Source organism: Nonomuraea sp. B12E4 (genome assembly GCF_039871825.1).
Taxonomy (GTDB): Bacteria; Actinomycetota; Actinomycetes; order Streptosporangiales; family Streptosporangiaceae; genus Nonomuraea.
Genome location: NZ_JBDPME010000004.1, coordinates 216409 through 271919 on the forward strand (window position 1 = coordinate 216409; position 55511 = coordinate 271919).

59 protein-coding genes and 1 pseudogene (2 of these 60 only partly in view) are annotated in these 55511 nt (G+C 68.9%); 6 read left to right on the plus strand and 54 right to left on the minus strand.

What is annotated here, in order from left to right:
• Positions 1–206, plus strand: partial view of a DUF6492 family protein gene (locus tag ABGB18_RS12300; RefSeq protein WP_347695576.1) — the 3' end only. The gene continues 673 nt to the left of window position 1, outside the view; 206 of the gene's 879 nt are visible here — the last part of the coding sequence; its start codon lies beyond the left edge, outside the window; its stop codon occupies positions 204–206.
• On the opposite strand, the gene ABGB18_RS12305 is transcribed toward ABGB18_RS12300, so the two are convergent.
• The 10 genes from ABGB18_RS12305 to ABGB18_RS12350 form a co-directional block, all read right to left on the minus strand.
• Positions 203–1273 carry a hypothetical protein gene (locus ABGB18_RS12305; RefSeq protein ID WP_347695577.1) on the minus strand — a complete coding sequence of 357 codons (1071 nt, stop codon included), beginning with the start codon at positions 1271–1273 and terminating at the stop codon, positions 203–205. The two genes, ABGB18_RS12300 and ABGB18_RS12305, sit on opposite strands and share 4 nt — an antisense overlap.
• Before the next feature lie 138 nt (positions 1274–1411).
• Entirely contained in the window at positions 1412–2278 is an 867-nt protein-coding gene (locus ABGB18_RS12310; protein ID WP_347695578.1) for a glycosyltransferase family 2 protein, read from the minus strand.
• Positions 2275–3720 carry an oligosaccharide flippase family protein gene (locus tag ABGB18_RS12315; RefSeq protein WP_347695579.1) on the minus strand — a complete coding sequence of 482 codons (1446 nt, stop codon included), beginning with the start codon at positions 3718–3720 and terminating at the stop codon, positions 2275–2277. The genes ABGB18_RS12310 and ABGB18_RS12315 overlap by 4 nt, the downstream gene beginning before the upstream one ends.
• Positions 3721–3729: 9 nt before the next feature.
• Positions 3730–4692, minus strand: a complete 963-nt coding sequence (locus tag ABGB18_RS12320; RefSeq protein ID WP_347695580.1) for a hypothetical protein — start codon at positions 4690–4692, stop codon at positions 3730–3732.
• Entirely contained in the window at positions 4692–5981 is a 1290-nt protein-coding gene (locus ABGB18_RS12325) for a DUF4910 domain-containing protein (RefSeq protein WP_347695581.1), read from the minus strand. Before ABGB18_RS12325 ends, ABGB18_RS12320 begins: the two co-directional genes overlap by 1 nt.
• A complete protein-coding gene (locus ABGB18_RS12330) occupies positions 5978–6997 on the minus strand; it encodes an SDR family oxidoreductase (protein WP_347695582.1) in 1020 nt (339 codons plus the stop codon). Before ABGB18_RS12330 ends, ABGB18_RS12325 begins: the two co-directional genes overlap by 4 nt.
• A 1-nt stretch (position 6998) precedes the next feature.
• Positions 6999–7649 (minus strand): PIG-L deacetylase family protein, encoded by a 651-nt coding sequence (locus ABGB18_RS12335; RefSeq protein ID WP_347695583.1) that lies wholly within the window; start codon positions 7647–7649, stop codon positions 6999–7001.
• Positions 7646–8422 carry a glucose-1-phosphate cytidylyltransferase gene (locus ABGB18_RS12340; RefSeq protein ID WP_347695584.1) on the minus strand — a complete coding sequence of 259 codons (777 nt, stop codon included), beginning with the start codon at positions 8420–8422 and terminating at the stop codon, positions 7646–7648. The genes ABGB18_RS12335 and ABGB18_RS12340 overlap by 4 nt, the downstream gene beginning before the upstream one ends.
• A complete protein-coding gene (locus ABGB18_RS12345) occupies positions 8419–9627 on the minus strand; it encodes a class I SAM-dependent methyltransferase (RefSeq protein ID WP_347695585.1) in 1209 nt (402 codons plus the stop codon). Before ABGB18_RS12345 ends, ABGB18_RS12340 begins: the two co-directional genes overlap by 4 nt.
• Positions 9628–10527, minus strand: coding sequence for a hypothetical protein (locus tag ABGB18_RS12350; protein ID WP_347695586.1), 900 nt, complete (start codon positions 10525–10527; stop codon positions 9628–9630).
• Between the two features lie 53 nt (positions 10528–10580).
• On the opposite strand from ABGB18_RS12350, the gene rfbC reads away from it, so the two are divergent.
• A complete protein-coding gene (gene rfbC / locus ABGB18_RS12355; protein WP_347695587.1) occupies positions 10581–11159 on the plus strand; it encodes a dTDP-4-dehydrorhamnose 3,5-epimerase in 579 nt (192 codons plus the stop codon).
• Here the strand turns inward: rfbC and rfbD are convergent.
• The 18 genes and pseudogenes from rfbD to msrA form a co-directional block, all read right to left on the minus strand.
• On the minus strand, positions 11141–12052 hold the full coding sequence (gene rfbD / locus ABGB18_RS12360) for a dTDP-4-dehydrorhamnose reductase (protein ID WP_347695588.1): 912 nt from the start codon (positions 12050–12052) through the stop codon (positions 11141–11143). The genes rfbC and rfbD overlap by 19 nt on opposite strands.
• A 29-nt stretch (positions 12053–12081) precedes the next feature.
• Positions 12082–13008, minus strand: coding sequence for a dTDP-glucose 4,6-dehydratase (rfbB, locus tag ABGB18_RS12365; RefSeq protein ID WP_347695589.1), 927 nt, complete (start codon positions 13006–13008; stop codon positions 12082–12084).
• The gene (locus tag ABGB18_RS12370) at positions 13005–14072 is read right to left on the minus strand and encodes a glucose-1-phosphate thymidylyltransferase (RefSeq protein ID WP_347695590.1); all 1068 of its coding nucleotides are present in this window, start codon (positions 14070–14072) and stop codon (positions 13005–13007) included. The genes rfbB and ABGB18_RS12370 overlap by 4 nt, the downstream gene beginning before the upstream one ends.
• 1 nt (position 14073) lies before the next feature.
• Positions 14074–15528: a sugar transferase gene (locus tag ABGB18_RS12375; protein WP_347695591.1), complete on the minus strand. Its 1455-nt coding sequence runs from the start codon at positions 15526–15528 to the stop codon at positions 14074–14076.
• Positions 15529–15811: 283 nt separating this feature from the next.
• On the minus strand, positions 15812–16162 hold the full coding sequence (locus ABGB18_RS12380; RefSeq protein WP_347695592.1) for a hypothetical protein: 351 nt from the start codon (positions 16160–16162) through the stop codon (positions 15812–15814).
• 89 nt (positions 16163–16251) lie between these two features.
• A complete protein-coding gene (locus ABGB18_RS12385) occupies positions 16252–16875 on the minus strand; it encodes a GntR family transcriptional regulator (RefSeq protein WP_347695593.1) in 624 nt (207 codons plus the stop codon).
• Positions 16872–17732 carry an EamA family transporter gene (locus tag ABGB18_RS12390; protein WP_347695594.1) on the minus strand — a complete coding sequence of 287 codons (861 nt, stop codon included), beginning with the start codon at positions 17730–17732 and terminating at the stop codon, positions 16872–16874. Before ABGB18_RS12390 ends, ABGB18_RS12385 begins: the two co-directional genes overlap by 4 nt.
• Before the next feature lie 18 nt (positions 17733–17750).
• Entirely contained in the window at positions 17751–18131 is a 381-nt protein-coding gene (locus tag ABGB18_RS12395; protein WP_347695595.1) for a hypothetical protein, read from the minus strand.
• 36 nt (positions 18132–18167) lie between these two features.
• Positions 18168–18707, minus strand: coding sequence for a GNAT family N-acetyltransferase (locus ABGB18_RS12400; protein ID WP_347695596.1), 540 nt, complete (start codon positions 18705–18707; stop codon positions 18168–18170).
• 36 nt (positions 18708–18743) lie between these two features.
• Positions 18744–19118 carry an MmcQ/YjbR family DNA-binding protein gene (locus tag ABGB18_RS12405; RefSeq protein ID WP_347695597.1) on the minus strand — a complete coding sequence of 125 codons (375 nt, stop codon included), beginning with the start codon at positions 19116–19118 and terminating at the stop codon, positions 18744–18746.
• A gap of 190 nt (positions 19119–19308) precedes the next feature.
• Positions 19309–19728 carry a VOC family protein gene (locus ABGB18_RS12410; protein ID WP_347695598.1) on the minus strand — a complete coding sequence of 140 codons (420 nt, stop codon included), beginning with the start codon at positions 19726–19728 and terminating at the stop codon, positions 19309–19311.
• 197 nt (positions 19729–19925) lie between these two features.
• Positions 19926–20822, minus strand: coding sequence for a discoidin domain-containing protein (locus ABGB18_RS12415; protein ID WP_347695599.1), 897 nt, complete (start codon positions 20820–20822; stop codon positions 19926–19928).
• A gap of 2 nt (positions 20823–20824) precedes the next feature.
• A complete protein-coding gene (locus ABGB18_RS12420; protein ID WP_347695600.1) occupies positions 20825–22390 on the minus strand; it encodes an alkaline phosphatase D family protein in 1566 nt (521 codons plus the stop codon).
• A gap of 482 nt (positions 22391–22872) precedes the next feature.
• Entirely contained in the window at positions 22873–23799 is a 927-nt protein-coding gene (locus tag ABGB18_RS12425) for an MBL fold metallo-hydrolase (RefSeq protein ID WP_347695601.1), read from the minus strand.
• Positions 23800–24391: 592 nt separating this feature from the next.
• Positions 24392–24589 (minus strand): hypothetical protein, encoded by a 198-nt coding sequence (locus tag ABGB18_RS12430; RefSeq protein WP_347695602.1) that lies wholly within the window; start codon positions 24587–24589, stop codon positions 24392–24394.
• Between the two features lie 216 nt (positions 24590–24805).
• Complete coding sequence (locus ABGB18_RS12435) at positions 24806–25324, minus strand: type II toxin-antitoxin system RelE/ParE family toxin (protein WP_347695603.1); 519 nt, start codon at positions 25322–25324, stop codon at positions 24806–24808.
• Positions 25325–25327: 3 nt separating this feature from the next.
• A complete protein-coding gene (locus tag ABGB18_RS12440; RefSeq protein ID WP_347695604.1) occupies positions 25328–25636 on the minus strand; it encodes a type II toxin-antitoxin system prevent-host-death family antitoxin in 309 nt (102 codons plus the stop codon).
• Between the two features lie 54 nt (positions 25637–25690).
• Positions 25691–26367 (minus strand): annotated as a pseudogene (msrA, locus tag ABGB18_RS12445) (peptide-methionine (S)-S-oxide reductase MsrA).
• Between the two features lie 123 nt (positions 26368–26490).
• Here msrA and rarD point away from each other — a divergent pair.
• A complete protein-coding gene (gene rarD / locus ABGB18_RS12450; protein WP_347695605.1) occupies positions 26491–27414 on the plus strand; it encodes an EamA family transporter RarD in 924 nt (307 codons plus the stop codon).
• Here rarD and ABGB18_RS12455 read toward each other — a convergent pair.
• The 17 genes from ABGB18_RS12455 to ABGB18_RS12535 all read right to left on the minus strand — a co-directional run bounded on the left by ABGB18_RS12455 (position 27382) and on the right by ABGB18_RS12535 (position 46149).
• Positions 27382–28371: a polyprenyl synthetase family protein gene (locus tag ABGB18_RS12455; RefSeq protein WP_347695606.1), complete on the minus strand. Its 990-nt coding sequence runs from the start codon at positions 28369–28371 to the stop codon at positions 27382–27384. The two genes, rarD and ABGB18_RS12455, sit on opposite strands and share 33 nt — an antisense overlap.
• Before the next feature lie 10 nt (positions 28372–28381).
• On the minus strand, positions 28382–29968 hold the full coding sequence (gene nuoN, locus ABGB18_RS12460; protein WP_347695607.1) for an NADH-quinone oxidoreductase subunit NuoN: 1587 nt from the start codon (positions 29966–29968) through the stop codon (positions 28382–28384).
• The gene (locus tag ABGB18_RS12465) at positions 29965–31524 is read right to left on the minus strand and encodes an NADH-quinone oxidoreductase subunit M (RefSeq protein ID WP_347695608.1); all 1560 of its coding nucleotides are present in this window, start codon (positions 31522–31524) and stop codon (positions 29965–29967) included. Before ABGB18_RS12465 ends, nuoN begins: the two co-directional genes overlap by 4 nt.
• Entirely contained in the window at positions 31524–33386 is a 1863-nt protein-coding gene (gene nuoL / locus ABGB18_RS12470; protein WP_347695833.1) for an NADH-quinone oxidoreductase subunit L, read from the minus strand. Before nuoL ends, ABGB18_RS12465 begins: the two co-directional genes overlap by 1 nt.
• Positions 33387–33459: 73 nt before the next feature.
• Positions 33460–33756, minus strand: coding sequence for an NADH-quinone oxidoreductase subunit NuoK (gene nuoK / locus ABGB18_RS12475; RefSeq protein ID WP_185069996.1), 297 nt, complete (start codon positions 33754–33756; stop codon positions 33460–33462).
• Positions 33753–34550, minus strand: a complete 798-nt coding sequence (locus ABGB18_RS12480) for an NADH-quinone oxidoreductase subunit J (RefSeq protein ID WP_347695609.1) — start codon at positions 34548–34550, stop codon at positions 33753–33755. Before ABGB18_RS12480 ends, nuoK begins: the two co-directional genes overlap by 4 nt.
• Positions 34543–35058: an NADH-quinone oxidoreductase subunit NuoI gene (nuoI, locus tag ABGB18_RS12485; protein ID WP_347695610.1), complete on the minus strand. Its 516-nt coding sequence runs from the start codon at positions 35056–35058 to the stop codon at positions 34543–34545. The genes ABGB18_RS12480 and nuoI overlap by 8 nt, the downstream gene beginning before the upstream one ends.
• Positions 35045–36343: an NADH-quinone oxidoreductase subunit NuoH gene (nuoH, locus tag ABGB18_RS12490; protein ID WP_347695611.1), complete on the minus strand. Its 1299-nt coding sequence runs from the start codon at positions 36341–36343 to the stop codon at positions 35045–35047. The genes nuoI and nuoH overlap by 14 nt, the downstream gene beginning before the upstream one ends.
• Entirely contained in the window at positions 36340–38727 is a 2388-nt protein-coding gene (locus ABGB18_RS12495; protein ID WP_347695612.1) for an NADH-quinone oxidoreductase subunit G, read from the minus strand. Before ABGB18_RS12495 ends, nuoH begins: the two co-directional genes overlap by 4 nt.
• Positions 38724–40013 (minus strand): NADH-quinone oxidoreductase subunit NuoF, encoded by a 1290-nt coding sequence (gene nuoF / locus ABGB18_RS12500; RefSeq protein ID WP_347695613.1) that lies wholly within the window; start codon positions 40011–40013, stop codon positions 38724–38726. Before nuoF ends, ABGB18_RS12495 begins: the two co-directional genes overlap by 4 nt.
• Positions 40010–40666 (minus strand): NADH-quinone oxidoreductase subunit NuoE, encoded by a 657-nt coding sequence (gene nuoE, locus ABGB18_RS12505; RefSeq protein ID WP_347695614.1) that lies wholly within the window; start codon positions 40664–40666, stop codon positions 40010–40012. The genes nuoF and nuoE overlap by 4 nt, the downstream gene beginning before the upstream one ends.
• Before the next feature lie 64 nt (positions 40667–40730).
• The gene (locus ABGB18_RS12510) at positions 40731–42056 is read right to left on the minus strand and encodes an NADH-quinone oxidoreductase subunit D (RefSeq protein WP_347695615.1); all 1326 of its coding nucleotides are present in this window, start codon (positions 42054–42056) and stop codon (positions 40731–40733) included.
• Positions 42053–42658, minus strand: a complete 606-nt coding sequence (locus tag ABGB18_RS12515; RefSeq protein WP_347695834.1) for an NADH-quinone oxidoreductase subunit C — start codon at positions 42656–42658, stop codon at positions 42053–42055. Before ABGB18_RS12515 ends, ABGB18_RS12510 begins: the two co-directional genes overlap by 4 nt.
• A gap of 95 nt (positions 42659–42753) precedes the next feature.
• Positions 42754–43305, minus strand: coding sequence for an NADH-quinone oxidoreductase subunit B (locus ABGB18_RS12520; protein WP_132608802.1), 552 nt, complete (start codon positions 43303–43305; stop codon positions 42754–42756).
• Position 43306: 1 nt separating this feature from the next.
• A complete protein-coding gene (locus tag ABGB18_RS12525) occupies positions 43307–43702 on the minus strand; it encodes an NADH-quinone oxidoreductase subunit A (protein ID WP_347695616.1) in 396 nt (131 codons plus the stop codon).
• Between the two features lie 64 nt (positions 43703–43766).
• The gene (locus tag ABGB18_RS12530) at positions 43767–45005 is read right to left on the minus strand and encodes a geranylgeranyl reductase family protein (protein WP_347695617.1); all 1239 of its coding nucleotides are present in this window, start codon (positions 45003–45005) and stop codon (positions 43767–43769) included.
• A 427-nt stretch (positions 45006–45432) separates the two neighbouring features.
• Positions 45433–46149, minus strand: coding sequence for a demethylmenaquinone methyltransferase (locus ABGB18_RS12535; protein ID WP_347695618.1), 717 nt, complete (start codon positions 46147–46149; stop codon positions 45433–45435).
• A gap of 109 nt (positions 46150–46258) precedes the next feature.
• On the opposite strand from ABGB18_RS12535, the gene ABGB18_RS12540 reads away from it, so the two are divergent.
• A complete protein-coding gene (locus ABGB18_RS12540; RefSeq protein ID WP_347695619.1) occupies positions 46259–47500 on the plus strand; it encodes a hypothetical protein in 1242 nt (413 codons plus the stop codon).
• Here ABGB18_RS12540 and ABGB18_RS12545 read toward each other — a convergent pair.
• Positions 47497–47715 (minus strand): DUF4229 domain-containing protein, encoded by a 219-nt coding sequence (locus ABGB18_RS12545; RefSeq protein WP_347695620.1) that lies wholly within the window; start codon positions 47713–47715, stop codon positions 47497–47499. The genes ABGB18_RS12540 and ABGB18_RS12545 overlap by 4 nt on opposite strands.
• A gap of 257 nt (positions 47716–47972) precedes the next feature.
• Here ABGB18_RS12545 and ABGB18_RS12550 point away from each other — a divergent pair, with 257 nt between their 5' ends.
• Entirely contained in the window at positions 47973–48194 is a 222-nt protein-coding gene (locus ABGB18_RS12550; protein ID WP_026214226.1) for a BldC family transcriptional regulator, read from the plus strand.
• A 169-nt stretch (positions 48195–48363) separates the two neighbouring features.
• Here ABGB18_RS12550 and ABGB18_RS12555 read toward each other — a convergent pair whose 3' ends face one another.
• Both ABGB18_RS12555 and ABGB18_RS12560 read right to left on the minus strand, forming a co-directional pair.
• Positions 48364–48606: a hypothetical protein gene (locus ABGB18_RS12555; protein ID WP_347695621.1), complete on the minus strand. Its 243-nt coding sequence runs from the start codon at positions 48604–48606 to the stop codon at positions 48364–48366.
• 10 nt (positions 48607–48616) lie between these two features.
• Complete coding sequence (locus ABGB18_RS12560; RefSeq protein ID WP_347695622.1) at positions 48617–49678, minus strand: hypothetical protein; 1062 nt, start codon at positions 49676–49678, stop codon at positions 48617–48619.
• Positions 49679–49813: 135 nt separating this feature from the next.
• Between ABGB18_RS12560 and ABGB18_RS12565 the strand changes: the two genes are divergently transcribed.
• Positions 49814–50107 carry a PLD nuclease N-terminal domain-containing protein gene (locus tag ABGB18_RS12565; protein ID WP_347695623.1) on the plus strand — a complete coding sequence of 98 codons (294 nt, stop codon included), beginning with the start codon at positions 49814–49816 and terminating at the stop codon, positions 50105–50107.
• A gap of 11 nt (positions 50108–50118) precedes the next feature.
• Here the strand turns inward: ABGB18_RS12565 and ccsB are convergent, their stop codons facing one another.
• The 6 genes from ccsB to ABGB18_RS12595 form a co-directional block, all read right to left on the minus strand.
• Complete coding sequence (ccsB, locus tag ABGB18_RS12570) at positions 50119–51105, minus strand: c-type cytochrome biogenesis protein CcsB (protein WP_347695624.1); 987 nt, start codon at positions 51103–51105, stop codon at positions 50119–50121.
• Positions 51095–52657, minus strand: coding sequence for a cytochrome c biogenesis protein ResB (locus ABGB18_RS12575; protein ID WP_347695625.1), 1563 nt, complete (start codon positions 52655–52657; stop codon positions 51095–51097). The genes ccsB and ABGB18_RS12575 overlap by 11 nt, the downstream gene beginning before the upstream one ends.
• Entirely contained in the window at positions 52657–53379 is a 723-nt protein-coding gene (locus tag ABGB18_RS12580) for a cytochrome c biogenesis protein CcdA (RefSeq protein ID WP_347695626.1), read from the minus strand. The genes ABGB18_RS12575 and ABGB18_RS12580 overlap by 1 nt, the downstream gene beginning before the upstream one ends.
• Positions 53372–53938, minus strand: a complete 567-nt coding sequence (locus ABGB18_RS12585) for a TlpA disulfide reductase family protein (RefSeq protein WP_347695627.1) — start codon at positions 53936–53938, stop codon at positions 53372–53374. Before ABGB18_RS12585 ends, ABGB18_RS12580 begins: the two co-directional genes overlap by 8 nt.
• 83 nt (positions 53939–54021) lie before the next feature.
• Positions 54022–54660, minus strand: a complete 639-nt coding sequence (locus ABGB18_RS12590) for a histidine phosphatase family protein (protein WP_347695628.1) — start codon at positions 54658–54660, stop codon at positions 54022–54024.
• 78 nt (positions 54661–54738) lie between these two features.
• Positions 54739–55511, minus strand: partial view of a LysR family transcriptional regulator gene (locus tag ABGB18_RS12595; RefSeq protein ID WP_347695629.1) — the 3' portion only. Its footprint extends 148 nt past the window's final position; the window shows 773 of its 921 coding nt (coding positions 149–921); the start codon falls outside the window, past its right edge; the stop codon is at positions 54739–54741.

The following is a 55511-nucleotide window of genomic DNA, read 5'->3' on the forward strand; positions in this document are numbered from 1 at the left end:
CCCACCCGCCCTCCGACACCACGATCTGCCACAACAGCTGGGACGACACGCCCATGGACCTGGCCACCGCGCTGGCCTTCGCCGACCGGCTGGGGCCCGACGCGGTCGGCATGATGATCTCGGCGAAGTCGAGGACGCCGCCCGAGGTCCGTCAGGCGGCGTTGGAGCGCTGCACGCGGATCGTCCGGGGTGAGCACGCGGGCTAGTCCCGCCCCGGGAGCGCTCCGCCGATGCGCACGACCGCGATGGGACCGGTCGGCATGCCGTCATCCATGATCAGCAGGTCCTCGTCCTCGTGGCCTTTCACGTCACCGCCGCCCGTACCGCCCTCATCGCGCTCGTCGTCCTTGTCGCTCTTGCCGCTCTTGTCGCTCTTGCCGCTCTTGCCGCTCTCGTCGTCAGCCTGGCCGTCCTTGCCGCCCTCCGCACCGTCGCCCTCCGCACCGTCGCCATCGGCACCGTCGCCGTCCTGCCGGGTGCCGTCCCGCCGGGTGCCGTCCTCGCGGTCTGCGTCGGCGAGGTCCTCGTGCGGCGCCTGCGGCGGCTCGGCCGAGCTCAGGTCGACCTCCGCCCCGGTCTCGGTCTCGGGCGCCTGCTCCGCCTGTCGCCGTGCCCTGCGCCGATCGAGCAGGCCGCGCTGCCGCGCGAAGTAGGCCAGGCCGAAACCGAGCCCGACCGTGACCACGAACCCCACCAGCCCTGACTGCAGCTTGCCCTCCGTCTCCGGCTCGGGCGGGATCGCCGGCACCACGTCCAGGATCGTGATGTGGGTGGAGGTGGGCGCCCGCAACGCCCGCTGCCGCTGGACAAGCTCGGTGCTGATGCGCTGGCGGGCACGTTCCATCACGGCGATCGCGGAGGACGAGGAGTCGCTGTCCACTTTCACGTAGATGTAGGGCCCGTTGCCGCTGATGCCGAGCAGATCGGGGTTGGAGCGGCCGTCGTCGATCGTGACCTCGGTGGGCCCGTCCGGCCGCACACCGATGTCGCGCAGCGCGTCCGGCCCGTTCATGGACAGGATGAGCATGCCCGCGGTGGTCCGCAGGCCGTCGCTGAACTGCAGCAGCGGGTTGGTCAGCCCCACCGGGATGTCGGGGTCGGCGTTGAGCGTGCCGCCGGCCGCGGGCGTGGTGAGCAGCATCGAGGCCGTCGTCACGTAACGCGTCGGGGTGAGGAGATAGCCGGCCAGGGCGGCGGCCAGCGCCAGCGCGATTATCGGTGGTCCGATTGTCCAGCGCCGGGCAAGGTCAAGAATCGACCTCCAGAAATCCACGTCTCCCCCTGACTCGACGGCGCTCCACCGGCAGGATATCGCCATAAATAATCGGGAAATTCCCACTTCTCGTTACAGAAGAATGGAAACCCTAACCGCAACCCGGGTAACACCCTGCGAGAATTGGGGTGCGATGAGTCATCGGTTCAGGGCCATCCTCAAAAGCCTGCGGCCACGGTGCCGGACCGTGCGCCGGTGGCGCGTGACGTACATGTTGAGCACCGCCCGGCGGGCCAGCCCGCGCTGCTCCGCGCTCAGCTCGAAGCGCGGCAGCCCGCGCAGGATCTCCCTGCACTCCAGCAGCGTGGCGAACCTCGCCTGCCACCGGCCCACCCCGATCTTCCGCGCGATGCCGGCCAGCGACTGGCTCTCCCACCCCCGCCCGCCCAGCACCTCGGGCACGTGCCCCCACGGCCCGGCCAGGGCCAGGTTGGCGGCCAGGATCTGGTCCTCGTGCAACATGACGCGGCGGTCCATGGCGAGCACCGTCTCGCGCCGCAGCAGCCCGTAGAGCGGGTCCAGGGTGAGATGGCTGTCGTTGAGCAGACGCAGCAGCTCCGCGAACCTGGTGATCGGGTCGTCCGACAGCAGGGCGGTGCCGTCGTAGGAGCCGCTGTGCTTGCCGCCGTCCGGGCCGGCGTACTCCATCTGGCTCGTGACCAGGACCAGCCGCGCGTCCCGGGCGTACAGCTCCAGGCAGCGCGAGGTGTAGGCCGGGTCCAGCCAGTTGTCGTCGCCCACCCACCGGAAGTACGTCCCCCTGGCCAGCCCGAGCACGGAGGTGAAGTTGCCGACCAGCCCCACGTTGCGCGGCTGGCGGTGGTAGCGGACGCGGCTGTCGGCCGCGGCCAGCGCGCGGGCGAGCTCCCCCGTCTCGTCCGTGGAGGCGTTGTCGCAGATCACCAGCTCCAGATCGGCGTGGTCCTGCGCCAGCACGGACCTGACGACCGGCTCCAGCCGCGCGGCCCCGTTGTAGACGGGCAGGCCGAAGGACACGAGCGTCATGGGGAGACCTTCTTTCCTGTCAGCTGTCTCAGCACCGCCGGGGGCAGCACGACCGCTGCGAAGACGACCATGCCCGCGCCGCCCACGACGACCAGCTCCAGCAGCGGATTGCCCTCGAACGCGCCGGTGAACAGCACCATGAGCGTGCCGGCCGCCAGCGTCGCGAGGCCGGGTCGGACCAGCCCGGGCATCACGGGCGCCAGGCGGATGCCGCGCCGGTGCAGCAGCAGCACGCACAGCGGCAGCGCGACGAGCGCGGCGGCGGCCGCGTGGCCGATCGCCGCGCCGCGGATGCCGCCGTAGTGGGCGCCCACCATGAGCGCGGGCAGCAGCGCGGCCGCCCAGCCGAGGTTGAGCCAGATCGTGCTCTTGGTCGCGCCCATCGAGGTGAGGATGTCCACGGCCAGGAACGACGTGAGCATCCGCACGACCATCAGCACGGCGAGCCAGCGCAGCACGCCGGCCGAGGGATCCCACTCCACGCCGTAGAGGAAGGCGATGAGCGGATGCGCCAGCGTGGCCATGACCAGCGCCACCGGAAGCACGAACGTCACGAGCATCGGTACGGACCGCCGCACCCCCTCGGCCAGCGAGTCGCCGTCCTCGGCCAACCTGGAGAAGCCGGGTAAGGAGACGTACCGCACCGCCGTGCCGATCACCCCGGGCACCCAGCTGGAGACGTTGAAGGCCAGCAGGTAGTAGCCGAGCTGCAGCTTGCCGAGGATCGCGCCGACCACGACGAAGCTGGAGTTCATCAGGACGGCCTCCAGCCCGAAACCGGCGGCCGAGGGCAGCCCGAAGCGCAGCAGCCTGCCGGCGACGTCCCGGTCGAAGCCGATGGCCACGGGCACCCGTGCCGAGACGAACACGATGGCCCCGGTGACGACCGCCTGGGCCACCTGCCCCCAGGCGAAGCTGTAGGCGCCCGCGCCGCCGGCGGCCAGCGAGATGGCCAGGCCGGCGTTGACCGCGAAGCCGGCCAGGTTGGCCAGGGCCAGCTTGTCCTGCGCGAACCTGCGCATCAGGGCGGCGCTGCGCACCGCGGTCACGGCCTCGACCAGGATGACCATGGTGAGCAGCCGCACCACCCCGGTCGCCTCCGCGCTGCCGGCCAGTTCGGAGAACCAGGGTGCGCCCACCCAGAAGATCCCGTACAGGCCGGTGGCGAACAGGAAACCGAGCACGGTCGCGGTCGGCGCGATCTCGTCGAGCCGGCCGCGCCACTGGACGGTGGCGGCGATGATGCCCGCGTCCTTGATGTGCATGACGAACTGCGTCGCCGCCAGGGCGATCGCGTATATACCGAAGTCCTCGGGCGCGATGAGGCGCGCGAGCACGAGGCTCATCGCGAAGGAGGCCGCCTTGGTGACGACGTTGCCGAGCAGGCTCCATCGCAGTCCACGGCCCGCCTTACGACCGATGGACTCGACTTTGTCTTCCATTCATGCCTTTCACCCGACCCGTTCCAGCCAGATCTCTCGCCAGAACGGGACGAATTCGCGTGGACAGTTGAGGCTGTGCACCCCCTCGCACACGACGTCGTCGAGCACGATGCAGGGGTTCTTCATGTACAGCATCCGGCCGGTCTTCTCGTCGATGCACCGGTCGACCCTGGCCCTGACCCGGCGGGTCTTGCCGCAGTGGCGGGCCATCTCCTGCTCGAATCCCATGCCGCGGTTGAGCAGGTCGGTGTTGAGCGTCCTGAGGATCTCCTCCTTCGGCTTGATCCTGACCAGCTCGCCGGGGCGCAGGTCGAGGATCTCCGTGGGCGTCGGCCCGGTGACCCCGCCCCTGAGGAACCCCCACGGCAGGCCGCCCTTGATCCACAGGCGGCGGGGCAGGGCGCGCCTGGCCGCGTTCTGCAGCCGGTTGAACAGGCCGATCGCGATGCCCTGCACGGTGCGGCGCAGGCCGACGTTGCCCGAGCGGACGTCCTTGGCGTACTGGGAGACGTCCTTGAGGGGCACGCAGGCCGGCGCGGCCCGCAGCAGCTCGGTCGCCTGGCAGGAATATCGCTCCGGCCGGTCCGGACGGCGGGTGTTGACCTCCAGCAGCGGCAGCAGCCGCGAGCCGGAAGCCGGCCTCGTGGGCGCCGCCTCCGAGGGCGCTCCGTCCACCCGCCTGATCCAGGCTTCCTTCCAGTACATGGAGCAGGCGGTCTGGCACCCGCCGTGTGCCGAGCCGTCGCAGCGCGCGCCGGTCAGGTGCACGGCACGCTCCATCTTGCGCAGCCCGGTGCGGGTCTGCGTGTCACAGAGCTTGTGCGCGACCTTGTGCACGGTGAGTCGCCGGCCGCAGTAGGCGGCCATCTCGGGCATGAACGGCAGCCCGTCCAGCTCGCCACGCTCATCCAGCGTGGCGAGGATCTCAGCTTCATCGCGCACTTCCACGACGTCTCCGACCCTGAGGTCCATCACGTCTTCTCCTTCACCAGTCCGGCATCAAGCAGTGCCTGGGCCGCCCCTTCCACAGCGGCGAAGGGCAACTCGGATCGTCGGGCGATGTCGAGCAGGCTGTGCTCCCCGTCGGACAGGTTCAACACCCATAACATCGCCATCTGGGCCTGTTTCGTGTCACTCCGCCCGCCGAGGGATTCGTAGAGCCCTCGCCTGCCGAGCTGCGGCTCGCCGTACGGGCTGAGGTTCAGGTAGGTACGGTCGCCCTCCAGCACCTCGACGACCCGGTTGAGGACGTCGAGGGTGTCGGCCAGGGCCGCCGGAGTGACGAACCCCGGGTTGTCTCCCGAGGTGTGATATTCCGGGTATTGGGCGTACGGCGTCCTCGTCAGGCTGCCGAACGGCAGGTTGAACCCGGGCGAGCAGAACTGGCGCTCGTCGTACCCGTACGGCGAGAAGTCCAGCACCTCGTGCGGCCGGTCACGCAGCACGTACGTGACCGCCCGGTCGATCCCGGCGTCCCCACGCCGGCTCCGCTTGTACGTCAGAGCCCCCGGATCCCCCGCGCACGCCAGAGTCAGCCCGCCCGCGATCAGCCGCACGCGTTCCCTGTTGAGCGCCAGCCACGTGATCGCCCCGATCGTCCCCGGCATGAACAGGAACCGGTAGGTGTAGCGGGGCCGCCGCAGCCCGAGCGCCAGCGCCACCGCCACCGCGACGCCCGCCATGTTGTCGTTGGCCAGCGACGGATGGCAGACGTGACACGACACGACCACCTCTTCGGCCAGCTCGCCGGGCACCACGTGCTCGGCGATGGTCAGCGAGCCGTCCGCCAGCGTGGAGTCGATCATCACCTCGTAGGGCCCCTCGCCGAGCCCGTCGAGCACTTGCCGGCTGAGGCAGAACCCCCAGGTCTCCGCGTAGTAGCTGGTCCGGTAGGGCACCAGCTCCGGCCGGTCGGGCAGCGTGTGCAGGCGCGGCCGCAGCTCCTCCAGCGTGTACGTCCCCGACACCGGCACGCTGTAGCCCACCACGTGCAGGTTCGACTCCCGGAAGTCGATCACCCGCCGCCCGGCGGGATCCTTGACGTAGGCGTCGCGGATGTTCCACTCTTTCGGCACGTTCCAGTCCAGCACCTCCGTGCCCGTCGGCACCTCGGTGACCTCCAGCGGCAGATGCTCGCCGACGATCTCCAGGGTCCGCCGCACGCCGTCGCCGGTGATGCTGCGGCAGATCGGATACAGGCGCTCGACCAGCGCGTGCATCTCCTCGCCGGTCATCGAAGGGATCGATGCGGGAACCGTCACGGGCGCAGCTCCGCGTCGATGGTGCCGATCTCGCGGCGGTCGGCCAGCCGCGCCAGCCGGGTGAAACGCCGGTCGAAGTCGTGGTGCGTCAGCCCGTAGGCGCGATAGGCCGCCGCCAGCTCCTCGGCGCCCGCCCTGACCGTCCAGCGGGCTTCGTAGCCGGGCAGCGCCGCGCGTATCCGGGAGAAGTCCACCCGGTAGGAGCGCGGGTCGCTGCCGGTCTCCCCGGTGATCAGCAGCTCGGCCCCGGGCACGGCCGCGACGACCTCCTCGGCGATCTCCGCCACCGTCACGTTGTTGCGTTCGCTGCCCACGTTGTACGCCTGGGCGTGCACGGCCTCCCGCGGCGCCTCGATCGCCCGCAGGAACGCCTCGGCGATGTCCTCGGCGTGCACCAGGGGGCGCCACGGCGTGCCGTCGGACAACACCCTTACCTTGCCGGTGAGCACGGCGTGGCCCACCAGGTTGTTCAGCACGATGTCGGCCCGCAGCCGGGGCGAGAACCCGAACGCGGTGGCGTTGCGCATGAACACCGGCGAGAAGTCGTCGTCGGCCAGCTTCGCCAGGTCGTCCTCGACCCTGACCTTCGACTCCGCGTACGGCGTCACCGGCCGCAGCGGCGCGTCCTCGTTCACCAGCTCGTCGCCCCCGGAAGCGCCGTAGACCGAGCAGGTGGAGGCGTAGACGAACCTGCGCACCCCGGCGTCCCTGGCGAGCCGGGCCAGCCGCACGGAGGCGTGGTGGTTGATGTCGTAGGTCAACTCGGGGGCCAGCGAGCCGAGGGGGTCGTTCGACAGCGCGGCCAGATGCGCCACGGCGTCCACGCCGGCCAGCAGCCCGGCGGGCACGTCGCGCAGATCGACGGCGTGCCCCGGCGGGTCGTCCGGCGCGGGGCCGAGCACGCAGTCGGCGAACAGCCCCGAGTCCAGGCCGATCACCTCGTGTCCCGCCGCCAGCAGCACGGGGGTCATCACGCTGCCCAGGTAGCCCTGGTGCCCGGTCAAGAGAATCCGCAAGTCAGCCTCCAGCCAGATCAATGGTCAACTTGGTGACGTGGAACGCCTCGGCGTACCGGGCGTCGCACTCGATGCCCCGGATGCGGGCGAGGCCGAGGAAGGCCTCCCGGTCGTACCAGGGGCGGTGGCGTTGTGAGGGGTAGTGCTCCTGCAGCAGGCGCACCTTGGTCTCGGCCACGCCGTCGGCGAGCGGCTGGTAGACCGTGGGCCGCCCGAGGTCGCCGTCCCACTTGACGATCTCGTAGCCCAGCGCCAGGTGGTCGCGCCAGACCGTCGGCACCAGCTTGGCCAGACCGCGGTGGTCCTGGTGGGCGTCGCCCGCCCAGGGCGCGAGGATCAGGTCGGGCCGCGTCCTGGCACGCAGCTCCTCCAGGGCGTTCTTGGCCTCGTCCCAGTGCGCGGGCAGCCGCCCGTCGGGCAGCTCCAGCACGGTGAGCGACAGGTCGGCGCCGGGGCAGAAGGCCGTGAGCGCCTTCAGCTCCTCCTTCTCGCGCTCGGTCCCGCCGCCGGACAGGACCAGCGCGTCCACCCGCAGCCCGGGGCGGGCGGCGCAGAGGGTGTACAGGCTCCCGCCGGCCCCGATCGCGATGTCGTCGCAGTGCGCGCCGAGCGCGACGACCCCGTCACAGGCCGCGGGCCGCAGGCCGATCATGCTTCCCACAGCGCCCAGGGCCGCTCGCCCCGCGCCCAGGAACGATCCAGCTCCAGCCGCTGGTTGACGGTGTCACTCGGCCGCCAGTAGCCGCGGTGCGGGTAGGCCAGCAGCCGCCCCTGCTTGGCCAGCTCCGCGCAACCGTCCGCGACCAGGTCGCCGTTCTCCGGGATGTGGTCGAAGACGTCCTGGCGCAGCACGAAGAAGCCGCCGTTCACCCAGAGCGGCATCTGGCTGACCGGCGTGATGCCGCCGACCAGGCCGCCCTCGCTGACGTCGATCACGTGGAAGGTGTTCGTCGGCGGGACCACCATCATCGAGGCCCCCGCCCCGGAGGTGGTGAAGCGCTCGATGATCTCCGGCAGCGGCGCGTCGGTGAGCACGTCGGCGTAGTTGGCCAGGAACATCTCGTCTCCGTCCAAGTACGGTCGGGCCCGGCGTAAGCGCTCGCCGATCGGGGAGTCGAGCCCGGTGTCGATCAGCGACACCTGCCAGTCGGAGATGTCGGTGGACAGCAGCTCGATCCTGCCGTCACGCAGGACGAAGTCGTTCGACCCCGTCTCCTGGTAGGTGAGGAAGAAGTCCTTGATGTGCTGGGCGCCGTAGCCCAGGCACAGGATGAACTCCTTGTGCCCGAAGTGCGCGTAATAGCGCATGACATGCCAGACCAGCGGGCGCGGGCCCACGAGCTGCATCGGCTTGGGCATGTCGCCGCCCGGCAGGTCGCTGCGCATCCTGGTGCCGCGCCCGCCGCAGAAGAGGACGACTTTCATGCGACGACCTCCAGAGCAGGGATGGGAAAGACCAGCGCGCCGCCCCACTCGCGGACGTAGGCGAGCTGCTCGACCAGCTCGTCCCGCAGGTTCCAGGGCAGCACGAGCACGTAGTCGGGCCGGTCGGCGGCGATGCGCTCCGGCTCGAAGATCGGGATCCGCGATCCCGGAGTGAACTTGCCGTGCTTGTACGGATTGCGATCCACCGTGTACGCCAGCAGGTCCGGCCGGATCCCGCAGTGGTTGAGCAGCGTGTTGCCCTTGCCCGGGGCCCCGTACCCGACCACGGTCTTCCCGGCGTCGGCGGCGTCGATCAGGAACCTGAGCAGGTCCCGCCGCACCTTGGCCACCCGCGCCGCGAAGTCCTCATACCCGGACAGCTCGTGCAGCCCGGCGGCCTTCTCCCGCGCCAGCACCTCGACCACCCGCGGGGAGACGGGGGCCTCCGCCGGCTGGGCCCAGAGCCGGATCGACCCGCCGTGCGTGGGCAGCGGCTCCACGTCCACCAGGTGCAGCCCGCCACTGGCCAGCGCCCGCTGCGCCGAGGCGACCGTGTAGTACTGGAAGTGCTCGTGGTAGATCGTGTCGTACTGGTTCAGCTCCATCAGCGTCAGCAGGTGCTGCACCTCGATGGAGACCCGCCCGTCGTCGGCCACCAGCGCCCGCAGGCCCCGGGTGAAGCCGACGACGTCCGGGATGTGGGCGTAGACGTTGTTGGCCACCACCAGGTCGGCGGGCCCGTGCTCGGCCCGCACCCGCTGGCCGACCTCCGGTGAGAGGAACTCCGTGAGCGTCGGCACCCCCTTGTCGATGGCGGCCCTGCCGACGTTCGCGGACGGCTCGATGCCGAGGCAGCGCACGCCCCGCTCGACCACGTGCCGCAGCAGGTACCCGTCGTTGCTGGCCACCTCCACCACGAACGAGTCCGGCCGCAGTCCCGCCCCCTCGACGAACCGGCGCGCGTGCTCGACCCAGGAGGTCGAGTAGGAGGAGAAGTAGGCGTACTCGGTGAACGTCTCCTCCGGCGTGATCAGCGGCGGTAGCTGCGCCAGCCAGCACGTCGTGCAGACCCGCAGGTGCAGCGGATACGTGGGCTCGGGCGCGTCCAGGCGCTCCGCCGTCAGGAACAGCTCGCACGGCGGGGTCGCCCCGAGGTCCACGACCCCGGCCAGCCCGCCCGCGCCGCACAGTCGGCAGGTGGTCATTCAGCTCACTCCAGCCAGGGCTCGGGCCTCGTAGTCCAGCGCGAGATCTTCGGGCATCGCGGCGAGATCGTTACAGCGCACGAAGTCGCGCAGCGTGGTGCCGGTGCACTCGGCGTCCACGTTCGGCGCCCCGCGGTGCGCGCGCACGTCGGCGAGGTGCACGGTGCGGAAGTCGATGCTGAAGCGGGTCCTGCCGGAGGTGTTCGGCACGGTCGAGTGGAGCTGGGCGCCGGAGAACATGAGCGTGCCACCCGCCTCGGGCACCACCCGGACCTGCGGCTCCAGCTCGATCTGCTCCTCGGGTCTGGGCTGCACGCGGGTGTCGCTGCGGATGTGGCCGGCCGCGCTCTGCCGGCTCGTACGGTTCCACTCGGCGTAGTCGTAGCCCGCGCTGCCGTTGCGCACCGGCTGGTCGAAGTAGCGCGGGTGGAAGGCCATGACGTTCTCCGGCACCACGTCGTAGACCGGGATCCACCAGTTGACCTGGCTGAACGGCGCCGAGTACCAGCAGTCGCGGTGCGGGTGGAAGGCGTAGGAGATGCCGGAGACGAGGTAGTCGTTGGAGGTGGAGGTGCGCAGCCGGGGCACGTCGAAATAGGTCTGCCCGAGGTCGCAGCCGCGCTCCTCGATGACCGCGGGCAGTAACTTCTTGCACCGCGGGTGGTGGATGAAGCGGGGCTTGAGGTCGGCGAGTAACTTCGCGAACTCCTCGACCGGCATCTCGTGCTGCGCGGTCTCCGGGTTCACGTCGCCGAACGCCTCGGAGATCAGCTCCCGGGCGAAACCGATCAGCTCGGTCGTGGCGGGCGAGGCGGCGTAGACGAACACCTCGCCCTGGAAAAGCAGCCTGCGCCGGACCTCGTCGGTTACGGCGCTGTTAGCGAAGACCGAGGTCATCATTAAATATCCCTCTCTCTATCTGTTTTTGGTGAAATATCTGGCATGCTGCGATCATGGATCGCCTCTCGATCGAGGGCTCGTGGCATTTCCGGCCCACCGTCCACACCGACCCCAGGGGCAGCCTCGCCGAGGCCTTCCGAGCGGCCAGGCTGCCGCACCGGCTGGACGTCGCCCAGGTCAACTGCACCGTCTCCAACGCCGGCGTGCTGCGCGGCATCCATTTCGCCGCGGTCCCGCCCGGTCAGGCGAAATACCTGATGTGCGTGTCCGGCCGGATCATGGACGTCATCGTGGACGTGCGGGTGGGCTCGCCCACCTACGGCCGCTGGGAGGCGGTGATGCTGGACGACGAGACCCGGAACTCCGTGCTGATCGCCGAAGGGCTGGGGCACGCGTTCATGGCGCTCAGCGAGCAGGCCACGGTCGTCTACCTGTGCTCGCAGCCGTACACGCCGGGCCGGGAGCACGGGGTCGACCCGATGGACCCGGCGATCTCCATCGACTGGCCCGCCGATCTGGAGCCGGTGCTGTCGGAGAAGGACGCCAAGGCCCCCACCCTGGAGGAGGCGCGGGTGGCCGGGCTGCTGCCGGACTACGAGGCGTGCCGGAAGTTCTACGCCACGCTGCATTGAGGACCCGCCTTCGCCTCCGGCCGGGTCGTGCTCGCGGCGTCCGGCCCCTGACCCGTCACAGCGGTCCCCGTGAGCACCGGCCAGGCGGCGTGCAGGGCCTCCTGCCAGTGCCGGATCGGCGCCCACCTGGTGTGCGCCAGCACGCTGTTGGCCGGCCGCCGGGCCGGCCGCGGGAAGGTGGCGGCGGGCACCGGCCGCACCCGCGCGGCGTCCGCGCCGAGCAGCATGAAGATCTCCTTGGCGAGCCCGCACCACGTGGTCTCACCCGCGCTGGTGCCGTGGTAGACGCCGGCCGGCAGGGCCGACTGTGCCAGCCGGACCAGGAAGTCCGCCAGGTCGGCCGTCCAGGTGGGCTGCCCGCGCTGGTCGTCGACCACGTCCACGGTGGGCCGCTCCCCCGCCAGCCTGATCATCGTGCGCACGAAGTTCGGGCCGTGCGCGCCGTAGAGCCAGGCGGTGCGCACCACGTAGTGCCCGTGCTCCAGCGCCGCGCGCTCCCCGGCGAGCTTGGTCCGCCCGTACGCGTTGACCGGGCCGGTGGGTGAGTCCTCCCGGTACGGCCGGGAGCCGTCCCCGTCGAAGACGTAGTCGGTGGACACGTGCACCAGCCGAGCCCCGGCCAGGTCACAGGCTTCGGCCAGCCAGTGCACGGCGTGCCCGTTGACCGCCAGCGCCTCGGCCTCGCGCGTCTCCGCGTCGTCCACCGCCGTCCAGGCGGCGCAGTTGATCACGACTCGGGGCCGGTAGGCCGACACGAAGTCGCGTACCGCGCGCTTGTCGCACAGGTCCAGCTCCTGACGGCCGAGCGCGAGCACCGGCTCGCCCGTCGCCGCGGTCCTGTCGAGGGTGTCGGCCGCCAGCATCCCGCCGCCCCCCGTGATGAGCCACCTCATGTCGCCCTCGCCTCCCGGCGCAACCGCACTCAACTGACCCACCAATCGCGATGCTCGGCATACCAGCGGACGGTGTCCTTCAGCCCCTGCTCGAACGGGATCTCCGGCCGGTAGCCGAGCGCCCGCAGCTTGGCGTCGTCCAGCGAGTACCTGCGGTCATGGCCCTTGCGGTCGGCGACCTGCTCGACCAGGTCCCAGCCCCGGCCGCAGGACTCCAGCAGCAGCGCGGTCAGCTCACGGTTGGACAGCTCGGCCGTGCCCGCGATGTGGTAGACCTCGCCGGGCTCACCCCGCTCCGCGACCAGCCGGATGCCCGCGCAGTGGTCCCGCACGTGGATCCAGTCCCGGACGTTGCCGCCGTCCCCGTACAGCGGCACCTTCCGGTTCTGCAGCAACCGCGTCACGAACAGCGGGATGACCTTCTCCGGATACTGCCGCGGGCCGTAGTTGTTGCCGCACCGGGTGATCGACACGTCCAGCCCGTGCGTGATCGCGTACGCCTGGGCGATCAGGTCGCCGCCGGCCTTGGACGCCGCATACGGCGACCGCGGCCGCAGCGGCGCGCTCTCGTCCCAGGAGCCGATGTCGATCGACCCGTACACCTCGTCGGTGGACACCTGGACCACCTTCGGCACCCCCGCCTCCAGGCACGCCTGCAGCAGCGTCTGGGTGCCCAGCACGTTGGTCCGCACGAACTCGGCGGCGCCCTCGATCGACCGGTCCACATGCGACTCGGCCGCGAAGTTCACCACCAGGTCGTGACCGGGCACCACCTTGGCCAGCAACTCGGCGTCGCAGATGTCGCCGTGCACGAACTCGTGCGGCACCTTCTCGAGGTTCGCCCGGTTTCCGGCATAGGTGAGCCTGTCCACGACGGTCACCGACATGTCATGCAAACTGCGGGCGAAATGGGAGCCGATGAACCCCGCACCGCCCGTCACCAGGACTCTTGTCATGAACTGATCTGCACCTTGCTGTGATCGCCCAGTACGAGACGATGGGCTTTGGGCGTGTTGGGCGCCGGGGTGACCTCGACGTCATGGCCGATCAGCGACGACTCGATCCGGCCCACCCCGGCGATGGAGGCCCGGGGCAGCACGATCGAATACTCGATCTCACTGTCGGTCACCGCGCAGCCGGCGCCGATGGAGGTGAACGGCCCGACATAGCTGTCGCGGATCCGCGCCCCCCGGCCGATGATCGCCGGGCCGACGATCCTGGACCGCTCGACCACCGCCTCCGGCTCCACCACCACCCGGCCCACCAGTTCGCTGGCCGCGTCCACCCGCCCGCTCACGCCGCGCTCGACCGACTCCAGCAGCAGCCGGTTGACCTCCAGCATGTCGGTGACGTTGCCGGTGTCCTTCCAGTAGCCGGAGATCACCGACGACTCCACCCGCAACCCCGCCTCGATCAGTCCCTGGATCGCGTCGGTGATCTCCAGCTCACCCCGCCGCGACGGCTTCAGCTCCGCCACCGCCGCGTGGATCTCCGGGCCGAACAGGTAGACCCCGACCAGCGCCAGATCGCTCTTGGGCAGCTCCGGCTTCTCCTCCAGGCCGATCACCCGGCCCCCGGCGTCCAGCTCGGCCACCCCGAACTGGGTCGGGTCGGCCACCCGGGTGAGCATGATCTGGGCCGCCGGCCGCTCCCGGGCGAACCGCTCCACCAGGTCGTTGATGCCGCCCACGATGAAGTTGTCACCGAGGTACATCACGAAGTCCTCCCCGCCCAGGAACTCCCGGGCGATCAGCACCCCGTGCGCCAGCCCGAGCGGCGCCTCCTGCCGCAGGTAGGTGACCTGCAACCCGAAGGCCGAGCCGTCCCCCACCGCCGCCTCGATCGCCGCGTGCGTGTCCCCGACCACCAGGCCGAGCTCGGTGATCCCGGCCGCCGCGATCGCCTCCAGGCCGTAGAACAGCACCGGCTTGTTGGCGACCGGCACCAGTTGCTTGGCGGAGGTGTGCGTGATGGGCCGGAGCCGTGTGCCCGACCCGCCGGCGAGCACGAGTGCTTTCACGCTAGTAAGCCCCTTCTCCACGGGTGACGACGGACCAGGTCTTCCAGAGGATCTGCAGGTCGAGGATGAGCGACCAGTTCTCCACGTACCTCAGGTCGAGGCGTACGGACTCCTCCCAGGTCAGGTCCGAGCGGCCGCTGACCTGCCAGAGGCCGGTCATGCCCGGTTTGACGACGAGGCGGCGGCGTACGTCGGCGCCGTACTGGTCCACCTCGTCGGGCAGCGGCGGGCGCGGCCCGACGAGGGACATCTCGCCGCGGATGACGTTGAGGAGCTGCGGCAGCTCGTCCAGCGAGTATCTGCGCAGCTTGGCGCCTACGCGGGTGATCCTTGGATCGTTCCTAATCTTGAAGAGCACCCCGTCGAACTCGTTCGCGTCAGCAAGCGTGCCCTTGAGTTGCTCCGCATCAGCCACCATCGTACGAAATTTCACGAGACGGAAGTTTTTGCCGCCTTTGCCGACCCGTGTCTGGTAGAAGAACGCCGGCCCCGGACTGGTGAGGCGGATCACCAGCGCGAGCCCCAGCAGCGGCAGCGCGAGCAGCAGCAGCGCGAGCGCCGCCCCCAGCCGGTCGAAGCCGGCCTTGACGACCTGCCTGGCGCCGTCGAACTCGGGATGCTCCACGTGCAGCAGCGGCATCCCGGCGACCGGCCTGATGCTGATGCGCGGCCCCGCCACGTCGAGCAGCGCGGGGGCCACGAAGAGGTCGGTACGCGCGCTCTCCAGGCTCCACGCCAGCCGGCGCAGCGCCGCCCCGTCGAGCTCCGGACAGGCCAGCACCGCCACGGCGTCGGCCCTCTCGCTCTCGACCACGCTCGCCACGTCGCCGAAGGAGCCCAGCACCGGGATCCCGTCCAGGTCGACGTCCACCGTGGCATCCGGAAGGCAGGCTCCCACCACCCGCATTCCGTGATAGGGCTGCCGCCTGAACTGCATCACCAGGTCGAGGATCGACTCCCGGTGTCCTACCGCGATCACCTCGCGCATGTAGTCGCCCGCCGCTCTCCTTCGGTGGAGACGTTTGCGCATCCGGTGCCGGTAGTAGAGCGTGACCAGCAGTGCCAGCGGCAGCATCGCCATCACGAAGCTGCGCGCGATGGCGGTCTGCGTGGCGTAGGCCAGGATGGCGACGGTGGCCATCAGGCCGATGCCGCCGTTGAAGACGGCCTTGAACTCCTCCGTTCCCTCACCGTTGGCGCGCTGGCGGTAGGCTCCGCCCATCATGAGCGCGACCGGCCAGACGATGACGAGCCCGAATCCCAGGACGAATTCGACCAAGGGTATGTAGGCCCCGGCGACCAGTCGCACGCTCAGCACGCATAAGCACGCGAGCAGCGCGCACATCGTGTCCCCGCATAACAGGAGCCGTAAGTACGCCCGCGTCCAGATGCTCGACGCACGGCGTGGCACGGCCTTGAGGAGCACGGCAACGGACTCCCCAGTCCCCACCCTCATAGCACCACCCTGTGACAACTCTGTGCACCGCGATAACTTGACGTTCCTTGAACCACATGGGTTGACAAGTCCCACGCACAATCAAGGGCGGCGGCCCCCACTAAAGACTAAAGATCGATTCCGCTATCGGGAATAACGTCAAATGTCCACAACCGGACGATTGCCGGGTGCCGCTGGGGCTTGACGGAACGATCCAAAAGTGCCAGCAGCAGAGAGGAAAGTGTGAGGTTTACGGCGGTGTTTCGCCAGGTTGCCGGGCGATGAACCGGACAGTCAGGCGCGGCTAGTCGTACTCCAGATCCGGCAATGCGGATGGCGGGTCCGGGCTGCGCCAGACGACCACAACCCCGTCATGCGCGGAATTGGCGGCCACGGTCAGCCGTTCAAGGTCGAAATCGGGCAGGTAACGCAGACGGGCGATAAAAGTGGCATCCGTGGCCGAACGCGGCACCACGCAGCCTTCACCGTCACGGTCGAGCAGAATGAAGAGGACGTCTTCCGCGGATTCGGCCACGACACGGACCTCCACCACGTCCTCCCACGCGAGGGCCTCGACGCTCCCGTCCGCGTAGTGACGGGTGACGCCCTCTTCCGTGACATACACGTAGGAGTCCGGCATCGGGTTGCCGTGCATGGCCGCGATTCTTGCGAGTTCCGGGGCAGTCCCGCAAGGGTTCGGACTTAATGGTGCGGATCCCCCGCAAAGGACGGCTCCGCGGGTGGCTAGTGCGAGCCCCACGAGTGGCTGAGATGTGCCGCCACCGCCGCCCGCGCGGCGTCCGCCGGCCCGTCGGCGATCGCGTCGAGCAACTCGCGATGCTCGCGAACCAGCACATCCCTGTCCTTGTAGATCTCCCGCAGCCGGACGAGCCCCAGCCGGGTCTCGGCGGCCAGCACGCCGTAGAGGCGCTCCAGCCGCGGGCTCCCGACCGCCTCGATCAGCGCCTCGTGGAGGGCCATGTGCTCGGCCACGGCCTCGGACCACGGCCCGTCGGCGGGCAACGCGTCCATCCGGGCCAGCGCGGCCTCAGCCTCCGGTACCCGCCGCCCGGTCACCGCCCGGGCCATCAGGTCCTCCAGGGGCCGGCGCACGTACATGAGGTCGTCGAGGTCCGAGATCGTCACCTCAGGGACATAAGCGCTGCGATTGCGCTCGCGCCTGAGCAGTCCCTCGTGGACCAGGATGGCCAGCGCCTCCCGCACGGTCGGCCTGGCGACGCCGTAGGATGCGGCGATCTCCTGCTCGGGCAGCGAGGTGCCGGGCTCGATCTCGCCGGAGAGCACTCTGCCGCGCAGGGCGTCGGCGAGCGCCCCGACGGTGGAGACGGGTCTGAGCGGCAACGTCACGGCTGCGACTCTAGCTCCCTTTCCGGTACGACCACCGCCACGAGGCCGAGAGCGAGCAGGACTAGTCCCGCGATCGAGACCGGGGGCAGCCGCTCGCCGAGCACCACCAGGCCGAGCAGCGCGGCGACCGCCGGTTCGGTGAGGGCCAGGGTGGCGGCCGTGGCCACGGGGGTGGTGCGCAGGCCCCGGCCGTACAGGAAGTAGGACAGGGCGGTGGTGCCGAGCCCGAGGTAGAGCACGGTGAGCACCCCGCGCGGCGCGGCCAGCCACTCGACCCCGCCGGCGATCAGGACGGGCACCATGATCGCGGCGGCGCCGCCGAACATCACCCCCATCACCGCCCCGGACTCGGCCCCCCGGCCGATCGCCGAGGACGCCACGACCGCGTAGAAGGCGTACAACAGGCCGCCGAGCAGCGCGAGCAGCACCCCCGCCAGGACCTGCCCGCCCGCCTCGGCCCCGCCGCCGGCGATCAGCGCCGCGCAGCCGCAGACGGCGGCCGTGGTGGCCAGGGTCCACCGCCCGCTGGGCCGCCGGCCGTGCCACAGCCAGGAGAGCAGCCCCGTGAACACGGGCCCGCTGCCGATGGCCACCACGCTGCCGATGGCGACCCCGGTGCGGGCGATGGCGGCGAAGAAGCACAACTGGTACCCGGCCACCGCGACGGCGCCCAGCAGCAATCCCGGCGAGATCACCGTGCGAAGGCGCGTCCCGGCGAACAGGGCCAGCGCCGTGCCCCCGATGACCAGCCGGGCGGCGGCCAGTGCCACGGAGTCGGCGGAGACGAGCAAACCCGCCGTGCCAGCGGTCCCCCACAGCACGGAGGCGGCGACGACGGCGAGCGGTCCGTTCTTCATGCGGCCATTGTCTGACAATCAGACAATGTCGTCCAGTAGCTGGTCGATAAGTCGCGCCGCCGGGGCCGCCACCTCCCCCGCGTAGTCGTCGAGCACAGCCAGGCCGTCGTGGATGCTGGCGAAAGTCTTGCTCGGCAGTTCGAGCAGCGGCGGCCCGTCCTCGGCCGTGACGACTCCCGTCACCTGGAAGGAGTTGCCGGTGGCCGCGATGGACACCTCGAAGCGCACCTCGCGCCCGTCGGGGAGCATGAACAGGGTGCCGACACGGGCGCCGGCCGGAGGGAGGAAATAGGAGAAACGCTCGCTTCTCACGAAGGGATGACGTAACTCCGCGAGAGTCTCCGACGCCCGGCTCAGGGCCGCCAGCAGCCCGGCCGCGGCCAGACTCTCGCTGTCCACCACAAAAGGGTAGATCAGCCGACCGATCGCTGCCACTCAGTCGCCGGCGAGGCGAACATGCCGCTCAACATCGAAGCCCCCGCCCTCGTAACCGCCCGGACCCCGGCCCCCTTCGTGGCGCCCGCCTTGGAGGCGCCTGCCGTCGTGACCGCGCCCGGCCCGCTCGATGCCCTCCGCCCGGAATCCGGCCTTGACCGCGACCCGGCACGAGGCCGGGTTGTTCATCCGATGCCGGAGCTCCAGCCGGGAGAGCCCGCGCTCGCCGAACGCCCACCGGGCCAGCCGCCTGGTGGCGGCCGCGGCGATCCCCCGGCCCCTGGCCGCCGGCATCACCCAGTACGACACGCATCCGTTGCCGTAGCCGTCGATGCCCAGCACCGCGACGTTGCCGACCACCCGCCCGCCGGCCGTCACGGCGAAGGCATGCCCCGCCCCCTGCCACGAGGCGATCCAGCCGTGGGCGTCCTGCAACGTGAGCACGGGGAAGGGCGCCTGCCGCCGCAGATCGGGGACCTGGAAGGCCCGGAACACCACCGGCGCGTCACCCGCATGCCACTCCCGCAACCGAACGTCCACACCCCACCCAGCGCACCCAGCGGGCCCACCATTCCCCTACAGCACACCGTCCTCCCGGGGGGCGATCTGATGAGCCGCCTCGAAGTCCGCCACCATCCCCTTGGGCGCGGTCAGGCACCACGCCTCGGCCATCAGCTCGAACAGCTCATCGGCGTCGATCCTGTCGAGATGCACGACCACCCACCCGAACCGCCCCGCCGTGAACTGCACCTCGAACACGTCGGGCCGCTCGGCCACCAGCGCGATCTGCTCCTCGATCGTGGCCTTGAGCCCGACCGTCTCGGTCGCCTCCCACAGATAGCCGAACCCCTTGCCGTGCACCTTGAGCCCGACCCACTCGCCACCATGGCTCATCCGGACATCCGGCAGCTCGTCCAGCAGCTTGAGAAACTCGTCGACGCTGACACTCATGCCGCCTGTGTACCAGGTCCGGCCGACACTTCCGCGACCGGACGGCCTCCTCGGGGCTCAGGAGCTTCGGGCAGTCCCGGTAATCACCCGGCCGCCGCCGTGACGAAACCGGCTCGCCCGCAATGGCGAGATCCCCCGATCCCGCAATGAAAATCGGCCGCCCGCACAATGGTGAAACCCGGCCCGTACCTCACTCGTAGTAACGGACTTCGAGCACATTGCCATCCGGGTCGGGAAAATAAATGGTCTCGGGGGCGATGCCCTGGGCGCCGAAGGTGTTGGTGCTCGTCCCAGTGATCTCCACCCCGTTCTGTTTCAACCGGACCTGGAGCGCGTCGAAATCCTCCTTGCCCACCGCCAGGCAGAAATGATTGATCGGGTGCCCGGCGGTGCCGTTCACGCCGGTGCCCTCGTCCACCCCCCTCGCCGCGTCGTAGGCCATCAGGTCGAGGATGGTCTCGGCCGAGATCCGCACACTCGGGAAAGCCGCCTTTCCATCCTTGAACTCCTCCGCCCGCACCCCGGGCAGCCCGATCACCTGCTCGTAGAAATGCAGCGAGCCGAGCTGATCCGAGACCCAGCAGACGAGATGGTCAAGGCGCACGTCCATGAAATACCTCCGCTCCCGTCCAATATCTGTCGCCCGATTCCCACTGTCCATGGCCCAGGCGCCGGGACGCGATACCGCGTACCCAAATCATGGAAGGGCCGGATGACAGCCATGTAAACATTCCTTGTCCACCCCCGACGGAAAACGCGACGACCTGCGAGGGACGGTCACGCGGGTGACCGTCCCTCGCTTATTGATCAGGAGGCGAAGACCTCGAGTTCGACGATCCGCGAGTAGTCGTCGGCGCCGTTACCGGCGAGCAGGAGCACGCGCAGGTCGCTCGTCCGTACGGGTTCGAACGTGGTGTCGACCACCCCCTGGGTGTTGCCGCGTACCGACGCGACCGTCCTCCACTCGCCGTCGGTGAGGGTCTGGACATCCCAGTCCTTCAGCCCGTAGCGCGCGGCCGGATACTTCGTGTTGTCCAGTGTGTGCAGGGTGACGCGCCCCACGGTCTGCGGGCTGTCCCACCGCAACTCGAACCAGTCCGGCCAGATCGTCGAGTTACCGTCGTTCCAGCCGGTGGCGGTGCCCCAGTGCTCGCCGTCGGAGTCCCCGTCGACCGCACCGCAGACCGGGTATCCGGCGTGCACGCTGGACGCGCTGATCTTGGAGGCCGACCAGGCGAGATCTCCGTTCGGGTCGGGAGCCGTGGCGGTCACGTTGATCGCCGCGGTCGCCGTGGACTTCCCTGCCGACACCTTGAACGGGTAGGACCCCGGGTCGGTGCCCAGCGGCGCCGTCACGGGGATGGGCACCTGGGCGGTGTAGCCGGCGGGCAGGTACGTCGAGATCATGGTGCGCTGCAGGGTCAGGGCGCGATCGGCCGACAGCGTGGCGTCGGCATAGACGGCCTGCGTGCCCGCGTTGGTCAGCCGTACGGTGACCGGGGCGCCGCCGCACTGACCGGTGGAGATGTTCAGCCCCGCCGAGTCCTCGGCGACCGAGACCTCGACGCCCGGCTCGCGGGGCGCATTGCCGTGCCCCGAGCCGCTCGCGTTCGCCACCGCGGGCCCCACCAGCAACGCGATCGAAGCCGCGGCCAGGACCGCCACCGAGGTTCGGGGGCTGCGCAGGAAGGTGAAACGGGTCATGGTCATACCGCCTTCAGGCCGGGCTCGGCCCGTTCGGAGACAAAGGAGGTCCGGGTCTCGACGGGGGCACCGCGGCGGGTCACGTACGGCAGGACCCGGTAGTCGGCGCGAATCTCATCGCGGTTCACGTCGAAAGTGACGTAGCCCCGCTGCCCGTTCTCGAACTTGCTGTGGGGGTTGGCCTGCAACTGCAGCTCCAACTGGGGACTGGTGTCGAACCCGTCGCGTCCGCTGCTGATCGAGGTGCCGACGAACTCGACTCCGACCGTCCGCGAGTTCATGTCGTCGAAGTTGAGCTTCAGGTCGTTGGCGTAGTTGGTGTGGGTGTCGCCGGTCACGACGCAGACACCTTCGACCTCGCGCTCGACGATGCCGTCGAAGAGCCGCTGCCGGTCCTCGGGGAAGCCGTCCCAGGCGTCCACGTTGAGCCCGGGCGGGTTGGTGAGGGTGGTGCGCTGCTCGGCCAGCATCACCTGGTTGGCGATGACGTTCCAGCGGGCCTCCGATTCGCTCAGCCCGTCGAGCAGCCAGCTCATCTGGGCCTCGCCGGTGATCGTACGCGGCTGGGCGTTCCGGTACTGGCGGGTGTCGAGCACGCTGACCTGCATCAGGTCGCCGAAGTCGAACCGCCGGTAAAGCTGGGCGTCGGGCCCGCTCGGCAACTGCTCGAGGCGCAGCGGCTGGTGCTCCCAGTAGGCCCGGTAGGCGTTGGCCCGCTGCACGAGGAAGTCCTCGACCGGCACGGTTCCCTTGACCCCGCCTGCGTAGTTGTCCACGACCTCGTGGTCGTCCCAGGTGAGGATCCAGGGCAGGGCCGCGTGCCCGGCCTGCAGGTCGGGATCGGCCTTGTACAGCGAGTAGAACAGCCGGTACTGGTCGAGGGTGACCGGTGCGGCCTGGAAGATGTCCGGCACCTGGGCGGAGGTGTCGAACCGGTCGCCACCCACGGTGTTCACGGCGTTCTCGTAGATGTAGTCGCCGAGGAACAGCAGGACGTCCAGGTCCTCCTCGACCAGGTGCTGGTAGGCGGTGTAGTAGCCGTCCGGGTAGGCCTGGCACGAGGCGATGCCGAAGCGGAGCTTGGAGAGCCGGTCCCGGGACTCCGGCGCGGTCTTCGTCCGCCCTGTCGGGCTGAGGTAGGAGCCGGCGCGAAAACGGTAGAAATACTCCCGGCCCGGCCGCAGGCCGCGCGCGTCCACATGCACCGAGTGGCGATACTCCGGATGGGCGGTCGCCGAGCCGGCGCGTACGACGTTCCGGAACCTCTCATCCGTCGCAACCTGCCACTCGACCTTGTAGTTCTTGTCCGGCATCCCACCCAGCGGATCGAAAATCTCCGGAGCGAGACGGGTCCACAACACCACCGCCGTCGGGAGCGGGTCACCGGAGGCGACACCGAGCGTGAACGGGTCCGAACGCAGTTTCTTCGAGTCGGCGCTGGCCGTGTTACCGCTCGCGAGGTTCGTCCCTAACGCCAGCGCCATCGCGGCACCGCTGACGGTCAGGAACCTGCGCCGGGTATGCGGCACGGCCCGCCGAACCTCATCCTCCTGCGAAGTGTTTGTCATCGAGGCAGCCTTACCTAGATCGGATAGATCGGTACAAAGCTCACCATCGGCACATAGCGGAAGGATGGTGGAAGGTTGGCCGAGCAACGGCCGGTGAGTGAACCAAACTGGATCACCACCGGAACATCACCCGCCGGCCAGCCCCCCTCGCGAGCCCGGGCAAGGCTGGTCGAGCCCCACGGCCGTCACCGCCGTCGCGCTGATCGTCGCCGGGCTCGTCGCCTTCATCCGGGCCGAACGGTCCGTGTCAGGAGACCGTTGGACTGGGGCAAATGCGAGTATGCGATCGCGCGCGGCCCCGTGGGCCCGGCGGTGAAACTCATCGTGGAGACCGTACAGACACCCCAGCCCCGGTACGCGGCGAGCAGCGCCCGCGCCATGATCGCTTGTCGCGCCGGCCCCTGCGCACCAGAGACCGGTTTCTGGCCCGCTTCCTCGACCTCGATGCCGCCACCCGCCGGCACGGCGGCACGGGAGGCGTGTCAGTGCTGGTGCTGCTCGGGCAGGTAAGCCTCGGCATGAGCCCAGACCAGCACGTTGGCCACGCCCTCCCGCTCGAAGAACGCGATCACCTCCCGATCGGAATGCCGCAGGCTGAAATGGGTCAGCACGAAAAGGGTTTCCGGGTGCGCCACGACGAACGGCTTGAGCTGGCTCCACACCGTATGCCCCACACGGCGGGCCCGATCGAGCTCCGCGTCGTCCAGATACGTACACTCGGTAATGATGATCGGATATTCGAAGAGCCCCGGGCTGCGCCCGAGCGCGTCGGCGTGCGTGTCACCGAGATAGGCGAACAACGGCCGCTGGACCTGCCGGTCGACGGCGATGCCCTTCTTGCGGTGGTCCGCGACAAGCCGCCCGAACTCACCGGCGCCAAGCGTCGCCTTGAGCTCCTCGATCTCCGGGAGCAGCGCCCGCCGGTTCTCCGAGACGCAGTACCCGACACTGGGCACCTTGTGCTCGGTATCGAGCACCCGCACGGTGTGGGAGCCATGCTTGCCGAAGCAGAGCTCCTCCCCCGGCCGCACCCCGTGCACGCGGGCACCGGCGGCCAGGGCCGGATCGAAGGCGGCCACCTGGTTCAGCTCGGTCGTCGCGCGCAGGTAGCCTCGCACGTACGGTAACGCCTGGTCAGGCACGTAGATGTCGACGCCGGTCGCACGGGTCGCCAGAAAGTCCAGGTCCTTGGAGTGATCCAGATGCGTGTGCGTCAACAGCACCGTGTCCACCTGGCGACCTTCCGCCAACCCGGCGTCGAGGCCGAGCTTCAACTCGGGGATGTGGAAGAACGTCTTGTCGTTGGCGCGCGAATATCCGGTGAGCGTCAGCTGTGTACCCGGCAACCGCCACGTCTTCCACTGCCGAAACGGATGCCCACGCTCCAGAAGCTCAGAATGCATGATCATGTCGAGGACAATAGCCCCGATGGCAGGACCCGATCGCGCAGAGCACCTGAGGGCCGCCGCTCGTACTCGCGGATCCGCCCGTGTCCGGCCACAGCCACTCGAAGATCCCGCCGCCTCTCCCATGATCAACGACGCACCATTACGCATCCGACTCGGCCAAGCAGTGGTCGAGCAGACGGAAGGCGACCTCCCGCTGGCCTGAAGACTCCGTCGGCCCCACCCCACCTGCCAGGGATCGGCGGGGGCCGACGGTTTGCCACCAACCGCCCTCAAGAGATCAGGTGACCTACCCATGATGTCTCATCCACAGCCCGGCCCTGCACCTCAACCCGGAGGTGCTCGACGCTGATCGTGATCGTGCTGGTTCTGGTAGTCGGGATTCAAGCCGGATACAGCTCCGGGAAATGCCCGTCCCGCCGATCCCGCAGTACCCGTTGGGCACTCTGTACAGATGCTGGTGGTAGCGCTTCACTTGAGGCACGTTTTAGAGTGCGAGTAGACTGCTCATACGCACAAGATCCTGCTCAGTAAGGTCAACCAGGGTCAGGCCCGCACCGAAGGTTCGCAAGAAGGTAGCCTCCGCCAAGGACGATCACAAAGGACGATTGTCCTCCGCCCGCAAGATCTCCTCGGCGCGTTCCGCGAAATCCGACTCTGCCTCCAGCATTCCGATGAAGGGCAGATCGCGCACCGCCTGCTGCTCATCGAGCTGATCCCGGACCAGACGGAGCAGAGGCGCGACCTTCTCTTCGGGCAGCCGGTCCACCAGGTGATGAAGTTCCTCGCGCATCACGCTGATGCCACCAAGTTTACGAGACATGAGCGTCCCAAGGTTGGGACACCCTTGTCCTGGCCAGACAAGGGTGTCTCGCCGACCTCAGGCCTCGCCGGAGGTCAGATCGACAGGACAGGCCACGCCTGTCCTGTCGATCCCGCAATATCCGTTCGGCACTTTAAAAAGGTATTGCTGGTGGTAGCACTCCACTTCAGGTCATAGATGTGCTGCTCAGCTGGGCTTCGACCGGTACTCAGCCCACATGTCGACGGCCTCTTGGAGATCAAGAGCGGCGACGTCCTCGCGAGCCATCCCCACTGTGTAGATCAGTCGGTCCGCGAGCCAATCCGGAACAGGCTCTCTAGGAGGCGTCTTCTCCACATGAATATGATCGGCGAGAGTGCCGAGGCGCTCGATCACCTGGCCGAGCTGGATGATCTCTGGACGGTGGGCATCCGCCTCGCGCACCCTCGCCGTCGCCTCTGCATAGACTTCCGCGTCGGCCCGCTCGCCCACGGCCCAAACTTCACAGACCTCCACCGACTTGTCCTCGGTGATGCGATAGACGACGCGCCAGGTGTTACGACCGACCACAAGCTTCCGGAAACCGGTCAGTTCTCCACCAAGCGGGTAGCCGGCCTCGGGATTCTCCAGCAGGAGAAGGATCTTCTTCAGCACCTTGGGCGCCGCGTCTGGACCGATGCGTCGGAGGTCATCGACCGCCGGCGCCGTAAAGACGACGTCTGACACAGGTCACTCGTCGTCCGGGATCGCGGCCAACGACTCGCGGGTGTGCCCGAAAGCCGCGAGCACCTCGTCGAGCGAGACACGCCCCCCCGTATCCGTGGCCGACCGAGCAAGTACAAGCGCCAGATCACGCAGATCGGCCGCAGCTTCCTCCAACTGATTGAGCCGGCGGATGCTCACCACTGCCGCCACCGGCTGATGCCGACGGGTGACCACCAGATCGGTCCCCTGCTCCGCATCAGCCACCAGGCGGGCAATCCCTCGCTGGGCCGCTTCGGTGACGCTCAGCTCAGTAGCGTCGTGCAGGACAGTCATACGTCAACTGTATATCTTTCTGCACAGAACCGCGATCCCTGAGCGAGTCCAGGCTCACGCCTCGCCAGATGTCAGACCAACCGGGCAGGCCACACCCGTACGCCGATGCCGCAGTAGCCGTTCGGCACTTTAAAAAGATACCGTAACCCGGTCTCCGCGCTTCGGGCTCACGCGGAGACCTGCACCGGCCCGAAATCACCGCTCGTGGCCTTACGAGCCTCGGCGTAGTGAGCAGGATCTGCCTTGATCCTTGCGGTGATTTCGGGCAGCTGCTCGGGCGAGTGGTAGTAGATCGCCGACCGGTATTGTGTGCCCACGTCGTTGCCCTGGCGCATTCCCTGGGTGGGGTCGTGGGCCTCCCAGAAGACCCGCAGCAGCTCCTCGTACGAGATCTTCGCCGGGTCGAACGCCACCCGGACGACCTCCGTGTGGCCCGTGAGGCCGCTGCAGACCTCCTCGTACGTCGGGTTGGGGGTGTAGCCGCCCTGGTAGCCGACGGCCGTGGTGATGACGCCGGGGGTCTGCTAGAACTTGCGTTCCGCGCCCCAGAAGCAGCCGAGGCCGAAGTCGGCCACCTCCACCGAGGCGGGCGCCGGGTCCGAGGTGTACGGAGGGGTCAGGGGGGCTGCCAGGACGGCGTGCCGGGACGGCACGGGGATCGGGTCCGGGCGGCCAGGGAGGGCGTCCTCGGGTCGGACCATCGAAGGCTTGTTGCCGAACAGCCAGCCCATCGCACTACCTCCATAGGGTCTGATCCCAGGCTACATAGCCCGCAACGCTTTAGCGGGTCTACACATTTCCGTATAGAGGATGAAATTTGTGATTAAAGGTGGTAATGCCGGAAGATGTGATCCATGCCTGATCTTCGGCGTGGCGTGCTGTTCGGGATCGCCGCCTACACCATGTGGGGCCTGTTCCCCCTCTACTGGCCACTACTGAAACCCTCCGGAGCCGTCGAGATCCTGGCTCACCGCATGGCCTGGTCGCTGGTCGCCGTCGTCGCCGTGCTGGCCCTGCGCCGGCACTGGTCCTGGGTGCGCGAGCTGGCCAGGCAGCCGGCGAAGCTGGCGCTGCTGGCCGTGGCCGCCGTGGTCGTCACCGTCAACTGGGGCACCTACATCTACGCCGTCAACAGCGGGCACGTGGTGGAGAGCGCGCTGGGCTACTTCATCAACCCCCTCGTCAGCGTGCTGTTCGGAGTGGTGCTGCTGCGCGAGCGGCTGCGGCCGCTGCAGTGGGCGGCGGTCGGGTTCGGGGCGCTGGCGGTGCTCGTGCTGACGCTCGACTACGGGCGGCTACCGTGGATCGCGCTCACGCTGGCGGTGAGCTTCGGTGTGTACGGGCTGGTCAAGAAGCGGGCCAACGTGGCGGCCACGGAGGCCCTGGCCGTGGAGACGCTGGTCCTGCTGCTGCCTGCCCTCGGCTACCTGGTGTTCCTGCAGGCGGACGGGCAGGCCACGTTCGGGCACCACGGGGTCTGGCACGCGCTGTTGCTGGTCGGCGCGGGGGTCATCACGGCCGTCCCGCTCATCTGCTTCGGGGCCGCCGCCATTCGGGTGCCGCTCAGCACCATGGGCCTGCTGCAGTACATAGCGCCCGTCCTGCAGTTCGCGGTCGGGGTGCTGATCGCCAAGGAGACGATGCCGTCCAGCCGGTGGATCGGGTTCTCGATCGTCTGGCTGGCCTTGGCGATCTTCACCTACGACAGCTTCCGCGCCGCGCGCGCGGCCGCCCGGATGCGGAAATCAGCCAGAACGCTTGACCACATAATCACATAGAGCTATAAAAGCCGCCCTGGCCGGAATGTCAGGAAGACCGGAAAGGTCGGTACGAGCCCGGTCCACCCACGAGTCCAGCTCGGCCCGGGCCTGGACCATGCCGGAGTGCGCGCGCAGCCGGGTCAGCGCCTCCGCCACGTCTTCGTCCGCCACCGGACCCGACAGCAGCTCGTTCAGCCGCGGGTCGGCCGCCGAGGCCAGGGCGTACAGGACCGGCAGCGTCCTGATGCCCTCGCGCAGGTCCGTGCCGGGCGTCTTGCCCGACTCGGCACCCGAGGAGGCCACGTCCAGCAGGTCGTCCCCGAGCTGCCAGGCCACCCCGATGGCCTCGCACGCGCGGCTGAGGCGCTCCTCCACGTCCGACGGCGCCCCCGACAGAAGCGCGCCGAACCGCCCGGAGGCGGCGATCAGGGAGCCCGTCTTGTCCGCCAGCACGCTGAGATAGTGGGAGATCGGGTCCTCATCAGCCTTCGGCCCGACCGTCTCCCTGATCTGACCCTGTACGAGGCGGGAGAACGTCTGCGCCTGGATGCGGATCAGCTCCGGACCGAGGTCGGCCAGGAGGTCGGAAGCCTGGGCGAAGAGGTAGTCGCCGGTGAGGATGGCCACGGTGTTGTCCCACCGGGCGTTGGCGGACGGCGAGCCCCGGCGCACCGGGGCTTCGTCCATGACGTCGTCGTGGTAGAGCGAGCCGAGGTGGGTCAGCTCGATCACGACCGCGCCGGGCACCACACCCGGCGCGGACGGGTCGCCGAACTGGGCGGCCAGCAGCAGCATCAACGTACGGAACCGCTTGCCCCCGGCCTCGATGAGGTGCTTGGACGCCTCCGTGACGAAGGCGTCCTCACTCTCCACCGACGAACGCAGAAGCTTCTCGACCGCGGCCATTCCGTTGGCTAGGTCCTGCGCCAACCGTTCGTCCTCGATGGGAAGGTCAACCACGGGAGGCGCAGACATACAAATCCCCTTATCTGATGAACAGGCTGTGAGCAGCGTCGTTGGCGACACCGAGTAGGGACTCCGGGTAGAGCCCCACCCCTACGGTAACCAGCAGCGAAACCGCGATGACGGCCACGGTCCCCATACTGGGCACCGCGATCGCCGGTCCGTCCGCCGCCGGCTCGCTGAAGAACATCAGCACGATCACGCGTACGTAGAAGAACGCCGCGATGGCCGAGGCCACCACACCCACCACGACCAGACCGGCCATCCAGCCGCCCATCGAGTCGCCGGGCTGCGTACCGCTGTTCAGGGCGGCCGCGAACACCGCGTACTTTCCGAAGAAGCCGCTCGTCAGCGGGATGCCGGCGAAGGCGAGCAGGAAGAAGGCGAACACCCCGGCCAGCATCGGCGAGCGCTTGCCGAGCCCGGCCCAGCGCGACAGGTGCCCGGCCTCGCCGCCCGGGTCGCGCACCAGCGTGACCACCGCGAACGCGCCGACCGTGGTGATGCTGTAGACGGCCAGGTAGAACAGGATCGCCTTCAGGGAGACGGCGTTCTGCGCGGCCGTGCCGAACGTGGCCATCACGCCGACGAGCAGGAAGCCCGCGTGCGCGACGGACGAGTAGGCCAGCATCCGCTTGATGTCGGTCTGCGTGATCGCCAGGATCGAGCCCACGATCATGGTGAGCGCGGCGACGCCCCAGATGATGGGCCGCCAGTTCCAGTCGAGGTTACCCAGACCCACCCAGAACACCCTCAGCACGGCCCCCACGGCCGCGACGAGCGTGCCCGAGGCCATCAGTGCCGTGATGGGGGTCGGGGCGCCCTGGTAGACGTCAGGCTTCCACGCCTGGAACGGGGCCGCGCCGATCTTGAACAGCAGGCCGACGCCGAGCATCGCGAAGCCGATCATCAGCAGCGGGTCCAGGCCGGAGTTCCCGGCCAGGGCCTGGTTGATGCCCGGCAGCGAGACGGTGCCCGCGAACCCGTAGATCATCGCGGTGCCGTACAGGAAGAACGCCGAGGAGAAGGCGCCCAGCAGGAAGTACTTCATCGACGCCTCCTGCGACAGCAGGCGGCGCCGGCGGGCCAGGCCGCACAGCAGGTAGAGCGGCAGCGACATGACCTCAAGGGCCACGAACATCATCAGCAGGTCGTGCGCGGCCGGGAACAGCAGCATGCCGCCGACCGCGAACAGCACCAGCGGGTAGACCTCGGTGTGGCCGCCGCCGCCCTGCGCCTCGGCCTCCTCCTCGTCGGCGCTGCCGGGCACGGCCGCGGCCGAGGCGACGAAGTGGCCCTCGTCGTTGATGAGCAGGACGCAGACGAACGACAGGACGAGGATGACGCCCCAGATGAACAGCGAGGGCCCGTCCACCGCGACCGCGCCCATGGCCGAGGCCGTGGTGGACACCTGGCCGCGCAGCACCTGCACGAGGACCAGGGCGAACGCCCCGAACAGGCTCAGCAGGGTGAGCGGCACGTGGATCGCCTTGCGCAGATAGCGCGGCGCGAACGCCTCGACGAGCACGCCTATGATGGCCGCGCCGAACACCACCAGCAGCGGCGCCAGCGTGCCGTACTCGATCGTCGGCGCTGGGATGGTGTTCACTGACCTGTCCCCTTCTCAGCGATGGTGGAGGTGGGCACCTGCACGTTGGTCAGTGTCTGGTGCACCGACGGGTTGATCACGTCGAGCAGCGGCTTGGGGAAGACGCCGAAGCCGATGATCAGCGCGATCAGCGGAGCCAGCACCCAGACCTCGCGGGCGTTCAGGTCCTTGAAGGCCTTGACCGGCTCGGCCGTCGGCCCGTTCATCGCCCGCTGGACCATCCACAGGATGTAGACGGCCGCCAGGATCACGGCCAGCGCGGAGATGACCGCGGCCACCGTCAGCGCGCCCGAGCCGTGCGCCGCACTGGAGTACGTGCCGATCATGACCATGAACTCGCTGACGAAGGACGAGAGCCCCGGCAGCGACAGCCCGGCCAGACCGGCGATCAGGAAGAAGCCGGCCAGCAGCGGCGCGACCTTCTGCACGCCTCCGTAGTCCCCGATGAACGGCGACCCGCGCCGGGCGATGAGGAACCCGGCGGCCAGGAACAGCGCGCCGGTGGCGAAGCCGTGGTTGACCATGTAGAGGGCCGCGCCGGACTGGGCGGTCGCCGACATGGCGAACACGCCGAGCACGATGAAGCCGAAGTGCGAGATCGACGTGTACGCGATGAGCCGCTTCATGTCGGTCTGCCCGATGGCCACGATGGCCCCGTAGATGATGCTGATGACCGCCAGCACCACGATCGGCATCGTGAACGACTTGGCCGCGTCCGGGAAGAGCTCCAGGCAGAAGCGCAGCATCCCGAACGTGCCGACCTTGTCCAGCACGCCCACCAGCAGCACCGCGGCCCCGGCCGGAGCCTGCGCGGCCGCGTCGGGCAGCCAGGTGTGCACCGGCCACAGCGGCGCCTTGATCGCGAAGGCGATGAAGAAGCCGCCGAACAGCCACTTCTGCATCGCCGGGTCCTGGATGGCCCCGACGAGCTCGGGGAACATGAACGTCTTGCTGCCCGCGACCACGTAGAGCCCGATGACCGCGACCAGCATGAGCAGGCCGCCGAACAGCGAGTACAGCAGGAACTTGACGGCCGCGTAGGACCGCTGGGCACCGCCGTAGGAGCCGATCATGAAGTACATCGGGATCAGCATGGCTTCGAAGAAGACGTAGAACAGGAAGATGTCGGTCGCCGCGAAGACGCCGATCATCATCGTCTCCAGCACCAGCAGCAGCGAGAAGTACGTCTTCACCGACCGCTTTGGCGTGATCAGCGTGCCGTCGGCGGTCTTGACCCCGTCCGCGTCGTGCCAGGAGGCCAGCACCACGATCGGCACCAGCACCACCGACAGGGCGATCAGCACGAGCGCGACGCCGTCTACGCCGACCCCGAACTTCACGCCGAAGCTCGGGATCCAGTCGTACTCGGCGGCGAACTGGAACCGCTCGCCGGAGGGCTTGAACCCGGCGGCCATGACGCCCGTCAGGACCATGACCAGCAGGGAGACCGCCAGCGTGACCTGCTTGGCCAGCTTGTCACTGCCCTTGGGAAGCAGGGCCACCACGATGGCGCCCACCACGGGCACCGCCATGAGTATCGGAAGCCAGGGTGACATCAGAGGTTCCCAACGAGGAGCAGGGCGCCGGTCAGCAGGGCGGCACCGATCAGGATGGACAGCGCGTACGTTCTGGCGAAGCCCGTCTGGATCCGCCGCAGGCGCCCGGAACTGCCGCCGATGCCCGCGGCCAGACCGTTGACCAGCCCGTCGATGCCGCGGTTGTCGAAGAACACCGCGATGCGGGTCAGCCACTGGCCGGGGCGCATGAACAGCGACTCGTTGAGCGCGTCACCGTACAGGTCGCGGCGGGCGAACGTGGTGAGGAAGCTGCCGCGCGGCTGCACGGCCGGCACCTCGACCCGGCCGTACCGCGTCCACGCGAAGCCCGCGCCGATCGCGACGAGCACCAGCGTGACGATGCCGGGCACGCTCGCGAAGTGGAAGGACGGCAGTTCCTCCGGCAGACCGACGGCCGGGCCGAGGAACTTCATGAGCGTGTTGCTCAGGATGAGGTAGCCACCGAGGAAGATCGCGCCGATCGACAGGATGATCAGCGGCCAGGTCATGACCGCCGGGGACTCGTGCGGGTGGGCGTCGTCCGCCCAGCGCTTCTGGCCGAAGAAGGTCATGAAGACCATCCGCGACATGTAGAAGCCCGTGATGCCCGCGCCCAGCACGGCGAGCCAGCCCAGCACCGGCTGGTGGTGCACCGCGGTCTCGATGATGCCGTCCTTGGTGAAGTAGCCGGACAGCAGCGGGAACCCGATGATCGCCAGGTAGCCGATGAAGAACGTGACGAAGGTGATCGGCATCGCCTTGCGCAGCGCGCCGTACTTGCGCATGTCCACTTCGTCGTTCATGCCGTGCATGACGGACCCGGCGCCGAGGAACATGTCGGCCTTGAAGAAGCCGTGCGTGATCAGGTGGCCGATCGCGAAGGCGTAGCCCGCCGGGCCGAGGCCCGCGCCGAGCATCATGTAGCCGATCTGCGACATCGTCGAACCGGCCAGGCCCTTCTTGATGTCGTCCTTGGCGCAACCGATGATGGCACCGGCCAGCAGCGTGGCCGCACCGACGATGGCCACCGCGAGCGCGGCGCCCGAGCCCTCGTGGAAGAAGAACGCCCCGGAGCGGACCACCAGGTAGACGCCGGCGGTCACCATGGTCGCGGCGTGGATCAGGGCCGACACCGGGGTCGGGCCCTCCATGGCGTCCAGCAACCAGGACTGCAGCGGGAGCTGGGCCGACTTGCCGCACGCGCCGAGGAGCAGCAGCAGGCCGATGGCCAGCGTGGTGCCGTTCTCGACGCCGCTGGTCTGGACGGCCAGGTCCTTGAAGGCGAGCGAGCCGAACGTGGTCCAGATGACGAACATGCCGACCAGCAGACCGAAGTCGCCGACCCGGTTGACCACGAACGCCTTCTTGGCCGCGGTCGCCGCCGACGGCTTGAACTGCCAGAACCCGATCAGCAGGTAGGAGGCCAGACCCACGCCCTCCCAGCCGATGAACAGGCCCACGTAGTTGTCGGCCAGCACCAGCAGCAGCATCGCGGCCACGAACAGGTTCAGGTAGGAGAAGAACCTGCGCCGGTGCTCGTCGTGCGACATGTAGCCGATCGAGTAGATGTGGATCAGCGATCCGACACCCGTGATCAGCAGTGCGAAGCTGATCGACAGCGGGTCGATGAGCAGCCCCATGTCCACCATGGGCGGCTCGCCCGGCATGCCGGGGATGAACTCGAAGAGGTGGACGGCCCGCCGCCGCGCCTCCTCGCCGAACCCGATCAGCTCGAAGAACGCCAGCACTGCCACGACGAACGAGGCGAGGGACATGGCCACGCCCAGCAGATGGCCCCAGCGATTCGTGAACCGGTTGAACACCAGCAGGATGAACGCCCCCACCAGGGGGAAGGCGATCATCAGCCAGGAGACGCCGATCACGCCGCCGGTGTGCTGGGTGATCTCAGCGATTTGAGATTCCACCAGTCACCTCTTAGTACTTCAGCAGGTTCGCGTCGTCGACGGACGCGGACCTGCGGGTTCGGAAGATCGTCACGATGATGGCCAGGCCTACCACGACCTCGGCCGCGGCCACCACCATCACGAAGAACGCGATGATCTGGCCTTCCAGGTTGCCGACCTGCCTGGAGAAGGTGACGAAGGCGAGGTTGCAGGCGTTGAGCATGAGCTCCACGCACATGAACACCACGATCGCGTTGCGCCTGATCAGCACGCCGAGCGCGCCGATGGCGAAGAGCAGGCCGGACAGGACGAGGTAGTGCGTCGTCACTTGGTCACCTCATTGTTCCGCTCGGCCTCGTGCTCGTCGGCCTCGTCCTCCTCGGCCGTCTGCCTGATCGCCTCGGCGAGCTTGGGATCCTCGGGCAGGTGGCCCTGCTCGAGGTCGTAGCGGGCGATGTAGCGGTTGACCGAGGACTCCGCGACCGAGCCGTCCGGCAGCAGCGCGGGCATGTCGATGGCGTTGTTCCTGGCGTAGGTGCCGGGCCCCGGCAGCGGCGACGGGCGGTCGCCGCGGAACCGGGCGCGGGACATGTCCTTCTGCGTGGCCTTCGCGGTCAGCTGCTCACGGTGCGCCAGCACCATCGCGCCCAGCGCCGCCGTGATCAGCAACGCCGAGGTGATCTCGAAGGCGAACACGTAGCGGGTGAACAGCAGCTCCGCGATCGAGCGGATGTAGCCGTTCTGCCCGGTGGCCGCCGCCAGCCCGACCTGCGGAGTGAAGATCGCGTTGCCGATCGCCAGGACGAACAGCACCAGGAACCCTGCGGCCGCGATGACGGCCCAGAAGCGCTGGCCCTTCAGCGTCTCCACGAAGGAGTCGGAGGAGTCCACGCCGACCAGCATGAGCACGAACAGGAACAGCATCATGATGGCGCCGGTGTAGACGATGATCTGCACCGCGGCCAGGAAGGGCGCGTCCTGCACCGCGTACAGGACCGCCAGGCACAGCATCACGGTGCCGAGCATCAGCGCCGAGTAGACGGCCTTCCGGTTGAAGACCATGCCGAGCGCGGCGCCGACGGACACGACGGCGAGCACCCAGAAAGTGATGGTCTCACCCATTGGTCCGCCCCAGCCGGTAGTAGTCCTCTTCGGTCTCACCGAGCCGCATGGGGTGCGGAGGCTGCTCCATGCCCTGGGTCAGGGGTGCGAGCAGCATCTCCTTGGTGAAGATGAGGCTCTCGCGGTTGGTGTCGGCGAGCTCGTACTCGTTGGTCATGGTGAGCGCGCGCGTCGGGCAAGCCTCGATGCACAGGCCGCACAGGATGCACCGCAGGTAGTTGATCTGGTACGTGCGCCCGTAACGCTCGCCCGGCGAGAAGCGCTCCTCCTCGGTGTTGTCCGCGCCCTCCACATAGATCGCGTCGGCCGGACACGCCCAGGCGCACAACTCGCACCCGACGCACTTCTCCAGCCCGTCGGGCCAGCGGTTGAGCTGGTGACGCCCGTGGAACCGAGGCGCGGTCGGCCTCTTGTCCTCCGGGTAGTTGACCGTGACGGGCTTTTTGAACATCGTGTGGAAGGTGACCCCGAAGCCCTTGACGGGGTTCAGCCAATCAGTTAGTCCCACTGGGAATCTCCTTGTGCTGCACCCCGTGGTAGTGCGGCAGGTCGAGCGGCGGCACCGGGAAGCCGCCGGCCGTCGGCTCGTTGGACAGTTCCTCGAACTCGGCCTCCACCTGTGCCTTCCTGTCCTCCTTGCGCCGCTGGTTGACGGTGTCGAACCGCATCCAGATGGCCAGCGCGCCGACGACGATGATCACACCGACCACGATGCCGAGAACCTTGTTCTCGGGGTTGACCACGACGTTGCGCACGGCCGCCACCAGCAGGATCCAGGCCAGGTTGACCGGGATCAGCACCTTCCAGCCCAGGGACATGAGCTGGTCATAGCGCACGCGCGGCAGCGAGGCCCGCACCCAGATGATGAAGCTGAAGGTCAGCGCGAACTTGATGAAGAACCACAACACCGGCCAATAGCCCGTGAACGCCCACTCCCACGACGCGGGGAAGGGCGGCCGCCAGCCACCCAGGAACAGCGTCACCGCGATCCCGGAGGCCGTGAAGGTGTGCAGGTATTCACCCATCATGATCAGGGCGAACTTCAGCGACGAGGAGTATTCGGTCTGGAAGCCGCCGACCAGCTCGCCCTCGCCCTCGGGCAGGTCGAACGGGATGCGCGCGGCCTCGCCGAACATGCAGATCACGTAGATCAGGAACGACGGCAGCAGCAGGAACACGTACCAGGTGTCCGCCTGCGCCTTGACGATCTCCGAGGTGGACAGCGTCCCGGCGAACAGGAACACCGCCACGAACGACAGGCCCATCGCGATCTCGTAGGAGACCACCTGGGCCGCCGACCGCAACCCACCGAGCAGCGCGTACGGCGAGCGCGACGACCACCCGGCCAGCACCACCCCGTAGACCGACACCGCACCCATGGCCAGCATGAACAGCACCGCCACCGGCAGGTCCACCAGTTGCAGCGGCGTCCGCACGCCGAACAGGTTGACCATCGGCGCGAACGGGATGATGGAGAAGGCCAGGAACGCCGGCACCACCATGATCACCGGCGCGAGCAGATAGAGCACCCGGTCCACGGTCCGCGGGAAGATGTCCTCCTTCAGCCCCATCTTCAGGCCGTCGGCCACGGACTGCAGCAGACCGAACTTGCCGGCCCGGTTGGGGCCGTACCGGTGCTGCATCCGCGAGATCAGCTTGCGCTCGTACCAGACGCCGAACAGGATGCCCAGCATCAGGAAGAGGAACAGCAGCACGGCCTTGATGATGGTGATCCACACCGGATCCTTGCCGAAGTCGGCAAGGGTCGGGTCGGCCGCGAGTGGGTGAATCATGAGGCGCTCCCGATGGTGACGATGTCGCCGGCCACCGCGCACAGGTCACGCGTGACCGAGCAGCCGCCGGAGTTCGCCGGCACCCAGACCACGCGGTCCGGCAGGTCGGCGACGCGTACTGGCAGCGTCACGGTTTCGTCCGCCGTGCCGCCGATCACGAGCTTGTCCCCGTCGGCGACGCCGAGCTCGGCCGCCGTGTTCTCGGAGACCAGCGCCTCGGCGGCACGCGCGGTGCCCGCGAGGTAGGGCTCACCGTCCTGCAGCCTGCCCTCGTCGAGCAGCAGGTGCCAGCTTGCCAGCAGCGCCTGACCCTGCTCCGGGACCACCTGGGTGCGGGTCAGCGCGTTCGGCGCGCTGACCCGGCTGCCGCGCCAGGAGCCCATGCTGGACAGCTCGCGCCGGGCCGCCTTGGCGTCCGGCAGGCCCAGGTGGACGTCCATCCGGTCGGCCAGGTTGCCGATCACGGCGAGGTCGCTCTGCAGCCCGGGCACCTTGAGCGGTGCCTCGAACGAGCGGCCCCGGCCCTCCCAGTTGACGAACGTGCCGCTCTTCTCCTGGACGGAGGCGACGGGCAGGACCACGTCGGCGCGGTCGGTGACGGCGCTGGCGCGGATCTCCAGGCTGACGATGAACGGCGTGTGCTCCAGCGCCTCCAGCGCCGCCGCCGGGTCGAGCAGGTCGTACGGGTCGACCCCGGCCACCAGCAGGGCGTCCAGTTCGCCGCCCCGGGCCGCCTCCAGGATGCCCGCGGTGTCGCGGCCCGGCGTGGCGGGCAGCGTGGCCACGTTCCATGCCCGGGCGACCTCGGCCCTGGCGGTCTCGTCGTCGACCGGGCGGCCGATCGGCAGCAGGTTGGGCAGCGCGCCCGCTTCGAGCGCCCCGCGCTCACCGGCCCTGCGCGGCACCCAGGCGAGCCTGGCGCCGGAGGCGGCGGTGAGCCGGACGAGGGCCGAAAGGGCGCCGGGCACGGTGGCCAGGCGCTCGCCGGCGAGCACGATCGTGCCCTCGGCCAGCGTGCCGACCAGGTCGCCGACGGCGTCGGCCTCGGCGCCGGGCGCGGTGCGGATGAGCGTGCCGCCCATCTTGACCAGCCCGGGAGAAGCGAACGGGGCGATGGCGGTGACCTTCAGGCCCCTCTTCTGCCACGCCTTGCGCAGGCGCAGGAAGACGATCGGCGACTCCTCCTCGGGCTCGAACCCGACGAGCAGCACGGCGGGGGCGTTCTCGAGGTCGGCGTAGTTGATCTCGATGCCCTTGCCGGCCACCGCGTGCGCCAGGAACTGCGCCTCCTCGGCGGAGTGCGGCCGGGCGCGGAAGTCGATGTCGTTGGAGCCCAGGGCGAGCCTGGCGAACTTGGCGTAGGCGTAGGCGTCCTCGACCGTGACCCGGCCGCCGACCAGCACGCCGGCCTTGCCGCGGGCCCTGGCGAGCCCCTGGGCGGCCACCATCAGCGCCTCCGGCCACGAGGCGGGCACCAGCACGCCCTCCTCGTTGCGGACCAGCGGCGTCTTGAGCCGGTCGGGCTGCGTGGCGTAGGTGAAGGCCCAGCGGCCCTTGTCGCAGTTCCACTCCTCGTTGACCTGCGGGTCGTTGCCCGCCAGGCGCCGGGTGACCCGGCCACGCCGGTGGTCGGTGCGCTGGGCGCAACCGGAGGCGCAGTGCTCGCACGCGCTCGGCGTGGACACCAGGTCGAACGGGCGGGCCCGGAACCGGTAGGCGGCGCCGGTCAGCGCGCCGACCGGGCAGATCTGCACCGTGTTGCCGGAGAAGTAGGAGTTGAACGGCTTGCCCTCGGCGGTGCGCACCTGCTCCTTGGCGCCGCGCTCGAAGAACTCGATGAGCGGGTCGCCGGCGATCTGGTCGGAGAAGCGGATGCAGCGCGCGCACTGGACGCAGCGCTCGCGGTCGAGCAGCACCTGCGTGGACAGCGGCAGCGGCTTGGGGAAGGTGCGCTTCTGCTCCTGGAACCTGGACTCGCCCTGGCCGTTGGACATGGCCTGGTTCTGCAGCGGGCACTCACCGCCCTTGTCGCAGACCGGGCAGTCCAGCGGGTGGTTCATCAGCAGCAGCTCCATGGCCCCGCGCTGCGCCTTCTCGGCGACCGGCGAGGTGAGCTGCGTCTGCACCACCATGCCCTCGGCGACCTCGATCGCGCACGACGGCTGCGGCTTGGGGAAGCCGCGGCCGTTGCCCGCGTCCGGGATGTCGACCAGGCACTGGCGGCAGTTGGCCGCCGGGTCGAGCAGCGGGTGGTCGCAGAACCGCGGGATCTGGATGCCCAGCAGCTCGGCGGCTCTGATGATCAAAGTGCCCTTGGGCACGCTGACCTGGAACCCGTCGATGGTCAGGGTCACCAGGTTCGTTTCGGTCTCTACGACAGTCACTGCTCACTCCAGAGAGTGGACTTCTTCGGGTCGAACGGGCACCCGCCGATCTCGAAGTGCTTGAGGTACTCCTCGCGGAAGTACTTCACCGAGGAGTGGATCGGGCTGGTCGCGCCGTCGCCCAGGGCGCAGAACGAGCGGCCCAGGATGTTGTCCGCGATGTCGGTGATCGTGGCCAGGTCCTCCTCGGTGCCCTGGCCCTTCTCCAGGCGCTTGAGCACCTGCTTGAGCCAGTAGGTCCCCTCGCGGCAGGGCGTGCACTTGCCGCAGGACTCGTGGGCGTAGAACTCCGTCCAGCGCAGCACCGTACGGACCACGCAGGTGGTCTCGTCGAAGATCTGCAGCGCCCGGGTGCCGAGCATGGAGCCCTTGGCGCCCACCGCCTCGAAGTCGAGCGGCACGTCGAGGTGCTCATCGGTGAAGATCGGCGTCGAGGAGCCGCCCGGGGTCCAGAACTTGATCCGGTGCCCGGCGCGGACACCGCCCGCCATGCTGAGCAGCTCGCGCAGCGTGATGCCGAGCGGGGCCTCGTACTGGCCGGGCCGGGTGACGTGGCCACTCAGCGAGAAGATGCCGAAGCCCTTGGACTTTTCGGTGCCCATCCCCGCGAACCACTCGGCGCCGTTGTCGATGATCGAGGGAACACTGGCGATCGACTCGACGTTGTTCACCACGGTAGGCGAGGCGTACAGGCCCGCCACGGCGGGGAACGGAGGCTTGAGACGCGGTTGACCTCTGAAGCCTTCCAGCGAGTCGAGCAGTGCCGTCTCCTCGCCGCAGATGTAGGCGCCCGCGCCGCTGTGCACCACCAGCTCCAGGTCGTAGCCGGAGCCGAAGATGTCGCTGCCGAGGAAGCCCTTCTCGTACGCCTCCCGCACGGCCGCGTGCAGCCGCCGGATCACGTGCAGCACCTCGCCCCGCACGTAGATGAAGGCGTGGTTGGCGCGGATCGCGTAGGAGGTGATGATGATGCCCTCGACCAGCGAGTGCGGGTTGGCCATCATCAACGGGATGTCCTTGCAGGTGCCCGGCTCCGACTCGTCGGCGTTGACGACGAGATAGTGCGGCTTGCCGTCGCCCTGCGGGATGAAGCCCCACTTCATGCCCGTCGGGAAGCCCGCGCCGCCGCGGCCGCGCAGACCGGAGTCCTTGACGGCCTGGATGACGGCGTCGGGGTCCATGCCCAGCGCCTTCCTGGCCGCCTCATAGTCGCCCCCGTAGCCGTCGAGGGTGAAGGAGTTGGCCTGGTCCCAGTTCGCGGTCAGGACCGGAGTGAGTGTGGTCATGCCTCGGGGGCCTTCCATCCGTGGGCCTTGGCCACCTTCAGGCCCTCAAGTGAGGGCCCGGCCGCCGACGGGCCGTCGCCCGCCAGGTCGTCGGGCAGCCCCGCGAGCACGCGCGAGGCCTCCTTGAAGGTGCACAGCTTCTTCGGGCCGCGGGTGGGCCGCACGTCCTTGCCGTCGCGCAGGTCGTCCACGAGCTGCTTGGCCGACTCGGGCGTCTGGTTGTCGAAGAACTCCCAGTTGACCATCATCACGGGGGCGAAGTCGCAGGCCGCGTTGCACTCGATGCGCTCCAGCGAGACCTTGCCGTCCGGCGTCGCCTCGTCGTGACCGACGCCGACGTGCTCCGACAGCTCGTCCCAGATCTGGTCGCCGCCCATGACCGCGCACAGCGCGTTGATGCACACGCCGACGTGATAGTCACCGGCGGGCTTGCGCTTGTACATCGTGTAGAAGGTCACCACGCCCGTGACCTCGGCCTTGCTCACGCCGAGCATCTCGGCACAGAACTCCTGGCCGTCGTCGGAGACGTAGCCGTCCTCCGACTGCACCAGGTGCAGCAGCGGCAGCAGGGCCGACCGGGCCTTGGGGTAGCGGCCGATGATCTCCTTGGCGTCCTTTTCCAGACGATCCCGGACTTCCGGTGAATATGTCACGCGCCCTCCTCCGTCGGACACGTGACATGCGTGCTGTATCCGATTGTTCGTTCGCTACGCTCACTCACCTGTCCACACCTCCCATGACGGGGTCGATAGAAGCCACCGCGGCGATCACGTCGGCGACCTGGCCGCCTTCCGCCATCGCGGGGAAGCCCTGCAGATTGCAGAACGACGGCTCGCGGAAGTGCACCCGGTACGGGCGGGTGCCGCCGTCGCTGACCACGTGCGCGCCGAGCTCGCCCTTGGGCGACTCGATGCTGGCGTACGCCTGCCCGGCCGGCACCCTGAAGCCCTCGGTCACCAGCTTGAAGTGGTGGATGAGGGCCTCCATCGAGGTGCCCATGATGTGGGCGATGTGGTCGGGCGAGTTGCCGAACCCGTCGGGGCCGAGCGCGAGCTGCGCGGGCCAGCCGATCTTCTTGTCCTCGATCATCACCGGGTCCCCCTTGAGCGGCCCGGCGATGCGGTCCAGGGCCTGCTCGACGATCTTGAGGGACTCCTCCATCTCCTTCATGCGCACGAGATAGCGCGAGTAGACGTCGCAGCCGCGCTCGGTGGCCACGTCGAACTCGTAGGTCTCGTAGCCGCAGTAGGGCTGCGACTTGCGCAGGTCCCACGGCAGCCCGGCGGCGCGCAGGATCGGGCCGGTGACGCCCAGGGCCATGCAGCCGGTCAGGTCGAGGTAACCCACGTCCCTGGTGCGGCGCACGTAGACCGGGTTCTCGTCGAGGAGCTTGCGGATGTCCTTGATCCGCTTGGGCATCTCCTTGAGGAACTCGCCGACCTTGTCGACCGCGCCCGCGGGCAGGTCGACGCTCACGCCGCCCGGCCTGATGTAGGCGTGGTTCATCCGCAGACCCGTGATGTACTCGAACAGGTCCATGACCATCTCGCGGTCGCGGTAACCGAACAGGAACGGCGTCGTCGCGCCCAGCTCCATGCCGAACGTGCCCATCGCGACCAGGTGCGAGGAGATGCGGTTGAGCTCCATCATCATCACGCGGATGGCCTGGGCCCGCTCGGGGATCCGGTCCTCGATGCCGAGCAGCTTCTCCACGCCCATGCAGTAGGCGGTCTCGTTGAAGATCGGCGAGAGGTAGTCCATCCGGGTCACGAACGTGGTCCCCTGGGTCCACGTCCGGTATTCCATGTTCTTCTCGATGCCGGTGTGCAGGTAGCCGATGACGCTGCGCGCCTCGGTGACCGTCTCGCCGTCGAGGGTCAGGACCAGGCGGAGCACGCCGTGCGTGGACGGGTGCTGCGGGCCCATGTTGACGACGAGACGCTCCTCCTCGGAGGCGCGCACACCGGTGACGACCTCGTCCCAGTCGGCGCCGTTGACCGAGTAGACCTTGCCCTCGGTCGCCTCGTCATAAGCGGTGCTCACGAGTAGGACCTCCTCTGGTCGGGCGCGGGGATGGTGGCGCCCCGGTATTCGACCGGGATGCCGCCGAGCGGGTAGTCCTTGCGCTGCGGGTGGCCGTCCCAGTCGTCCGGCATCATGATGCGGGTGAGGCCGGGGTGTCCGTCGTAGACGATCCCGAAGAAGTCGTACGCCTCCCGCTCGTGCCAGTCGTGGCCCGGGTAGACGCCGACGGTGGAGGGGATGTGCGGATCGGAGTCGGGCGCGCTGGCCTCGACCCGCACCCGCCGGTTGTGGGTGATCGAGCACAGGTGGATGACCGAGTGCAGCTCCTCGCCCGCCAGGTGCGGGTAGTGCACGCCGGACACGCCGAGCGAGAGCTCGAACCGCAGCGCCGGGTCGTCGCGCAGCTTCTGGCACACCTCGACCAGACGCTCCCGCCTGACGTGCAGGGTCAGCTCGCCTCGGTCCACGACCACCCGCTCGATGGCGTCGTCGAGCGCGAGGGTGTCCACGAGCTCGTCGAAGTAGCCGCCGTACGGGCGGGGCGTCGAGAGCTGGGGCGCCCGGCGGACGACGAGACCGCCGTAGCCGGAGGTGTCGCCGGAGTCCTGCGCGCCGAACATGCCGCGCCTGGCGACGGGCGGCTCGGGCACCGCGGGCACCGGGACCTCAGGGGTCTCGCCGCTCTCCGGGGCACCGGGAAGGTTGTCGGGCGAGGTCACTTCGCGGCCCCCTGATCGATCAGTGGCAGCGTGCGCAGCGCCTGCAGCTCGAGCTCCTCGATCTGCTTGGCGCGGTGCGCGCCGAACTTCATGTTCTGGATCTTGTCGTGCAGCTTGACGATCGCGTCGATCAGCATCTCCGGCCGCGGCGGGCAGCCCGGCAGGTAGATGTCGACCGGCACGACGTGGTCGACGCCCTGCACGATCGCGTAGTTGTTGAACATGCCGCCGCTGGAGGCGCACACGCCCATCGAGATGACCCACTTCGGCTCGGCCATCTGGTCGTAGATCTGCCGCAGCACGGGGGCCATCTTCTGCGAGACGCGCCCGGCGACGATCATCAGGTCGGCCTGCCGAGGAGACGCCGAAGCGCGCTCCATGCCGAAGCGCGCCAGGTCGTAGTGGGGGCCACCGGTGGCCATCAGCTCGATGGCGCAGCACGCGAGGCCGAACGTGGCCGGCCACACGGAGTTCTTGCGTGCCCATCCGGCCGCCGCCTCGACGGTGCTGAGGATGAACCCGCTGGGGAGTTTCTCTTCAAGTCCCATTTCAGTCCCAGTCCAGACCCTTGCGGCGCCACACGTACGCGTAGGCCACGAGCACGGTGACGATGAACAGCAACATCTCCACGAGCCCGAACAGCCCGAGGCCAGGGGAGATCACCTGGCCCGCGTCGTTCGTCTGCTGCGCGAACGAGACCGCCCACGGATAGAGGAAGATGATCTCGATGTCGAACACGATGAAGAGCATCGCGGTGATCATGTATTTGAGCGGGAACCGTCCGCCACCGACCGGCTGGGGCGTCGGCTCGATGCCGCATTCGTAGGCGTCAAGCTTGGCGCGGTTCCAGCGCTTGGGGCCGGTGAAGGGAGCGATGGCGACCGAGAAGATCGCGAAGCCCCCCGCGAGAACGGCGAGCACCAGGATGGGCACGTAAAGGTCCATCGCTACGCCTCCTCTGGAGTCGCCGCGCGCGCGGGCGCGCAGCCGGATCTGATAGTTCTGAGAATCATGCTGGTGGCGCGACCTTCGAGAGTGCGTTAATGATCATGTCCGACGCATCGCCTCGCCGGTCGGTGAGATTACCAAGGAGTTTGATGGCAAAGCGCATCAGCCTCGGGTGAGGAAGCCCGTGCCTGGTGCCGAAGCGCATCACACCCGGTTTTCCGATCGCCTCGACGAACCACCTGCCGAGGGTGAAGTAGCCGCCGTAGGCGTCCTTCAGCACCCGAGGATAGGTCCGCAGGATCCGCTCGCGCTGCGCGGGGGTGGTGTTTCGCAGGCCCTTGGCGATGATCTCGGCGGCGATCTCGCCGGTCTCCATGGCGTAGGCGATGCCCTCGCCGTTGAAGGGGTTGATCGACCCGCCCGAGTCACCCACGAGCATCAGGCCACGAGTGTAGTGGGGCTGCCGGTTGAAGGCCATCGGGAGCGCGGCGCCCCGGATGGGGGCCGTCATGTTCTCCTCGGTGAACTGCCAGTCGGCGGGCATGGACCTGGTCCAGCGCCGCAGCAGGTCACGATAGTCGAGGTTCTTGAAGTCGGCGCTGGTGTTGAGCAGCCCGAGGCCCACGTTGGCGGTGCCGTCGCCGACGCCGAAGATCCAGCCGTAGCCGGGCAGCAGCTTGTCGGCGTCCCAGAGCTCCAGCCAGATCTCCAGGTAGTCGTCGTCGTGGCGGGGGCTCTCGTAGTAGGTGCGCACGGCCACGCCCATCGGCCGGTCCTCGCGCTTGTGCAGCCCCATGCCCACGGCCAGCCGGGTGCTGTTGCCGTCGGCGGCCACCACCACGCGGCTGCGGAGCTCCCGGCCGTCCTTGGTCGTCACGCCGACGATGTGGCCGCTGCGGTCGTCGAGGATCGGGCCTGTCACGGTGACGCCCTCCTCCAGCCGTACGCCGCTCTTGGCCGCGTTGGCCGCGACGATCTGGTCGAAGTCCTGGCGGGTGCGGACGAGCCCGAAGTCCGGGAACCTCTCAAGCTGTGGCCAGTCGAGGTCGAACCGCAGGCCGCCGCCCACGACGCGCAGGCCCTTGTTCCGGACCCAGCCGGGGGCGTCGATGTCGACGCCCATGTTGAGGAGCTGCTTGACCGCACGCGGGGTCAGGCCGTCGCCGCAGACCTTCTCGCGCGGGAACCTGGTCTTTTCCAGGAGCAGCACGTCGAGCCCGGACCGAGCGAGATAATAGGCGGTCGCGGAACCTGCGGGACCGGCACCGACGACGATCACGTCGGCATCCAATGTGCTCATGGTCGCGCCCGCTTCGCCAGTCGCTGGCTCCTAGGTCGCTCCCTCGCGGCGAGCTCCTGTGCTTGGACGTTGGCTGTTGGCACCGTCACTGGACTGTCCTGTCCTTCGAAGGCCTCGGGGTGTGGCGCCTTCGTTCCTTTGTGAACCCCTTCACAAACTTGTCGGCCCGCAGTCTACTGCTTTTCCTGTACATAGTGGCAGTCGGGGTGCTGTTCTGTGATCCAAGGGGACGGCGTGTCGCCTGAGGCCTCCCAGTCATGATCGTCACGCTAGCAGCCACTCTCCGGGGCGGCTGTCGGCAGTGTGGATCCTCGGTGCCGGGGCGACCCGAATACATTTGGGAATGAGCGCCCCAACCTCGGCATGACGAAAATTGCCGGAGAAAGGGTCCGTCTGAAAACAAGGTTTCAGCTCACTTGACAGCGGGTCAAGCGGGCTTGAACCCTCGGTGCATGGCAACGATGCCCATCGAGAGATTGCGCCACGCGACGCGTTCCCAGCCGGCGTCCTGAATGGCCCGCGCGAGCGTCGGCTGATCGGGCCAGTCCCTGATCGACTCGGCCAGGTATTCGTAGGAGTCGTCGTTGGACCCGAACACCTTGGCCACCTTCGGCAGCAACCGCATCAGGTATTCGCGGTAGACCAGGTCGAAGGCGCCGAACGCGACGTGCGAGAACTCAAGGATCACCAGCCGCCCGCCGGGCCTGGTCACCCGCAGCATCTCGCGCAGCGCCCGCCCGGTGTCGTGCACGTTGCGCAGCGCCACCGAGATCGTCACCGCGTCGAACGCGTCGTCGGCGAACGGCAGCCGCAACGCGTCACCGGCGACGAACGGCAACCCGCCGCCGGTCAGCCCGTTGCCGCCGTGCCGCCGCACGCCGGTGCGCAGCATGCCCAGCGAGAAGTCGGAGGCGATCGCCCGCGCGCCCAGAGTGGTGAACGCGACGGTGGACGTGCCGGTTCCCGCGCCCAGGTCGAGGACGAGCTCCCCAGGGCCGGCGTCGACGGCATCGGCCACCGCCTTGCGCCAGAGCCTGACCTGTCCGAGGGAGACCACGTCGTTGACGAGGTCGTAGCGCCGGGCGGTGCGATCGAACATCGCGGCGACCTCGTCCGGCTTTTTGTCCAACTGAGCGCGCGTCATGCCCACACCCTATGGGAGCGCCCGGCCAGCGGAATCTGGGACCAGCTCTATCAGGACAATCAACGGAAAGTAGCCGCGAGATTACTGAACGTCTGCTAACAATTGGCAAATGCTTGCCCGTGCCGCCCTTGCGGCGATCATCGCCGCGGCTCCCGCCGCCCACCCGCGTGCGGCTCTCGCCGCGGCCCCCGTCGCGCACCCGCGCGTCGTGTCGGCCGACCCGGTCGACACCACCCCGCACGTCCTCGACGGCATCGTCAACGCCATCACCGTGGTCGGCGGCACCGTCGTCGTGGGCGGTTCGTTCAGCGAGGTGAGCGACGCCGCGCGCACCACCGTCCTTCCCCGCGCCAACCTGTTCGCCTACGACCTGGCCACCGGCCGCGTCCTGGCGGACTTCGCGCCACACGTGGCCGGCCCGGTGTACGGCCTGGCCGCGGGCGACCGCGGCACCGTCTACGTGGGCGGCGAGTTCGTCGGCATCGACAACCGGCGTTCCCGGTCGCTGGCCAGGCTCAGCCTCTCCGACGGCTCGCTCGTGCCCGGTTTCGCCCCCCGCATCGGCGGCGGCATGGTGACCACGCTGGCCAGGCAGGGCTCCCAGCTCTACGTCGGGGGCGACTTCGTCAGCCCGCGCACGGCGCTGGCCAGGCTCGACGCGACCACCGGAGCGGCCGACCCGGCCTTCACGATCACACCGGGCAAGCCATTGACCTCCGTTGTCAAGGTCTACGCGCTGGACGTCTCGGGCGGCCGGCTGGCGGTGGACGGCTCGTTCACCACGCTCGACGGCCAGTCACGGCCCCAGCTCGGGCTGATCGACATCAGCGGGCGCACCGCCAGGGTTTCCCCCTGGCGTACGGAGGCGTACGCGCGCCCATGCGCGGAGGCGTTTCCCTCATACGTACGCGGCCTGGATTTCGCGCCGGACGGCGGCTATTTCGCGGTCGTCACCACAGGAGGCCCCAAGGGCGGCATGTGCGACACGACCGCCAGATTCGAAACCCACGCCAAGGGCACGAACATCAGGCCCACGTGGGTCAACAGCACAGGTGGCGACTCGCTCTACGCGGTCTCGGCGACGGGCGCGGCGGTCTATGTCGGCGGGCATCAGCGCTGGCTGGACAACCCTCGGGGCCGTGACTCGCCCGGGCCGGGAGCCGTGTCACGGCCGGGCATCGGCGCCATTCATCCCCGCACGGGAAAGGCGCTGAGCTGGAATCCCGGGCGGGAGCGCGGCATCGGCGTCAAGGCGTTTTCGACGAACAGCAGCGGACTACTTGTCGGTAGCGACACGACAAGACTCGGACGGGAGTACCATGCCCGGATTGGCATGTTCCCCCTGACCTAGTCGTCGTGCGGCTTCGACCGGTCAACCCGGTGGCTGATCCGTTCGCTCATGGCGTCGCGCTGCTTGGACAGCAGGACATAGCTGGCTATGCCGCTGATCAAGAAAGCCGCCAGGATCAACCAGAGCGGGTTTTGCAGACCTGCTAGGTAGAGGACACCGAGGGTCACGACAAACAGGCCGATCCGCGACGCGGTGTAAACGAGTGTGGGATGCACAGGTTCGAGGTTACTCGGACCCGTACAGCGGCCGCTCTTCGCATCGGACGCGAGCGCTGCTACTGTTCCCAGTCAGGGAGTTTCGTAAAGAAACACCCACGAGAGCCCCAAAGAGGCTCTATCATATAACAATCGGGCAGTCAGCTGATAACAACCCGTGATCTTTGTAGAAAACCACGGATAAATCAGGCTTCGCTCGACACACTGGTTACCTGTCCGCCCGCTGGCAGGAAGCGGGATGCGAGGGGGAGAGATTGGTGGAGAGTAGCAGCGAGCGTCTGCTGACCCCAGGAGAGGTTGCCGCCCTCTTCCGGGTAGACCCAAAGACGGTTACGCGCTGGGCTGCGGCAGGCCGCATCAGCAGTATCCGCACCCCCGGAGGGCACCGGCGCTTCCGCGAGTCGGAAGTCCACGCCCTTCTTCGAGGCGAGGACGTTCTTACGGCCGACAGGCCAGCAGGTGAGTCCCCGCGCGTCTGACGTTCCGTCTAGCCGGTGATCCTGAAGTGCCAGGATCACCGCTGGCGGAACCCACTGTTTCGCGTGCTTCCCGGCCACACTTCCGTACGGTGAGCACGGGGCGGCGCCATCCGCCGACCGTGGCTGGCGCCTGTCCGCCTGATCAGGCGTCTGGCCGCGCCGCCCGGGGTCAGGCGTCTTCCTGTTCTGCCTTGAAGGCCAGGAACTCGCGCTCCAGGTCGTCGTTCCCCTCCTCCCAGTGCCTGCGCCGCTCGGCCGCCTCCTCCTCCGTCAGCGACTCCGTCAGCCACTGTGCGTAGCCCGGATCATCCGGCTGGACCTCCACGTACGCGTTTCCGATCAGACGCCCGTCTTCGCTGGTCAGGCTCTGCGGCACGCGCAGGGTCCCGTCCGCGAGCCGGATGACGTACATGGTGGATCACCTAGATTCCGTAGCGCCGGTTGAAGAACAGCATGACGTTGAGCGCCATCCGGGTGTCGCCGCCGAGCATGTCCACGAGGGCCGGGCGCTGGCGGGCGGCGATGGCGGCGAAGGCGTCGGCGAAGAACTCCTTGCGGCCGAGCCCGCCTGCCTGGCGGTGGAACGTCGAGGTCAGGAGTGGCAGTGCCCTGTCGTAGAGGTTGGTGAACTCTGGCGAATCCGACACCCACTCACCGTGGGGGGCGTCGATGTCGTCGATGGCGTGGCCGACCTCGTGCATCATCACGTCGGGGGTCGGCGAGGGGCGGTCGCCCACGACGATCTTCCCGTCACCGTACGCGCCCGCGCAGATGTCCCAGGTCGCGCGGCCCGACGGCAGGGGGGCGCCGCGTAAGTAGCCCATGTCGTCGAGGTCCGGCACGCCGCCGCCACCGACGTAGATGCCCTCCAGGCCGTCCGCCAGCAGGGCCTTCAGCCGCTCCGGCAGCCTGGCCAGGCTCTCCACGGCGCGTACGACGTCCGCCGACGGCGGTCCCTGCCTGGCGTCCCACTGGCGGTGCAGGATCCGCTCCAGCCTGCCGCAGTGGCGCAGGCCGTCACCCATCGACGGCACGTCCGGCCGGTTGGGCTGGGCCCTCGGGGGCTTGTCGTCGAGCTCGAAGTCGTACCAGGTGTAGCGGGGGCGCTCCACCACCGCCGCGGGCAGGCGCTCGGGCTGTCCGCGCAGCGCGTAACCGTCCCACGTGACCTCGTGGCTCGCGTCCTGCGCACGGTAGGCCCCCGGGGACGCCGCCTCCCGTGGGCGACCGAACCCGTCCCGCCCCGCCATGCGCTCGGGCCGTCCGCTGAGGCCGTCGCTGCCGGACCGGCCGCCCCCGTCGGATCTGTTGTGTCCGCCGGCCCCTGCGCGGGCCTCCTGAGGCCGCTCACGGGCGTCGGACCAGAACGAGCGCTCGGCGTCGGCGGGGGCCTCACTACGGCGTGAGAACAGGTAGGAACCGCGCCGCCACCAGCGACCTCGCCGATGCCGCCCTTTGTCGTGAACACTCTTGTCGAAGGCCATCGCACCCCTCAATGCCGTGGAGCCCCGTGGGCGCCGCCGCATCGGCTACCACCGTACGACGCCGATCTTCCACCAGTCACCCGAAATGGGACATCGGGCAGCACGATCACGTCGCGGATGGCTTACAGTTCGGGCATGGCAGGTGTTCTGATCGGCCTTGCGCTGCTGGCGTTCTGGCTATTTTCACTGTTCGACGTGATCACCACGCCCGAAGACGAGGTCAGGAACGTACCAAAGGCACTGTGGATTCTCATAGTGGTGCTGATCCCGCTGCTCGGCGGCCTGGTGTGGCTGGCCCGCGGCCGCCCGCGGGCCCCGCGTGCGACCTGGCCGGTGCCTCCGGGTCCGGGCATGCCGAAAGGACCGGACGACGACCCCGACTTCCTGCGCGACCTCGACCGCCGCATGCGAGGTGACGACGTCAACTAGGTCAGTCCGGCTCAGACGTCGGCGTAGCTGTGCAGCCCGCTGATGAAGACGTTCACGCCGATCAGGTTGAACAGCAGGCATCCGAACGCCAGCAGTTGCACGATCGTCGCCGCCTTGCCCCGCCAGCCGGCCGTCACCCTGGCGTGCAGATAGGCCGCGTAGGCCACCCAGGTGATGAACGACCAGATCTCCTTGGGGTCCCAGCCCCAGTAGCGCCCCCACGCCCGGTCCGCCCAGAGCGCCCCCGCGATGACGGCGAACGTCCACACCGGGAAGGCGAACACGATGGCCCGGTGGGCCACCCGCTCCAGATCCTCCCGGCTGGGCAGGCGCGACACACCGTCCCCGCGCATCAGGTAGAGGACGCCCGACACGCCTGCCAGCGTCAGCAGGCCGCTGGCGGTGATGGCCGCGGTGACGTGGATAGCGATCCAGTACGAGTTGAGAGCGGGCACGACCGGCCCCGCCGAGGTGTAGAAGACCTTGACGGCCAGCCCGAGGCCGAGCGCCGCGGTCACCATGACGAACGGGCCGAGGAAACGCACGCTGTGGCGGAGCTGGGTGAGCAGGAACGCGGTCACGGCGGCGAAGCTGATGGCCACCACGAACTCGTACATGTTGCCCCACGGCCACCGCTCCACGGCCAGGCCGCGGGACACGATGGCGGTGAGATTGGCCGCCCAGCCCAGCCAGGCGAGGCCCAGCGCCACCATCCCGGCCCTGGCCACTCCCTTACCGAGCGGCTCACCGAGCGGCACCGGCGGCACGGCCGGTCCGGCGTCGGTGGTGACCGGCTCGCCGGCCCCTCCGGCGCCCGCCCCGACCGCGACCGGCTCCTTGACCGTGACCTGCGCGCCGGCGGACCCGGCGGCGGCTCTGCCCGGATGGGTGCGGCCGAAGGCCAGTTCGATCGCGAAACCGACCATGGCCAGGACATAGAGCAGGACGGCGGCGACGACGAAAAGATCGCTCAGCCCGGCGAGTTGCTCAGCGGACATACTTCTCTCCTGCTGATAGAACCTTGACGATGTCGGCGAACTCCTCGTGGAAGCCCGCCACGGAGCCCTCTGTGCGGGTCAGGCCGCCCACGTCGACCGCGCCACCCTCCTTGACCCTGACGAAGACGCGGCGCCGGCGGATCAGGAGCGAGAGCATGATGGCGATGACGGCCGTGCCGGCCGCCGCCAGGGCGGGCATGCGCCCCGGGTCGTGGGACGTCTGGAGCGTGATCCACTCCTTGACCCCGGTGAACTCCAGCTTGCCCAGCCCCCCGGGCAGGTCCACCGACTGCCCCACGGACAGCGGCTTGGGCGTGTTGGAGCCCATGAACAGCCGCTTGAGCTTCTTGAGCACCTCCGGCTCGGCCAGCGTGTAGACCGACTGCGGCTTGCCCGAGTTTACGCCCAGGTCACCGGAGAAGGCTCCGAGGATCTCCACCTGGGGATTGACCTCGCCGGGGAAGGCGGAGGCGTAGGTGCCGTCGGTCAGCGGCACGCTGGTGGGCAGGAACCGCAGCAGAAACCCGAGCTGCGAGGGCTGCGCGTCGGGCACCTTGACCACGCATCCCGAGGTCATCGTGGACTTGTCCTCGATCAGGCACGCCACAGGACCCTCGTAGGCCACCTGGCCCTTGCCGTCGGTGACCTTGAAGACGGGAGCGTAGCCGTTGCCGATCAGGTAGAGCTGCGTGCCGTCGACCTCCAGCGGCGAGTTGACCTTGAGGTCGTAGTCGCGGGTGGGCGAGCCCGGGTGGTCGTCGACCTTCAGGTGGGCCGTGTAGTCGAGCGCCTGGCCGCGCTTCTCGCCCGTGAGCTGGTAGGACACCTTGAAGTCGGCCAGTTGGAACGAGAACGGCTCCAGCGACTCGGCCGAGACCTGGTTGCCCGGGATGAACCGGTCATAGGCGGCCACCGTGTTGGCGAACCCGTCGCCCTCCACGACCAGCACGTTGCCGCGGTAGCCGTAGAGGGAGCCGAAGCCGACCGAGAGCAGGATGCCGAGCAGCGCGACGTGGAAGAGCAGGTTGCCCGTTTCGCGCAGGAAGCCCTTCTCCGCCGAGACCCAGCCGTCGCCGGTCACCACGCGGAACCGCAGCTTCCGCAGCCGCCGCGCGGCCTCCTCGACGCTCAGGCCGCCCTCGAACGAGGCGAAGTGGGGCAGGCGCGACAGGTTCTTCGGCGCGGCGGGCGGCTTGCGGCGCAGCTCGCGCAGGTAGGTGACGGTACGCGGGATGATGCAGCCGATCAGCGAGGTGAACAGCAGCAGGTAGACGGCCGCGTACCAGGTCGAGCTGAACACCTCGAAGAGCTGGAACCTGTCGTACCACTCGGCCAGGGTCGGGTTCTGCTGGTAGAGCAGCGCGACCTTGTCGGGATCGACGCCGCGCTGCGGCACCAGCGAGCCCGGCACCGAGCCGAGCGCGAGCAGGAACAGCAGGATCAGCGCCGTCTTCATCGAGGTGAGCGTGCGCCAGCCCCAGCGCAGCCAGCCCATCAGCCCGAGCCTGACGTGCTTGGGCGCCTGCTCCTTCGCCAACTCCTGGACACTCATCAGATCACCGGTTCGAAGCCGCCGATGAAGCCCTGCATGGCCGCGATCATCTGTCCCCACATCCCGGTCACGAGCAGCACGCCGACGGCCACCATCATGCCGCCGCCGATCCTGGTGATCAGGCGCGAGTGCCGGCGGATGGCCCGGAACGTCCGCAGCGCCCTGCTGTAGGCCAGCGCCGCGACCACGAACGGCAGCCCGAGGCCCAGCGCGTAGGCGACGGCCAGCAGGGCCCCGCGGGTGGCGCTGCCCTCGTTGAGCCCGAGCGTCAGCACGACGGCCAGCGTGGGCCCGATGCACGGCGTCCAGCCCAGCCCGAACACCACTCCGAGCAGCGGCGCACCGGCCAGGCCCGCGGCCGGGAGCCGGTGGATGCGCACGTCGCGCATCAGCGCCGGCACGGCGCCCAGGAACACCAGCCCGAGCAGGATGGTCAGCACGCCGAGCACCCGCGTGATGAGGTCGGCGTTGACCAGCATGACGGCGCCGAGCCCGCCGAACAGCGCCCCGCTCAGCACGAACACCACCCCGAACCCGGCCACGAACAGCACGGCCCCGAGCACCAGCCGGCCCCGCCTGGGGTCGGCGCTCATGCCGGTCACGTAGGACAGGTAGCCGGGCACCAGTGGCAGCACGCACGGCGACAGGAACGACACCACTCCGGCCAGCACCGCGATCGGCACCGCGAGCAGCAACGAGCCCGAGGCGACGACCTCACTCATCGCGCACCTTGGTCACCGTGTTCATCAGGTCGGTGTATTTGACCGCGCCGAGCGCTCTGGCCGCGATCCTGCCCTGCTTGTCGATGATCAGCGTGGACGGGATCGCCGCCGGCGGCACCGTGCCCTGGAAGGCGAGCGCCACCTTGCCGGGCTGGTCGTAGATGTGCGGGTAGCCGGTGCCCTCGGTGCGCTCGAAGGCCTTCGCGTCGGCCTGGCGGTCCTTGAAGTCGACGCCGAGGAACTCCACGCCGGTGCCCTTGGTCTTGGTCGAGACCTCCTTGAGCACCGGCGCCTCCGCCCGGCACGGGCCGCACCACGACGCCCAGAAGTTGAGCACCACGACCTTGCCCTTGTGCGCGGCGAGGGAGGCGGTGGACCCGTCGAGCGTGGGCCCCTCGACGGCGGGCGCGGGCTTGCGCTCGCTCGCGTCGAACACCTGCATCTTCCCGTCGCCCGCGACGAAACGGGTGTCGCCCGCCTGCGGCTGGCCGCTCTGGTTTCCCGCGCAGCCCGCGACCAGCACAGCCAGCAGGACGAGGGGGATCAACTTGGCGCGCACGGAGGAAGATCTCCTTGTACTACAACCGGTAGAGCTTGCAACTCTACCGTCGGGGCCACTCGCCCCGGACACCGGGGAGCCGATCAGGCACCGGGGATGGAGGGACCCGCGCGCAGCGAGCCGGCGGGCTCGCTGTAGCCGATGCTGACCAGGCGGTCGCCGTCGAACGTGAGGGTGGTGAGGCTGGCCAGCGCGCACTGTCTGCGCCGTGGATCGTGCCAGAGCCGGCGCCCCTCGGCCGCGCACCTGATCGCCCAGATCGGGAGCTGGTGGCTGACGAGCACCGTCTCGTGCCCGCGCGCCACTCCCCTCGCCTCGTCGATCACCGACCGCATCCGCCGGACGATGACCGGGTACGGCTCGCCCCAGGAGGGACGCAGCGGATTCCAGAAATAGCGGTAGTTGCGTGGGTTGCGCAGCAGCCCCATGCCCTGGCCCACCGGATGGCCCTCCAGCAGATTGCCCGCCTCGATCAGGCGGGCGTCGCGGACGACGTCGAGACCGAGCTTCTCGGCGAGCGGCGCGGCGGTCTCCAGGGCGCGTTCCAGCGGCGAGCTGTAGATCGCGACGATGTCACGGCCTCCGATCGCCTTGGCGACCGTCTCGGCCATGAGCCGGCCTGTCTCCGACAGATGGTATCCGGGCAGTCTGCCATAGAGGATGCCGGCGGGATTGTGCACCTCACCGTGGCGCAGCAGATGGACGACGGTGGTTTCAGCCATGGTGTGGCACAGCCTAGCCGCTCCGCCGGGCCGGATGGCCGGGGCCCGCTGGGCGGCGTGGTGGCCGTCGCATCCGGGTTAGGTGACCGCCCAGGCGTTCTCCTGCGTCCTGCTGGCCTCCGCCAGCGCCTCGACCATGGCCCTGATCGCGGGGCGGCGGGCCGCGTCCGTCCGCCACAGCGCGTAGATGCGGCGCGTCTGCCGCGGTCTGATCGGAATGAGCCGTACGTTGCCCGGCACGCAGTCCCGGCCCAGCCGGGGCACGATCGCGCAGCCCAGGCCGCTCGCCACCAGGGCGAGCTGGGTCGGGTATTCGTCGGCCATGCAGGCGATCACCGGCTCCACCGAGGCGTTGCGGAGGGTGAAGGCAAGCCAGTCGTGGCACACAGTGCCCGGCGTGGAGCTGATCCACCGCTCGCCGTGCAGCTCGGCCAGCTCCAGCTCCCTCTTGCCCGCCAGCGGGTGCTCCGCGGGCACGGCGACGTCGGCGACGTCGTCGAGCAGCGTGGCCTTGGACAGGCCCTCGGGCAGCGCCATGGGCCGGTTGAGCCAGTCCTGGATCACGCCCAGGTCCAGCTCGCCCCTGGCCACCTCGCGCACCACCCGCTCGGGCTCGCGCTCGTTGAGCTGCACCCACAGGTCGGGGTGGCGGTTGCGGAGCGAGACGAGCGCGCCGGGCATCAGGCCGCGGGCCGCGGTGGGGAAGGCCCCGATGTTGAGCCGGCCGACGACCTCGCCGCGCAGCGCCTCGAAGTCCGCCTCCGCGGTCTCGACCAGGGCGAGAATGCGCTCGGCGTGCTCGGCCAGCAGCCCGGCGGCGTCCGTCAGCCGCACCCCGCGGCCGTTGCGCT

Coding starts and splice junctions, on each gene's coding strand:
- ABGB18_RS12310 (WP_347695578.1), bottom strand. CDS start 2,278: ATGACGCTCGTGTCCTTCGGCCTGCCCGTCTACAACGGGGCCGCGCGG.
- ABGB18_RS12315 (WP_347695579.1), bottom strand. CDS start 3,720: ATGGAAGACAAAGTCGAGTCCATCGGTCGTAAGGCGGGCCGTGGACTG.
- ABGB18_RS12320 (WP_347695580.1), bottom strand. CDS start 4,692: ATGGACCTCAGGGTCGGAGACGTCGTGGAAGTGCGCGATGAAGCTGAG.
- ABGB18_RS12335 (WP_347695583.1), bottom strand. CDS start 7,649: ATGATCGGCCTGCGGCCCGCGGCCTGTGACGGGGTCGTCGCGCTCGGC.
- ABGB18_RS12340 (WP_347695584.1), bottom strand. CDS start 8,422: ATGAAAGTCGTCCTCTTCTGCGGCGGGCGCGGCACCAGGATGCGCAGC.
- ABGB18_RS12345 (WP_347695585.1), bottom strand. CDS start 9,627: ATGACCACCTGCCGACTGTGCGGCGCGGGCGGGCTGGCCGGGGTCGTG.
- ABGB18_RS12350 (WP_347695586.1), bottom strand. CDS start 10,527: ATGATGACCTCGGTCTTCGCTAACAGCGCCGTAACCGACGAGGTCCGG.
- rfbC (WP_347695587.1), top strand. CDS start 10,581: ATGGATCGCCTCTCGATCGAGGGCTCGTGGCATTTCCGGCCCACCGTC.
- rfbD (WP_347695588.1), bottom strand. CDS start 12,052: ATGAGGTGGCTCATCACGGGGGGCGGCGGGATGCTGGCGGCCGACACC.
- rfbB (WP_347695589.1), bottom strand. CDS start 13,008: ATGACAAGAGTCCTGGTGACGGGCGGTGCGGGGTTCATCGGCTCCCAT.
- ABGB18_RS12375 (WP_347695591.1), bottom strand. CDS start 15,528: ATGAGGGTGGGGACTGGGGAGTCCGTTGCCGTGCTCCTCAAGGCCGTG.
- ABGB18_RS12380 (WP_347695592.1), bottom strand. CDS start 16,162: ATGCACGGCAACCCGATGCCGGACTCCTACGTGTATGTCACGGAAGAG.
- ABGB18_RS12390 (WP_347695594.1), bottom strand. CDS start 17,732: ATGAAGAACGGACCGCTCGCCGTCGTCGCCGCCTCCGTGCTGTGGGGG.
- ABGB18_RS12405 (WP_347695597.1), bottom strand. CDS start 19,118: ATGAGTGTCAGCGTCGACGAGTTTCTCAAGCTGCTGGACGAGCTGCCG.
- ABGB18_RS12410 (WP_347695598.1), bottom strand. CDS start 19,728: ATGGACGTGCGCCTTGACCATCTCGTCTGCTGGGTCTCGGATCAGCTC.
- ABGB18_RS12415 (WP_347695599.1), bottom strand. CDS start 20,822: ATGACCCGTTTCACCTTCCTGCGCAGCCCCCGAACCTCGGTGGCGGTC.
- ABGB18_RS12420 (WP_347695600.1), bottom strand. CDS start 22,390: ATGACAAACACTTCGCAGGAGGATGAGGTTCGGCGGGCCGTGCCGCAT.
- ABGB18_RS12425 (WP_347695601.1), bottom strand. CDS start 23,799: ATGATCATGCATTCTGAGCTTCTGGAGCGTGGGCATCCGTTTCGGCAG.
- ABGB18_RS12430 (WP_347695602.1), bottom strand. CDS start 24,589: ATGCGCGAGGAACTTCATCACCTGGTGGACCGGCTGCCCGAAGAGAAG.
- ABGB18_RS12440 (WP_347695604.1), bottom strand. CDS start 25,636: ATGACTGTCCTGCACGACGCTACTGAGCTGAGCGTCACCGAAGCGGCC.
- rarD (WP_347695605.1), top strand. CDS start 26,491: ATGCCTGATCTTCGGCGTGGCGTGCTGTTCGGGATCGCCGCCTACACC.
- ABGB18_RS12455 (WP_347695606.1), bottom strand. CDS start 28,371: ATGTCTGCGCCTCCCGTGGTTGACCTTCCCATCGAGGACGAACGGTTG.
- ABGB18_RS12465 (WP_347695608.1), bottom strand. CDS start 31,524: ATGTCACCCTGGCTTCCGATACTCATGGCGGTGCCCGTGGTGGGCGCC.
- nuoL (WP_347695833.1), bottom strand. CDS start 33,386: ATGATCGCCTTCCCCCTGGTGGGGGCGTTCATCCTGCTGGTGTTCAAC.
- ABGB18_RS12480 (WP_347695609.1), bottom strand. CDS start 34,550: ATGGGTGAGACCATCACTTTCTGGGTGCTCGCCGTCGTGTCCGTCGGC.
- nuoH (WP_347695611.1), bottom strand. CDS start 36,343: ATGATTCACCCACTCGCGGCCGACCCGACCCTTGCCGACTTCGGCAAG.
- nuoF (WP_347695613.1), bottom strand. CDS start 40,013: ATGACCACACTCACTCCGGTCCTGACCGCGAACTGGGACCAGGCCAAC.
- ABGB18_RS12515 (WP_347695834.1), bottom strand. CDS start 42,658: ATGTTCGGCGCGCAGGACTCCGGCGACACCTCCGGCTACGGCGGTCTC.
- ABGB18_RS12520 (WP_132608802.1), bottom strand. CDS start 43,305: ATGGGACTTGAAGAGAAACTCCCCAGCGGGTTCATCCTCAGCACCGTC.
- ABGB18_RS12525 (WP_347695616.1), bottom strand. CDS start 43,702: ATGGACCTTTACGTGCCCATCCTGGTGCTCGCCGTTCTCGCGGGGGGC.
- ABGB18_RS12530 (WP_347695617.1), bottom strand. CDS start 45,005: ATGAGCACATTGGATGCCGACGTGATCGTCGTCGGTGCCGGTCCCGCA.
- ABGB18_RS12535 (WP_347695618.1), bottom strand. CDS start 46,149: ATGACGCGCGCTCAGTTGGACAAAAAGCCGGACGAGGTCGCCGCGATG.
- ABGB18_RS12540 (WP_347695619.1), top strand. CDS start 46,259: ATGCTTGCCCGTGCCGCCCTTGCGGCGATCATCGCCGCGGCTCCCGCC.
- ABGB18_RS12555 (WP_347695621.1), bottom strand. CDS start 48,606: ATGTACGTCATCCGGCTCGCGGACGGGACCCTGCGCGTGCCGCAGAGC.
- ABGB18_RS12560 (WP_347695622.1), bottom strand. CDS start 49,678: ATGGCCTTCGACAAGAGTGTTCACGACAAAGGGCGGCATCGGCGAGGT.
- ABGB18_RS12565 (WP_347695623.1), top strand. CDS start 49,814: ATGGCAGGTGTTCTGATCGGCCTTGCGCTGCTGGCGTTCTGGCTATTT.
- ccsB (WP_347695624.1), bottom strand. CDS start 51,105: ATGTCCGCTGAGCAACTCGCCGGGCTGAGCGATCTTTTCGTCGTCGCC.
- ABGB18_RS12575 (WP_347695625.1), bottom strand. CDS start 52,657: ATGAGTGTCCAGGAGTTGGCGAAGGAGCAGGCGCCCAAGCACGTCAGG.
- ABGB18_RS12580 (WP_347695626.1), bottom strand. CDS start 53,379: ATGAGTGAGGTCGTCGCCTCGGGCTCGTTGCTGCTCGCGGTGCCGATC.
- ABGB18_RS12590 (WP_347695628.1), bottom strand. CDS start 54,660: ATGGCTGAAACCACCGTCGTCCATCTGCTGCGCCACGGTGAGGTGCAC.